Source organism: Ilumatobacter sp. (assembly GCF_046290335.1).
In the GTDB taxonomy this organism is placed as follows: domain Bacteria; phylum Actinomycetota; class Acidimicrobiia; order Acidimicrobiales; family Ilumatobacteraceae; genus Ilumatobacter_A.
On sequence record NZ_JBKAGH010000005.1, the window covers coordinates 171,694 to 229,364 of the forward strand.

At 66.3% G+C, this 57,671-nt stretch carries 38 protein-coding genes, 1 tRNA gene and 1 pseudogene (2 of these 40 only partly in view); 17 read left to right on the top strand and 23 right to left on the bottom strand.

Translation table 11 applies throughout. The annotated features are described in order from the left end of the window. Both ACE37B_RS18560 and ACE37B_RS18565 read left to right on the top strand, forming a co-directional pair. Positions 1–794: the 3' portion of a DUF6576 domain-containing protein gene (locus ACE37B_RS18560; protein ID WP_409924825.1), read on the top strand. The gene continues 151 nt to the left of window position 1, outside the view; 794 of the gene's 945 nt are visible here — the last part of the coding sequence; its start codon lies off the left edge, out of view; it ends in the stop codon at positions 792–794. 159 nt (positions 795–953) lie between these two features. Then, positions 954–1,976 (top strand): hypothetical protein, encoded by a 1,023-nt coding sequence (locus tag ACE37B_RS18565; protein WP_409924826.1) that lies wholly within the window; start codon positions 954–956, stop codon positions 1,974–1,976. A 3-nt stretch (positions 1,977–1,979) separates the two neighbouring features. Here the strand turns inward: ACE37B_RS18565 and ACE37B_RS18570 are convergent, their stop codons facing one another. The 4 genes from ACE37B_RS18570 to ACE37B_RS18585 form a co-directional block, all read right to left on the bottom strand. After that, positions 1,980–3,260: an MFS transporter gene (locus tag ACE37B_RS18570; RefSeq protein WP_409924827.1), complete on the bottom strand. Its 1,281-nt coding sequence runs from the start codon at positions 3,258–3,260 to the stop codon at positions 1,980–1,982. A 54-nt stretch (positions 3,261–3,314) separates the two neighbouring features. After that, a complete protein-coding gene (locus tag ACE37B_RS18575) occupies positions 3,315–4,472 on the bottom strand; it encodes a hypothetical protein (RefSeq protein ID WP_409924828.1) in 1,158 nt (385 codons plus the stop codon). Positions 4,473–4,592: 120 nt separating this feature from the next. Next, on the bottom strand, positions 4,593–7,541 hold the full coding sequence (gene uvrA, locus ACE37B_RS18580; protein ID WP_409924829.1) for an excinuclease ABC subunit UvrA: 2,949 nt from the start codon (positions 7,539–7,541) through the stop codon (positions 4,593–4,595). Between the two features lie 129 nt (positions 7,542–7,670). Then, positions 7,671–8,783, bottom strand: a complete 1,113-nt coding sequence (locus ACE37B_RS18585; RefSeq protein ID WP_409924830.1) for an LOG family protein — start codon at positions 8,781–8,783, stop codon at positions 7,671–7,673. Positions 8,784–9,086: 303 nt separating this feature from the next. On the opposite strand from ACE37B_RS18585, the gene ACE37B_RS18590 reads away from it, so the two are divergent. Next, a complete protein-coding gene (locus tag ACE37B_RS18590) occupies positions 9,087–13,688 on the top strand; it encodes an HYR domain-containing protein (protein ID WP_409924831.1) in 4,602 nt (1,533 codons plus the stop codon). 325 nt (positions 13,689–14,013) lie between these two features. Beyond that, positions 14,014–17,733 (top strand): HYR domain-containing protein, encoded by a 3,720-nt coding sequence (locus tag ACE37B_RS18595; protein ID WP_409924832.1) that lies wholly within the window; start codon positions 14,014–14,016, stop codon positions 17,731–17,733. Between the two features lie 29 nt (positions 17,734–17,762). Here ACE37B_RS18595 and ACE37B_RS18600 read toward each other — a convergent pair whose 3' ends face one another. From ACE37B_RS18600 to ACE37B_RS18620, 5 genes are all read right to left on the bottom strand, one after another. Beyond that, positions 17,763–19,994: a putative bifunctional diguanylate cyclase/phosphodiesterase gene (locus ACE37B_RS18600; RefSeq protein ID WP_409924833.1), complete on the bottom strand. Its 2,232-nt coding sequence runs from the start codon at positions 19,992–19,994 to the stop codon at positions 17,763–17,765. 56 nt (positions 19,995–20,050) lie between these two features. Next, a complete protein-coding gene (gene uvrB / locus ACE37B_RS18605; protein ID WP_409924834.1) occupies positions 20,051–22,207 on the bottom strand; it encodes an excinuclease ABC subunit UvrB in 2,157 nt (718 codons plus the stop codon). A gap of 61 nt (positions 22,208–22,268) precedes the next feature. Then, the gene (locus tag ACE37B_RS18610; RefSeq protein ID WP_409924835.1) at positions 22,269–24,698 is read right to left on the bottom strand and encodes a hypothetical protein; all 2,430 of its coding nucleotides are present in this window, start codon (positions 24,696–24,698) and stop codon (positions 22,269–22,271) included. Between the two features lie 112 nt (positions 24,699–24,810). Further along, entirely contained in the window at positions 24,811–26,151 is a 1,341-nt protein-coding gene (locus ACE37B_RS18615; RefSeq protein ID WP_409924836.1) for a hemolysin family protein, read from the bottom strand. Next, positions 26,148–27,551 carry a hemolysin family protein gene (locus tag ACE37B_RS18620; RefSeq protein WP_409924837.1) on the bottom strand — a complete coding sequence of 468 codons (1,404 nt, stop codon included), beginning with the start codon at positions 27,549–27,551 and terminating at the stop codon, positions 26,148–26,150. The genes ACE37B_RS18615 and ACE37B_RS18620 overlap by 4 nt, the downstream gene beginning before the upstream one ends. A gap of 305 nt (positions 27,552–27,856) precedes the next feature. Here ACE37B_RS18620 and ACE37B_RS18625 point away from each other — a divergent pair. Continuing rightward, positions 27,857–28,210: pseudogene (locus ACE37B_RS18625) on the top strand (glutathione peroxidase); the annotation flags it as partial. A 48-nt stretch (positions 28,211–28,258) separates the two neighbouring features. Here the strand turns inward: ACE37B_RS18625 and ACE37B_RS18630 are convergent. Further along, positions 28,259–31,366, bottom strand: a complete 3,108-nt coding sequence (locus tag ACE37B_RS18630; RefSeq protein ID WP_409924838.1) for a BTAD domain-containing putative transcriptional regulator — start codon at positions 31,364–31,366, stop codon at positions 28,259–28,261. Between the two features lie 175 nt (positions 31,367–31,541). Between ACE37B_RS18630 and ACE37B_RS18635 the strand changes: the two genes are divergently transcribed. Genes ACE37B_RS18635 through ACE37B_RS18645 form a run of 3 tightly spaced genes read left to right on the top strand, consistent with a single transcriptional unit; the run spans position 31,542 to position 34,587 of the window. Next, positions 31,542–32,708, top strand: a complete 1,167-nt coding sequence (locus ACE37B_RS18635; protein ID WP_409924839.1) for a glutamate--cysteine ligase — start codon at positions 31,542–31,544, stop codon at positions 32,706–32,708. Positions 32,709–32,711: 3 nt separating this feature from the next. Then, complete coding sequence (locus ACE37B_RS18640) at positions 32,712–34,022, top strand: amidohydrolase (protein WP_409924840.1); 1,311 nt, start codon at positions 32,712–32,714, stop codon at positions 34,020–34,022. A 4-nt stretch (positions 34,023–34,026) separates the two neighbouring features. Next, positions 34,027–34,587 (top strand): gamma-glutamylcyclotransferase family protein, encoded by a 561-nt coding sequence (locus ACE37B_RS18645; protein ID WP_409924841.1) that lies wholly within the window; start codon positions 34,027–34,029, stop codon positions 34,585–34,587. A 54-nt stretch (positions 34,588–34,641) separates the two neighbouring features. Here ACE37B_RS18645 and coaE read toward each other — a convergent pair whose 3' ends face one another. Both coaE and rpsA read right to left on the bottom strand, forming a co-directional pair. Continuing rightward, positions 34,642–35,271 carry a dephospho-CoA kinase gene (coaE, locus tag ACE37B_RS18650; RefSeq protein WP_409924842.1) on the bottom strand — a complete coding sequence of 210 codons (630 nt, stop codon included), beginning with the start codon at positions 35,269–35,271 and terminating at the stop codon, positions 34,642–34,644. Positions 35,272–35,357: 86 nt separating this feature from the next. Continuing rightward, entirely contained in the window at positions 35,358–36,650 is a 1,293-nt protein-coding gene (gene rpsA, locus ACE37B_RS18655; protein WP_409924979.1) for a 30S ribosomal protein S1, read from the bottom strand. A gap of 269 nt (positions 36,651–36,919) precedes the next feature. On the opposite strand from rpsA, the gene ACE37B_RS18660 reads away from it, so the two are divergent. Beyond that, entirely contained in the window at positions 36,920–38,569 is a 1,650-nt protein-coding gene (locus ACE37B_RS18660) for an AMP-binding protein (protein WP_409924843.1), read from the top strand. Positions 38,570–38,698: 129 nt separating this feature from the next. Here ACE37B_RS18660 and ACE37B_RS18665 read toward each other — a convergent pair whose 3' ends face one another. From ACE37B_RS18665 to ACE37B_RS18690, 6 genes are all read right to left on the bottom strand, one after another. Continuing rightward, the gene (locus tag ACE37B_RS18665) at positions 38,699–39,403 is read right to left on the bottom strand and encodes a class I SAM-dependent methyltransferase (protein ID WP_409924844.1); all 705 of its coding nucleotides are present in this window, start codon (positions 39,401–39,403) and stop codon (positions 38,699–38,701) included. 97 nt (positions 39,404–39,500) lie between these two features. Further along, positions 39,501–42,170, bottom strand: a complete 2,670-nt coding sequence (gene polA, locus ACE37B_RS18670; RefSeq protein ID WP_409924845.1) for a DNA polymerase I — start codon at positions 42,168–42,170, stop codon at positions 39,501–39,503. Positions 42,171–42,173: 3 nt separating this feature from the next. Continuing rightward, positions 42,174–42,758 carry an ANTAR domain-containing response regulator gene (locus ACE37B_RS18675; RefSeq protein ID WP_409924846.1) on the bottom strand — a complete coding sequence of 195 codons (585 nt, stop codon included), beginning with the start codon at positions 42,756–42,758 and terminating at the stop codon, positions 42,174–42,176. Positions 42,759–42,850: 92 nt separating this feature from the next. After that, complete coding sequence (locus ACE37B_RS18680) at positions 42,851–43,141, bottom strand: hypothetical protein (RefSeq protein ID WP_409924847.1); 291 nt, start codon at positions 43,139–43,141, stop codon at positions 42,851–42,853. Positions 43,142–43,218: 77 nt separating this feature from the next. Beyond that, on the bottom strand, positions 43,219–44,088 hold the full coding sequence (locus ACE37B_RS18685) for an SCO6745 family protein (protein ID WP_409924848.1): 870 nt from the start codon (positions 44,086–44,088) through the stop codon (positions 43,219–43,221). A gap of 33 nt (positions 44,089–44,121) precedes the next feature. Next, positions 44,122–44,195: transfer RNA gene (locus ACE37B_RS18690), tRNA-Leu, on the bottom strand. 103 nt (positions 44,196–44,298) lie between these two features. Here ACE37B_RS18690 and fabD point away from each other — a divergent pair. The 5 genes from fabD (at position 44,299) to ACE37B_RS18715 (ending at position 48,749) form a co-directional block, all read left to right on the top strand. Beyond that, entirely contained in the window at positions 44,299–45,480 is a 1,182-nt protein-coding gene (gene fabD, locus ACE37B_RS18695; RefSeq protein ID WP_409924849.1) for an ACP S-malonyltransferase, read from the top strand. A gap of 49 nt (positions 45,481–45,529) precedes the next feature. After that, positions 45,530–46,498: a beta-ketoacyl-ACP synthase III gene (locus ACE37B_RS18700; protein WP_409924850.1), complete on the top strand. Its 969-nt coding sequence runs from the start codon at positions 45,530–45,532 to the stop codon at positions 46,496–46,498. Further along, positions 46,495–47,241 (top strand): 3-oxoacyl-ACP reductase FabG, encoded by a 747-nt coding sequence (gene fabG / locus ACE37B_RS18705; RefSeq protein ID WP_409924851.1) that lies wholly within the window; start codon positions 46,495–46,497, stop codon positions 47,239–47,241. Before ACE37B_RS18700 ends, fabG begins: the two co-directional genes overlap by 4 nt. 69 nt (positions 47,242–47,310) lie before the next feature. Next, positions 47,311–47,547 carry an acyl carrier protein gene (gene acpP / locus ACE37B_RS18710; RefSeq protein WP_409924980.1) on the top strand — a complete coding sequence of 79 codons (237 nt, stop codon included), beginning with the start codon at positions 47,311–47,313 and terminating at the stop codon, positions 47,545–47,547. After that, a complete protein-coding gene (locus ACE37B_RS18715; RefSeq protein ID WP_409924852.1) occupies positions 47,547–48,749 on the top strand; it encodes a beta-ketoacyl-[acyl-carrier-protein] synthase family protein in 1,203 nt (400 codons plus the stop codon). Before acpP ends, ACE37B_RS18715 begins: the two co-directional genes overlap by 1 nt. Before the next feature lie 52 nt (positions 48,750–48,801). On the opposite strand, the gene ACE37B_RS18720 is transcribed toward ACE37B_RS18715, so the two are convergent. The 4 genes from ACE37B_RS18720 to ACE37B_RS18735 all read right to left on the bottom strand — a co-directional run bounded on the left by ACE37B_RS18720 (position 48,802) and on the right by ACE37B_RS18735 (position 53,054). Then, a complete protein-coding gene (locus ACE37B_RS18720) occupies positions 48,802–49,551 on the bottom strand; it encodes a YjjG family noncanonical pyrimidine nucleotidase (protein WP_409924853.1) in 750 nt (249 codons plus the stop codon). Then, positions 49,548–49,976, bottom strand: coding sequence for a 3-hydroxyacyl-ACP dehydratase FabZ (fabZ, locus tag ACE37B_RS18725; protein ID WP_409924854.1), 429 nt, complete (start codon positions 49,974–49,976; stop codon positions 49,548–49,550). Before fabZ ends, ACE37B_RS18720 begins: the two co-directional genes overlap by 4 nt. A 272-nt stretch (positions 49,977–50,248) precedes the next feature. Continuing rightward, positions 50,249–51,364, bottom strand: a complete 1,116-nt coding sequence (locus ACE37B_RS18730) for a fasciclin domain-containing protein (protein WP_409924855.1) — start codon at positions 51,362–51,364, stop codon at positions 50,249–50,251. 259 nt (positions 51,365–51,623) lie between these two features. After that, entirely contained in the window at positions 51,624–53,054 is a 1,431-nt protein-coding gene (locus ACE37B_RS18735; RefSeq protein WP_409924856.1) for an HAD-IB family hydrolase, read from the bottom strand. A gap of 239 nt (positions 53,055–53,293) precedes the next feature. On the opposite strand from ACE37B_RS18735, the gene ACE37B_RS18740 reads away from it, so the two are divergent. Beyond that, a complete protein-coding gene (locus tag ACE37B_RS18740) occupies positions 53,294–54,232 on the top strand; it encodes a LysR family transcriptional regulator (protein WP_409924857.1) in 939 nt (312 codons plus the stop codon). A gap of 101 nt (positions 54,233–54,333) precedes the next feature. Next, positions 54,334–55,722 carry an acyl-CoA carboxylase subunit beta gene (locus ACE37B_RS18745; RefSeq protein WP_409924858.1) on the top strand — a complete coding sequence of 463 codons (1,389 nt, stop codon included), beginning with the start codon at positions 54,334–54,336 and terminating at the stop codon, positions 55,720–55,722. A 46-nt stretch (positions 55,723–55,768) separates the two neighbouring features. Here the strand turns inward: ACE37B_RS18745 and ACE37B_RS18750 are convergent, their stop codons facing one another. Next, positions 55,769–56,869: a hypothetical protein gene (locus ACE37B_RS18750; protein WP_409924859.1), complete on the bottom strand. Its 1,101-nt coding sequence runs from the start codon at positions 56,867–56,869 to the stop codon at positions 55,769–55,771. A gap of 212 nt (positions 56,870–57,081) precedes the next feature. Here ACE37B_RS18750 and ACE37B_RS18755 point away from each other — a divergent pair, with 212 nt between their 5' ends. Next, on the top strand, positions 57,082–57,671 hold the beginning of the coding sequence (locus tag ACE37B_RS18755) for a citrate synthase (protein WP_409924860.1). Its footprint extends 673 nt past the window's final position; the window shows 590 of its 1,263 coding nt (coding positions 1–590); its start codon is at positions 57,082–57,084; the stop codon falls past the right edge of the window.

Genomic DNA, 57,671 nt, shown 5'->3' on the forward strand with positions numbered 1-57,671 from the left:
AGTTGCTCTTCTTCGCTCCCGAAGTGCGTGAGGGATTTCAGTTCTGGCGGCTGTTCACCTGGCCGATCGCCACGCAGCCCGATCTCTTTGCGCTGCTCGGCATCGTCTTCTTCTGGGTGTTCGGCCAGCAGCTCGAAGGGCTCTTCGGCCGCAACCGTTTCATCGTGTGGATCGCTGCGGTCACGCTCGTGCCCTCGATCCTGTTGACGATCCTCGGCGCATTCTCCGACAGCCTCGATTTCGGCAGCGTCAATTTCGGACTCAGCACCCTGTTCCTGTGCGGGATCTGGGTCTACGCCGGCACATACCCCAACGTGCGGTGGTTCGAGGTCATCCCGCTGTGGGGCATCGCTGCGGTGTTCACGTTGCTCAACTTGTTGCAGTACTCCGGCGCACGGGCGGGCGGGCAGATCATCTTCATGCTGTCGGCGATCGCTGCGGGTCTCAGCATCGGCCGATCGCTCGGCTTGGCGACCGCGTGGCCGATCCCGCACATTCCGCTCGGCGGTGCACCAGGCGGGTCGAGTTCGGGGTCGTCGCGCAAACAGCGCCCGACCAAGCCGAAGCGCCGCCCGAAGAACGGCAACCTCGGCTCACGTGTGGTGGATGGCCCGTGGCAATCTGGCTCGCAGTCGGCTCCCACGGGGCCCCCGCTGCGGCCTCCGGCATCAGCCGCCGACCAGGCCGAACTCGACGGCCTCCTCGACAAGATCGGCAGCAACGGGATGGACTCGCTCTCCAGCACCGAGAAGGCCCGGCTGAACGAACTCAGCAAACGCCTCCGCAACCGCTGACCCCACACCCCCACCCCGGCGCGATGAGCATCATCCGTTCGCTACCGGATCATCCTCATCGCGCCTGACTCGGACCGCGACGGACGTGTCGTTCGGGCGATGGTCGATACGTTGCGCATTCCGACTCCCTCCTGGTTCGCACACACCCGGGAGTTCACGATGACCTATCTGCCCAGCGCAGCTCACGATCTGTTCGCGCGCCAACACGGCGTGGCCTCGCTCGACCAGTTGATCGGCACCGGCCTGACCGCCGGCGAGATCGAACACCTCTCGCTGCGTGGTGCACTGCGCAGCCTCGTCAAGGGAAGCTACGGATCGCCGAGCGTCCAGGTCACCGAGCAGAGCATGGCGGCGGCGCTCTGCCTCGCGAGGCCCCACGTTGCGGTGGCGGGGCCGAGCGCCGGCCGGCTGTGGGGATTCCGTCGTCTCGGCTCCGACCGCCGGCTTCACGTCATCGCTCCCCCGGCGGCTCAACCCGCCGGTTCGTCGGAGGTGAAGGTGTACCGAACGGCCGCGATTCGCCCGGACGACATCATCCAGCGGCCTGACGGCATCCGCCTCACGACTCGTCAACGAACCGCGCTCGACCTCGCACGATCCCGACCCGACGACGCACTGTTGTCGATCATCGAACAGGCCATGCACGACGGGGGTCTGACCGGAGCCGACATGCGGGCGGTTGCCGCGCCGTGGGCACGGCGTCGACCGTGGGTCCGCCGATACCTCCGCCAGCTCGATCGCCGTGTGGATGGCGGGGCCGCCGAATCCGACCCGGAGGTGCGGGTCGGGGTCCTGCTGCGCGACCGAGGTGTCCGTGGACTCGTGCGTCAGTTCGCCGTCGATCTTCCGGGCTACGGCCCCGCCCGGTTCGATCTCGCCGTTCCCGACGTTCGCTGGGCCGTCGAGGTCGATGTCTTCCCGACGCACGCGGAGACGGCAGGCCGAGCGTCCGACGTTCGACGAGATCGCTGCGCTGCTGCTGACGGCTGGAGCGTGTTCCGGATCTCTGCCGCCGACTACACCCATCGGCTCGACGCACGACTCGACGATGCGATCCACCAGTACCGCTCGCTGCGATCGACCAGCGCTGCGATGAGGATCGTCCGGCCGCTACCGGATGATGCTCACCGGACCGGGCCGGGCGGATCTTGGGATGAGGATCGTCCGGCCGCTACCGGATGATGCTCATCGGACTGGGGTGACGGGGCGGAGGTTCGTGTACCAGGCGAGGATCAGGAGTGCGGCGGCGAGGCCCGCTGCGCCGTTGGCGAGCAGGTGGAAGCCGAACGACTCCTTCACGAACCCGGAGCCGAACGCGGCGGTCGCTCCACACAGACTCATCGCGAGATCAGCAGTGCCCTGCACCTCCACCCTCGTCTCGGCGGGCACCGAACGGGTCAACAGTGCGGAGCCGGCGATGATCCCGATGTTCCACCCCAGACCGAGGAAGAACAGCCCGACGAACATCAGCACCGGCACGTAGCCGGCCATCACCGTGCTGATCGTGCCCAACCCGAGAATCACCGCGCCGTATCGGATCGCCTGGTTCTGGCCGACTCGATCACTGAAGCGACCGACGAGCGGTGCCAGTGCGTACATCCCGACGATGTGCAACGCGATCACGTAGGCGCTCAGGTCGCCGTGATCGTGATCCTTCATGTGCGGCGGGGTCATCGTCATCACCCCGACCATCGCGGCCTGCGAGATGGCCATCGCGACGAGTCCCAGGCGAGCGTTGACGGACGAGGCGATGACCGACGACGACGCCCGGACCTGACGCAGCGGCCGCACGCGCTCCGCGTGAGGATCGATCGTACCGAGCACTTCCAACGGATCGGGTCGGAGCCGAATCGTCACGACCGCCGCCGACACGGCGAACAGGATCGAACCCACGATGAACGGGCCGACCAGTTCGTCGACACCGACGGAGCGGCCGAACGCCTTGGCCACCGGGGTGAGCAGGGGCCCGAACACCGCACCGAGCGTGCCGACCCACACGATCGCCGCGATGGCCGAGCCGGCGCGCGCCGGCTCCGCCAGGTCGGCCGCCACGTACCTCTGCTGGAGGGTGGCCGCTTGGCCGGCTCCGAAGGCGATCATCCCGATGACGAACACCGGAAACAGGCGGACCTCGCCGCCGAGGGCGGCGACCGCTGAGCCACCGGAGCCGATCAACAACGCGAGGGCGAGCCCGCGACGACGACCTCGTCGCCGCATGTAGGCGGCCAGTGGGATGGCGGTCAGGGCGGCACCCAACGTGAACGACGCGCTCCCCATGCCGGCCAGGCGATCCGAACCCAGCAGATCGCCGGCCAGCAACGACACCACGGCGACCATCCCCGCAACCGCAGCCTGGCCGGGCACCTGCGTGAGCCGCAGCGACATCAGCGTCCGTCGCTGCAGTACCTCCAGCTCATCCCGGGAGCGAGGTGCCTCCGCAGCAACGGGGTTCGAGATGCCGGTCACTCAGATGGTCTATCAGCCGGACATCCGGACGATGAAGTGCTCGACCCGAAGGAGTCAGATCCAGTAGCCGGTGACGTCGAGGATGAAGTTGGTCGAGCCGGAACCGCCAGCGAACACCTTGACCTTGCGATCGGTCCCGATGCCCACGATGCTGCCGTTGTTGAGGATCTGGCCGCTCTGCGACCAGTTGATCGTCGCTGCCCCGACCGCTGTCTCGAAACTCGGCGTCACCGACAAGAAGCCGGAGCCGCTCGTGTTGACGATGGCCAGGTTGAACGCGATCGCGTTGGCGCCCTCGGGAATCGCGGTGCCGATCCCGGCACCGGTCGTCAGATTGCGCGCCACCGCGAGATCGACGATGCGGTTGGAACCCGCTGCCAGCACGCCAGGTTGTGGTGATGGCGATCGCGAGTCGTACACACGCGTCGGCGTGATCGACCGAAACGTTCCGGGCAAGCTCGGCCCGGCGATCTGCGTCCAGACACCCGGCTCCCCGCCGACCACGCAGAACCACAACTCCACTGCGAGCCCCGAATCGGAGGCGGCGCGGACGTACAACTCTCCACCGGCGTGGAAGTCGGTCAGCTCGGTCGGCTGGCGGAAGTCGGTGGGAATCAGCACCATGGCTGCGGTGTCGCCGCTGGTTTCGACGCCGTACCGGCCCCCGGTGGCCCGAACGGCCGTGCCGGTGGTCGATTCGGCACGTACGCCGGTCGAGTTCGCCCCGTTGGCGAAGCCGACCACGGCCGAGGCGCCGGTGTCGGTGTCACTCGGTACCGAGGTGAAGCCGTAGATGCCGTTCGGCTGGTTCTCTGCTGTCGTGTAGCCGGCCAACGCCGCCGGATACGCCGCGGTGTTCAGGGAGAACACCGAACCCGACTGGAAAAGGTGTCCGATGCCTCCGCTGCCACCGGTGTAATCGGTTCGCGTCCGGATGCCGGAGGTGTTGGTCTGTCCGAGCACGAGCGGATCACCCGACGCAGCCGCGACCGGTCGGGTACCTGCGACCACCGCAGCCGTTCCACCCACTGCCGCTGCGGCCGCTGCGCGGACCCACTGCCGACGACTCACGCCGTCCGGTTCCATCGACGTCTCGTGTTCGGAATCGTCAGGCGAGTCGTCGACGAGCCCGGACGCTCGTTCCAGATCCGACAGTCGACGCATCAAGCGATCGACTTCGGTACGCAGTTGGGTGACTTCGTCGGATGACATGATGCGGTCCCTTCGTCGGCCGATCTGCTGATCGGGCGCCGAATCGTCGCACAGTTGCCGACGGGCACACGACGAATATCGTCGGTGGGCCTGCGCAGAAGGTCGACGCTCGATGCCAGGTCAGCTCGGGAGGAGTTGGCGCAGGAAGTGACCGGTGTGGCTGCCCGGAACGGTGGCGACGTGTTCCGGCGGTCCCTCGGCGACGATCGTGCCGCCGCCGGAGCCGCCGTTCGGGCCGAGGTCGATGATCCAGTCGGCGGTCTTGATCACGTCGAGACTGTGCTCGATCACGAGCACGGTGTTGCCCTGATCGACGAGGCGCTGCAGCACCGTCAGCAGGCGGCGCACGTCGTCGAAGTGCAATCCGGTGGTCGGCTCGTCGAGCAGGTAGATGGTGTGGCCGGTCGAACGTTTCGCCAACTCCGTGGCGAGCTTGACGCGTTGCGCCTCACCACCCGACAGCGTCGGCGCGGACTGGCCGAGCCGGACGTAGCCGAGTCCGACATCCATCAACGTCTGCATGTAGCGGGCGATCCCGGGCTGGTTGGCGAAGAAGTCGACCGCCTCCGCCACGGGCATGTCGAGCACGTCGGCGATGTTCTTGCCCTTGAACTCGATGTCGAGGGTGTCACGGTTGAAGCGGGCGCCCTTGCACACCTCGCACGGCACGTAGACGTCGGGCAGGAAGTGCATCTCGATCTTGATCGTGCCGTCGCCGGCGCACGCTTCGCAGCGACCGCCCTTCACGTTGAACGAGAAACGACCGGGCTGATAGCCGCGCACCTTCGCTTCGTTGGTCGTCGCGAAGAGCTTGCGGATCTTGTCGAACACACCGGTGTAGGTGGCCGGGTTGGATCGCGGGGTGCGGCCGATCGGCGACTGGTCCATGTCGATCACCTTGTCGAGGTGCTCGATCCCGTCGATTCGCTTGTGCTTGCCGGCCGGCATCTTCGACTTGTAGATCTTCGTCATCAGCACCGGCAGGAGGATGTCACGGATGAGCGACGACTTCCCCGACCCAGACACGCCGGTGACGCACACGAAGTTGCCGAGCGGGATGTTGACGTCGATGTTCGCCAGGTTGTGCTCGCGAGCGCCCCGGATGGTGATCGAGTCGAAGCTCTGCGAACGACGCACCTGTGGCACCGGGATGCTCTTGCGACCCGACAGGTACTGACCGGTGACCGACTCCTTGACCTTCTCGATGCCCTTGACCGGGCCCGAGTAGACGACCTCGCCACCGTGTTCGCCGGCACCGGGGCCGATGTCGACGATCCAATCCGATTCACGGATCGTGTCTTCGTCGTGTTCGACGACGATGACGGTGTTGCCGAGATCGCGCAGGCGCGTGAGCGTGTCGATCAAGCGTTGGTTGTCGCGTTGATGCAACCCGATCGAGGGTTCGTCGAGCACGTAGAGCGTGCCGACGAGGCCGGAGCCGATCTGCGATGCGAGCCGGATTCGCTGCGCCTCACCACCGGCGAGCGTGCCAGCCGAACGCGACATCGTGAGGTAGTCGAGGCCGACGTCGAGCAGGAACCCCAACCGAGCGTTGATCTCCTTGGTGACCCGCTCGGCGATGAGTCGCTCGCGCTCGGTGAGTTCGAGCGCAGCGAGGAACTTGGCCGACTCGCCGATCGACATGTCGCACACCTCGGCGATGTGCTTGTCGTTGATGGTGACGGCGAGCGTTGCCGGCTTGAGACGAGCACCGTTGCAGGCCGAGCACGCGACGAGGCGCATGTAGCCCTCGTACTGCTCGCGAGCCCACTCCGAGTCGCTGCCTTCATGGCGGCGACGCAGCCACGGGATCACACCTTCGTACTCGGTCTGATACGACCTCGACCGCCCGTAGCGGTTCTTGTACTGGACCGTCATCTTGCCCTTGACCCCATAGAGCACCAGCTTCTGCTGCTTCGCGGTGAGCTCGTCCCACGGCGTGTCGAGGTCGATGTCGTTGGCGTTGGCCACCGACTCGAGCATCCGGGTGAAGTACTGGGTCTGTGCGCTCTTCCACGGCGCGATCGCACCGTCGGCGAGTGACACCTCTCCGTCGGGGATGATCAGTTCGGGATCGACTTCGAAGGTGGTGCCGAGCCCGTCACAGGTGGCACAGGCTCCGTACGGCGAGTTGAAGGAGAAGTTGCGGGGGGCGGGTTCGTCGTAGCTGTTGTCGCACACTGGGCAGGCGAGATGCTGCGAGAACGTCATCGTCTCGTTGTCGCCGTCACCGTCACGCTTGACGATCTCGATCTCGGCGACCCCGTCGGCGAGCGTGAGTGCCTGCTCCAACGAGTCGGTGAGGCGTCGTTCGAGGCCCTCCTTGAGTACGAGTCGGTCGACGACGATCGCGATCTTGTGGTTCTCGTACTTGGCGAGACGCTCGTCACGCTTCAAGAACTCGTCGATGTCGACCGTCTCGCCGTCGATCACCGCGCGCACGAAGCCCTGTCCCGACAGGTCGGCGAGCAACGTGTCGTATTCGCCCTTGCGGCCGCGCACGACCGGGGCGAGCACCTGGAAGCGCATTCCCTCGTCCATCGCGAGGATGCGGTCGACGATCTGCTGCGGGGTCTGGCGCTGCAGTCGAGTGCCGTCGTTGGGGCAGTGCTGGATCCCGATGCGGGCGTAGAGCAGACGCAGGTAGTCGTAGACCTCGGTGATCGTGCCGACGGTGGATCGCGGGTTGCGCGATGCCGACTTCTGATCGATCGAGATCGCCGGCGAGAGCCCGTCGATCACGTCGACGTCGGGCTTGTCCATCTGCCCGAGGAACTGGCGGGCATATGCGCTCAGCGATTCGACGTAGCGGCGCTGCCCTTCGGCGTAGATCGTGTCGAACGCCAGGCTCGACTTTCCCGAACCGGAGAGCCCGGTGAACACGACGAGCTTGTCACGCGGCAGTTCGACGTTGACGTTCTTGAGATTGTGTTCGCGGGCCCCTCGTACCGTGATGAGCGATTCCCCGGCGGGCCGCTTCGTCGACGGCGCGCGTCGCTTCGTCGAACGGGGTGCGGGGGTGTCGGCGTCGGGTGTCGAGGCGCTCGTTGGCGGGTTCGTTCGAGCCATCGCAGCGAATGCTAGCGGCGAACATGTGTTCAGGTCGGGTGGATCTCGGCACAGCACCACCCATGGTCGGACGGCTCTCTCGCGTCACCGACGTCTCGGCCGCCGTCTCGCTCGCAGGCCGGTCGCCGTTCAGTCGACGACGATCGGCGGGTGCTCGAGCAGGAACTCGATCGCTTCGGCGGCGCTGTCGGCCACGCCGATCAGCGACGCATACGGACGGTCGCCGGCAAGGGTTCGCAGCAGCGGTTCCGCAGGGAGTGTCTGCCTCCAGAAGTCGGCGTCGAGAAACACCATCGGGCTGGCGTTGCCGAACACCGCGTAGTGATTCTGCGTCGCGTCCTGGAACACCTCCTGGGTCGTTCCGGCCGCGCCGGGGGCGAACACGACCCCTCGAGTCGCGATAGCGAGGAGTCCGTCTTCGCGGATCGAGTTGGCGAAGTACTTCGCCACGTGGGTGGCGAACTGATTGGTCGGCTCGTGCCCGTAGAACCAGGTCGGCACCGCAAGGCTCTGCGCACCCGCCGGATAGCGATCGAGCACGGCCGCACCGGCGGTGAGGTAGGCGTCGGCACGCCGATAGTCGGGCTCGACGGCGAGCATCGTCAACGCGTCGTCGAGCGCGTCGTCGTCGTACGGCGCCAGCCACGCACCGAGATTCGCAGCTTCCATCGCCCCCGGCCCTCCCCCGGTGGCGACATGCCAGCCTTCGCGCGTCATGGACCGACCGAGCTCGGCGACGAACCGGAACGCCGCGTCGGTGCGCAGCATGGCGTGGCCGCCCATGACCGCCGTCACCTCCGGGTGGTCGGCGAGATGGTCACCGAGCGCATCGTCGATGGCATGGTCGTGCAGACGTTGCGCCAACGCGTCGAGCACGGGCAGCGCGGACCCCTTCGGGTGCATCGACGCCCACCGATAGATCCGCGAATCCAGCGCGTCGGTGTCGAAGTCGCCACCGGGACGCCAGCCACGGAGGAGTTCGCCTTGCGCGTACAGCGATGGTCGATACGGGTCGAACGGGATCGCCTGCAGCCGGGGGAACACGGCGGCTCCGCCACCGACGAGCCGCTCGACATCGCCGTCGGCGTAGTGACAGCCCAGGAAGGTCGCCCCGACACACGACAGGGAGCGCAGCACGGTGGAACGGCCGACCAGATCGACGCCCTGCACCACCACGCCATCGAGATGGTGCGCCGATTCGACCAGCCGATCGAATTCGTCCAGGTCATGGATCTCTTGCATTCCCGCACGATACGCAGGCTCAGGATCCATATCATCTCTTGACCGAATCCATACGCAGAGGCCGAACTCCTCAGACCTCTGACCACCTCCTGACGGAATTTGCCGAGCCTCTTGCACTCGTGGCATTCCTGTGCCACGCTCGGTGATTGTCAGTGGACAGACACGAACGAGCATCACCGCGGCGTTCGGAGACATGGGAGCGGAAATGATTCGACGCAGAGCACTCTGCGCGACGGCCAAGGGCGTCGTCGGCACCATCACGATCGCGGCGGCATCGCCGATCGCACCCTGGGGAGAGGACTCATGAACAAGATCGCCAAGTTGACCGCGGCCATTGCCGTGGCGGCAGCTGCGATCGTCGTACCGACGGTCACCAGCACGACACCGATCGTGTCGGCCGACAGCAACACGACCGACTTCGAGGGCTTCACCCTCGGCAACGTGAACGGACAGGACGGCTGGGAGAAGATCGGCCCGTTCGACGTCGAAGTGGTCGACGCGAGCGCCACACACCCGTCCCTCGGCTCACGCAGCCTTCGCATCTCGAATGCGGTCATCAGCGGATCGTTCGGTGACCAGACGTTTTCCAAGCCATTGGCAGAAGCGGCCGGCGAGACGACGGCCTTGAGCGGCGGCGAGTCCAGCGCGCCGAGCCACAAGTTCTTCGAGGCTGAATGGTCGTTCGCCTCTGCGACTCCTGCGGCAGAACAGCCCGGTCTGTCCGTCGTGGCCAGCCCCGACCGCGGCGACGGCGCTCGCATGAGCTGGGTCCAGATGGCCGACACACCGGATGGCCTCGACGTCAACTTCTACGACTACGTGGACTCCACCGACGATTCGACGTGCAACGGCACCTTTGTCTTCGCCAACGTCGCCGATGGGCTTGCCCGCGACCAGGTCCACACGATCCGCGTGGTCATGGAACTCGAAGAGGGTAGGGGCAACGACGTTGTCGACGTGTACGTCAATGGGGTGCTGGCGCACACCGGGACGTCGTGGGAGGACTACTTCCGCGATGGCTGCGATCCCGTCCCAGCCGGCGCTCGCACCGTCGACTCGATGCTCTTCCGTGTCGCCGGGGCCGCTGCTCCTGCCACCGCAGGCGCTGGCTTTCTCGTCGACGACGTCGAACTCTCGTCGAGCTCACCGGCGCCCTGCACGACGGAGTGTTACGTCGATGCCGCCGCAGGCAGCATCACCAACGGTGGCACCGGCCCGACCGACGCGCTCAAAGACATCCAAGCCGGCATCGACCGCGTCGACGCTGGTGGCACCGTGTTCGTCGCAGCCGGGACCTATCCCGAATCCCTCGACATCAACAAGGCGCTGACGCTCGATGGAGCGGGGCCTGACGTCGTGACCATCGACGCGAGTGCCTTCAACGACTACAGCATCGACGTGCGTTCGAACGATGTGTCGCTCGACGGCTTCACGCTGACCGGCAACCCGACGTTCAGCTCGGCCTACGGCATCAAGATCGCCGGCCCCGTGCCGACGCGGATCTCGAACATCACCGTCGAGGACGTGGTGGTCAACAACAGCCGCCGCACCGGCGTCGACCTCAACGGTGTCGACGGTGCAGTCATCCGTGACGTCGAAGTCAACGACGTCGTCTCGGGGAACGGCCTCTCCACCACCGACTCGAACGACATCCTCTTCGAGAACATCACGACCAACAACAACCCCTGGGGCGGCATCGCCCTCTACACCTCCGGTCAGTTCTTCGGGCCCGCCGGGTCCGACAACATCACGATCCAGGGCACCAACAGTTTCGGCGAGCCGAACAAGGTGTACGTCCAGGTGGCCAACGTCGCCGACCCACTGAACCCGGCACCGGTCACGAACTTGACCGTCGAGGGCTTCGACTACACGGTGAAGAACGACACGTTCCGCGCGGGCGGAGAGAACTTCACCTTCTACCAGGTCACCCGGAGCGACGCGATCGCGTTCGCGACCGCTCTGCTCACCTTCCCCGGCGGCCTCCCCGCCGCTGCCGACTCCTACGTCAACGAAATCGCCACGGGTGAGTTCTGGGTGGGCACGCTCGGCGGCGTCGACATGACGATCCAGGCTGCGGTCGACGCTGCCGACCCGGGCGACACGATCAACGTGCTGCCCGGCGTCTACGAGGGCAACACCACGGTCGACCAACACGTCCGGATCATCGGCGCCGGTAGCGGCCCGAACGGCGCCGTCAACACGATCCTGCGAAAGAACACGAACGCCCCGATCGTGACGCTCACCGGATCGGGTGCCTCGGCGGCCGATCCGATCTTGCTCCAGGATCTGCGTATCGAGCCGGTCACCGTCCACGGGATCGACGTGCCGACACCCGACTCGACCGTGCAGTTCGTCGAACTCGACAACGTCAAGGTCGTCGGGTCGAGCACGACCGCCGCGTTCGAGAACGCCCGGGGTCTCAGCGTCGCGACCGAGGCGAGTTTGTCCGACGTGGTCATCACCGACTCGGCGTTCGACCGGCTCGACTACGGCTGGTACTTCGCCAAGGCCCTCAACGAGCCCGCCTCGCCGGGAGAGAGCAACGTCGCGAACATCGAGGTCACCTCGACCTCGTTCAGCAGCAATCAGGCGAAGGGCATCTACGTCGAGAAGCTGTCCGACGCGAACTTCGACGACGTCACCGTCGTCGACAACGGCCTCGACACGACGTTCTTCAACGCCCAGTGGAACGCCGGTTTCGACATCAACCTGAAAGGTCAGGAAACCTACGAGAACATCTCGATCACCAACTCGACGTTCGAGGGCAACGGTCTCGGCGTCGCCAACGGCGCAGCGATCATGGTCAAGGCCCGTGACGATGCTCCGAGCTACACCGGCGATCCCGCAGCGCTCGATGGGCTGACCATCACGGGCAACGAGATCACCGGCAACGAGCGGGGCATCCGCTTCGGTGAGCCCGGCAAGGACAACGCGACGCCGACCAGCGTCTCGGTGACCGGCAACGACATCACCGGCAACGACGAAGGCGGCGTGATCAACGAGACGCTGGCGTCGGTCTCCGCCGTCGAGAACTGGTGGGGCGACGCCTCCGGACCGAGCGGCGAAGGCCCCGGCACCGGCGACAGCGTCTCGCCCGACGTGGTCGTCTGCCCGTGGCTCGACGACGTCGCCGGCACCGGCAACCTCGTCCTCGACGACTGCGCCGGCACCGGCACGCTCGACGTGACCAAGACCGTCGTCTGGAACGACACCGAGCCCGACCCGGCGCAGACCTTCGAGATCTGCATCGAGGGCCCGACCCATCCGACCGCCGACTGCCAGCTCGCCGACTTCGACGGTGAGACGTTGACCTGGACCGATCTCTACCCCGGTGACTACGTCGTCACCGAGACCGATCCGGGCACCGACTGGACCGTCGAGATCGTCGGTTCGCCCGTCACCGTGGTCGAAGGCTCCCCGAGCGCCCCGGCCAGCGTCACCAACACCAACATCGTGCCGGTGGCCGCTGATGAGCCGCCGTCGTTCGAGTCGGTGCCGGACGACATCGCGGTGTCGACGGCTCCGGGCGAAACCGGTGTCGTGGTCGAATTCGACCTCCCGGTCGCGACCGACGACGACACCGAGAACCCGCCGACCGTGGTGTGCGATCCCGCATCGGGCACCGCATTCGAGGTCGGTGACACCACCGTCACCTGCACGGCCACCGACTCCGGCGACCAAACCGCCGAGGTCACCTTCACGGTCACCGTGACTGCGACTGCGGCCAGCGACCTCGTCGCCATCGACCCGGCGCGACTCCTCGAGACGCGGGCCGGCGAGGGCCTCACCACCGTCGACGGCCAGCAGGTCGGAGCCGGGCGAAGCAACGCCAACGTGTTCTTCGACGTGCCGATCGCCGGGCGTGGCGGCGTGCCCGCCGACGCGATCGGCGCCGTGCTCAACGTGGCGGCCATCCAGCCTGATGCAGCGGGCTTCGTCACGCTGTACCCGTGCACCGACGAGATCCCGACGGCCGCCTCACTCAACTACGAGGCAGGCGTCAACATCTCCAACGCCACCTTCGTCGACCTGTCCGACGACGGCGACGTGTGCCTGTACACCTCCAACGTGGCCGACTACACCATCGACGTCGTCGGCTACCTGCCAGCAGAGAGCCGACTCGGTCTCGTCGAACCGGCCCGATTCCTCGAAACCCGCGACGTCGACGGCCTCATCACCATCGACGGCGAGTCCGAGGGCGACGGCGTCGTCACCGGCGACACCTTCGTCGAGGTCCAGATCACCGGACGCGACAACGTGCCCGACGGAGCCGTCGCCGCGATGGTCAACGTCGCCGCGGTCCAACCCACAGCCAACGGCTTCCTCACGCTGTACCCCTGCACCGATGAGGTCCCGCTGGCAGCGTCGCTGAACTACACGCCCGGCACGAACATCTCCAACGCCACGATGGTCGAGCTCTCGGCCACCGGGACCCTGTGCGTGTACGCCTCGTCGACCACCCACGTCACCCTCGACGTGGTCGGCTTCGCCCCACCGGGCACCGACGTCGGAACCCTCGACCCGGCGCGCCTGCTCGAAACCCGCGTGGGTGACGACAAGGTGACCATCGATGGCGAGGCTGCCGGAGATGGCGTCGTGGCGGCAGGGACCTCGATCGAGGTCCCGATCGCGGGACGCGGCAACGTGCCGGAGACGGCCGAGTCGGCGGTCCTCAACCTGGCGGCCGTCCAGCCGTCCGGTGTCGGGTTCGCGACGCTCTACCCGTGCACCGACGACGTGCCACTCGCGGCGTCGATCAACTACACCGCCGGCGTCAACATCTCCAACGCCACACTCGTCGACCTCTCCGACGACGGCACCGTGTGCGTGTACACGTCGACGCCGACCCACCTCACCCTCGACGTGCTCGGCTACGTGAACACCAGCGTCGACGACGCGACCTGAGCAACATCAACACACACTGAACAACCGATTCAGCGGGTCGACGAACCCTCGTCGACCCGCTGAATCGCGCTCGGGGAACCCAGCATCACGATGAGATCGTCGGCCACGATGCGATGGCGCGCCGATGGCAGCGATACGTCTGCGCGTCGTCAACGTTCTTGAGGACCGCTACACAGACGCCGGGCCGTTCGCCCCGACGCGGTGATTTCGTCGTCGAATGGACAGGACGGACTTGCACTCGTGGCGTTTCTATGCCACGCTCGGTGACTGTCATACGACAGACACGAACGAGCACCACGGCGGCGTTCGAAAACAGGGAGCGGACATGAAACGACGCAGAGCACTCTGCGCAGTGGCGGTCACCGTCGCAGCCATCATCACCACGACGGCGGCCTCGCCGACGGTGAGCGCCGAGACGACGACCACGGTCGTCACGAGCGACGAGAATCCGACGCCGGCACAGGTGGCAGCAGCTGAGCCATCGAGCGGCTGGAACATCGGGCGTGACGGTGGCTTCATCACACCGTTCGAGTTCGTCGACGGTGTGTCGTCGATCGGCGATGGCGCTCTTCGCGTCGGCCCGATCGGCAACGACCTCAAGGGCCCGGCCGACAAGTTCATCTCCGAGTACGTCATCGGCGTGGAGACCTCCGAGTTCGCCTCGATCAGCTTCGACGTTCTCGTCGACACGCCAACCCCGGCGGCCGATGCCAACGAGTTCTACCTCAACATCTACACCAGCGCACCGGTGGGCGACCCCCTCTACAGCGCGTTCTACAACTGTCGGTTCGACGTGGTCCCGACCACGGCACCGACCGGCGCATTCCGAACCGTGAGCCTCGCCGCAGCCGATACGACCGTGGTCGACGGTTCGCTCAACGTCGTCCCACGCAACGGCTATGCGTGCCCGACCAGCATCAGTGGCATGCCCGCCGGCAGCGTGCTGTCGTTCGTGTCGCTGAACGTCGGCGACACCTCGACCAGCGACCAGGACGTCGCCGGCTACTTCGACAACGTCGTCATCGAGATCGGCGCCGACACCGAGATCTTCGACTTCGAAGCACCCGAGCCTGCGGCGAGCGGCATCGTCGAAACCATCGTCGTGACCGAAGACGAGAACCCCACGACCGAGCAAGCCGCTGCGTTCGAACCGTCGAGCGGCTGGGACATCGGCCGCGACGTGAACAACCTCGCTCCGTTCGAGTTCAACGAAGACGAGGCGTCGATCGGCAACGGCGCACTGCGCGTCGGCCCGGTGACCAACACCATCAAGGGCGCGGCCGACAAGCTCATCACCGAGTACTGGATCAACCAGCCGACATCGGCATTCGAGTCGATCAGCTACGACATCCTCGTCGACACGCCGACGCCAGCCGCCGACGCGAACGAGTTCTACCTCAACATCTACACCAACCTGCCCGGCAGCACGTCGTTCTACGAGTGCCGCTTCGACGTCGTGCCCCCCACGGCGTCCGACACCTTGTTCACGACCATCACCTACAACGCCACGGACGATGCGAACAACGTCCGCGAACGCGGTGGCACGCTGCTGTGCCCCGAGAAGATGAGCGAGATGCCAGCAGGCAGCACGATCTCGTTCATCTCCCTCAGCGTCGGTGACACCTCGGCCAGCGTGCCGCCCAGCGACCAGGACGTGTCCGGCTACTACGACAACGTCGTCATCGAGATCGGCGGCAACACCACCACGTTCGACTTCGAGGCCCCCGAGGCCGGCGAGACCGGCGTCGAGACCATCCGCAAGGTGGTCGAGGACGAAGACGACCCGACCGGTTGGGACATCGTCAACGACGGCTTCACGACCGTGTTCGACTTCAACGACGACAACGCGTCGATCGGTGCTGGTGCGCTCCAAGTCGGCCCGATCGGCAACGACATCAACGGGAACGCCGACAAGTTCATCTCGTCGCACATCATCGACGTCCTGACATCCGACTTCGAGTCGGTCAGCTTCGACGTCCTCCTCGATGGCACGACGCCCGACACCTCGTCGAACCAGTTCTACATCAACCTCTACACCAACATGCCGGGCAGCACGTCGTTCTACGATTGCCGCTTCGACGCGGTGGCAAACACGGCCTACTTGAGCGGCACGCTCCTGAACGCAACGACGTTCACGACGATCGAACTCGCTGCCGACGACGAACCCATCGTGGTCCCCCGCGGCGGCGCCACCTGCCCGACCACTGTCGCTGGCATGCCGGCAGGAAGCACCGTGTCGTTCGTGTCGCTGAACGTCGGTGACACCAGCATCAACGATGCTGGCGTCGGCGGCTACCTCGACAACGTCATCCTCAAGACCGCTGGCAACACCGAGACCTTCGACTTCGACATCGACGAGCCGCCGGTCTTCCCGGTCGCACCCGCCGACGTCACGGTCGAGACCGCCCCAGGCGGGAGCGATGCGGTCGTCACGTTCGACCTCCCCGCCGCCACCGACGACCTCTCGACACCGACGGTGGACTGTGTTCCCGCATCGGGTGACACCTTCCCGATCGGCGTCACGACAGTTACGTGTACCGCGACCGACTCCGCCGACCAGACCGCCGAGGTGACCTTCAACGTCGTCGTCCTTGCCGTCGCGGCCGCTGATGAGCCGCCGTCGTTCGAGTCGGTGCCGGACGACATCGCGGTGTCGACGGCTCCGGGCGCAACCGGTGTCGTGGTCGAATTCGACCTGCCGGTCGCGACCGACGACGACACCGAGAACCCGCCGACCGTGGTGTGCGATCCCGCATCGGGCACCGCGTTCGAGGTCGGTGACACCACCGTCACCTGCACGGCCACCGACTCCGGCGACCAAACCGCCGAGGTCACCTTCACGGTCACCGTGACTGCGACTGCGGCCAGCGACCTCGTCGCCATCGACCCGGCTCGACTTCTCGAGACCCGCACCGGCGAGAACCTGACCACCATCGACGGCGAAGAAGTCGGGGTCGGGCGCAGCAGCGCCGACACGTTCCTCGATGTGCCGATCGCTGGACGTGGCGGCGTGCCCGCCGACGCGATCGGCGCCGTACTCAACGTGGCGGCCATCCAGCCCGACGCAGCGGGCTTCGTCACGCTGTACCCGTGCACCGACGAGATCCCGACGGCCGCCTCACTCAACTACGAGGCAGGCGTCAACATCTCCAACGCCACCTTCGTCGACCTGTCCGACGACGGCGACGTGTGCCTGTACACCTCCAACGTGGCCGACTACACCATCGACGTCGTCGGCTACCTGCCAGCAGAGAGCCGACTCGGTCTCGTCGAACCGGCCCGATTCCTCGAAACCCGCGACGTCGACGGCCTCATCACCATCGACGGCGAGGCGCAGGGTGACGGCGTCGTCACCGGCGACACCTTCGTCGAGGTCCAGATCACCGGACGCGACAACGTGCCCGACGGAGCCGTCGCCGCGATGGTCAACGTCGCCGCGGTCCAACCCACAGCCAACGGCTTCCTCACGCTGTACCCCTGCACCGATGAGGTCCCGCTGGCAGCGTCGCTGAACTACACGCCCGGCACGAACATCTCCAACGCCACGATGGTCGAGCTCTCGGCCACCGGCTCGCTGTGCGTGTACGCCTCGTCGACCACCCACGTCACCCTCGACGTGGTCGGCTTCGCCCCACCGGGCACCGACGTCGGAACGGTCGAACCCGCCCGCCTGCTCGAAACCCGCCAGGGCGACGACAAGGCAACCATCGACGGCGAAGAAGAAGGAGCCGGCATCTCGATGACCGACTCGTTCCTCGAGGTGCAGATCGCCGGACGCGCAGGTGTACCGGCGACCGCCGACTCGGTGATACTCAACCTGGCGGCCGTCCAGCCGCTCGGAGTCGGGTTCGCGACGCTCTACCCGTGCACCGACGACGTGCCACTCGCGGCGTCGATCAACTACACCGCCGGCGTCAACATCTCCAACGCCACACTCGTCGACCTCTCCGACGACGGCACCGTGTGCGTGTACACGTCGACGCCGACCCACCTCACCCTCGACGTGCTCGGCTACGTGAACACCAGCGTCGACGACGCGACCTGAGCAACATCAACACACACTGAACAACCGATTCAGCGGGTCGACGAACCCTCGTCGACCCGCTGAATCGCGCTCGGGGAACCCAGCATCGCGATGAGATCGTCGAAGGGCATCGCGGCCGCCAGCAGATACCCCTGCGCCAACGGGCAGCCGAACTCGCGGAGTAAGTCGAGTTGCTCGTCGGTCTCGAGTCCTTCGGCGACGACCGTGTAGCCGAGCCGATCGGCGAGCGCCAGCACGGACCGGAGGATCTCGCGTTCGCGCGGGTCGTTGGTCGCATCCCGCAACACGTCGCTGTCGAGCTTCAGTTGATCGACGTTGCGCCAACGCAGTCGCTCGAAGGTCGCGTGGCCCGAACCGAAGTCGTCGACGGAGATCGTCACGCCGAGCGCCGACAAGCGGTCGATCGCCTGGGTGATCGATGCGGTGTCGTGAATGTCCTGTTCGGCGATCTCGAACACCAATTGCGCAGGTCGAACGTCGGCGGCCTCACATTCGCGCAGAAACCACCGTTCGAAATCCCGGTCTTCGAGGGCTCGGATCGGGAGGTTCACAGAGACCGACATCTCGAATCCGGCATCGCTCAGCCGGCGAGCGGCGCCGATCGCATCGCAGACCATCGCTCGCGTGAAGTCACCGGCACGCTCCGACATCAGGACGACGTCGAGGAACGCTGCTGGCCGGAGCAGGCCGAAGGTGTCATGGTTCCATCGCGCCAAGCCCTCGACACCGACGATCGAACCGTTTGCCAGATCCACGATCGGCTGATAGTGCAGACCCAACGCCCCCGTGGCCAAGGCGTCGGGCAGCGCCGCCGACAACGCCGTCTGACGAGCGAACTCACGACCCATCTCCCGATCGAAGACCGTAGAGATCTGACCGAGGCGCTTCGCTCGGTACATCGCAATGTCGGCGTGTCGCAGCATCGTCGAGCCGTCGGTCGCACCGACGACCGCCTGCGCGATCCCCGCCGAGATCGAGGTCGTCAGCGTCACACCGCTGACCTCGACCGGTCGTGACACCTCGAGCGCGAAGCGGTCGACCGCAGCGACGACATCGGTCGGATCGCTCATTCCGTCCAGGATCACGGCGAACTCGTCGCCGCCCAGCCGGGCCAATACGTCGCCGGGGCGCAAGCACGCCGTGAGCCGTTCGGCCACGACCTCGAGCAAATCGTCGCCCGCTTCATGACCGAGCGTGTCGTTGACCTCCTTGAACCGGTTCAGATCCATCACGATCAGGTAGTGCCCGACCTCGTGCTCGCGCAGGCCGAGTTCGGCCAGCAGCCAGCGACGGTTGCGCAACCCGGTCAACGAGTCGGTCGACGCTTCGGCCGTGACCTTGTGGAGACCCGCCTGCTGTGCGGTGACGTCGATACTGAAACCGCGGAGATGTATCCGATTTCCGTGCATCACCACTCTCGACACGTCGCGCAGCCAGATCCAACGCCCTTCGCCCGTCCTGATCCGTGCCGTACGGTCGATCACCGTGCCGACCACCGCCTTGTCATCCGTCATCCAGTAGCCCTCGATGTCGTCAGGATGGATGAGGCGGCGGTGATCGATCGACAACCACACGTCACGCGGCCAACCGACGACGCTGTCGGTGTCGCCGACCACGTCGACGATGCCCCGTGACAGGTCGGTGAGATGCGCAAGTCCACCAGCCGCGCCGATCGCAAGCAGCAGGTCACCCCGAGCCGACAGCATCGACGACCGCATCCGGTACCCCGTGAAGCCGAAACCGAACAGCAACAGAGCGACGATCGCGGTGACGCGAACGTACTCCTCGTGTCCGCCGACACCGCCGAGCACCCCGACGCCGATCGTCGCGAGTCCGGCCGCTGGCAGGTAATACCGGTTCGGCGCGAGCACGGCATAGTTGGAGATCACTGCCGCCAAGATCAGCACGCACACCATGTAGTACCCGGGCGCCACGACGAGGAACGCCACGAACGCCAAGATGTCCAACAAGACCTGAGCGTGTCGGAACGAGTCACCGATACGCCACGCCGCCGCCAGCAACGGCTGCGCAACGGCGACCAAGCAGGCAATCGCTGCGACGCCGTACGCAGACGGCCGGTCACCGAACACGAGTGCGAGCGCCGCGAAGGCGAGCACCGCCATCATCCGAGCCACGACCAGACTGTCCGTCGGGCTCACCGTGGTCGTGACGACGCGGTCCTCGCCGGTACCAGCCTCGAAGACACCTGGCGAGCGCGACAATTGGGTGCGCGCACCGATCTCCGACGTACTCGTGTCCATCGGAAGTCCATCGGCACGTCACGCACAGGGCTTGAAGCCCGATCTGGAGACGCCGATCAGCCGGCGTCGGTGATCTCGCGGCGCAGGTCGCGGATCTCGTCACGCAGCTTCGCCGCGTACTCGAACTTGAGATCGGCGGAGGCGGTGTGCATCTCCTCCTCCAACGTCTGGATGAGACGCTGCAACTCCTGCTGCGGCAGGTTCTTGAGTTCCTGCTGCACCTTGTCACGCTCGCGTTGACGACGACGATCCTTGCCCGGAACCGGTGCACCGCCGTCAGGGCCACGCAGCATCGACAAGATGTCGCCGACCGCCTTGCGGATCGTCTGCGGATCGATGCCGTGCTCGGCGTTGTACGCCAACTGCAGATCGCGCCGTCGCTGCGTCTCGGAAATGGCTGCCGTCATCGAATCGGTCATCTTGTCGGCATACATCACGACCTGCCCGGCGACATTGCGAGCGGCGCGACCGATCATCTGGATGAGCGAGGTCTCGGACCGCAAGAACCCTTCCTTGTCGGCGTCGAGAATGCAGACGAGTGACACCTCCGGTAGGTCGAGCCCCTCTCGCAGCAGGTTGATGCCGACGAGCACGTCGAATTCGCCGAGACGCAGGCCCCGCAAGATCTCGATGCGCTGGATCGTGTCGATGTTGGAGTGCAGATACCGGACGCGCAAGCCCTGCTCGAGCAGGTAATCGGTGAGATCTTCGGCCATCTTCTTCGTCAGCGTGGTGACCAGCACTCGCTCGCCGTTCACGATGCGCCCGTTGACCATCTCCATCAGGTCGTCGATCTGCCCCTTCGTCGGTTTGACGATGACCTCGGGATCGATGAGACCGGTCGGACGGATCACCTGCTCGACGACCTGGCTCGACACACGCAACTCGTACGCCGACGGCGTGGCCGACAAGAAGATGCCCTGATTGATCCGTTCGAGTACCTCTTCGAAGGTGAGCGGCCGGTTGTCACGCGCCGACGGCAGACGAAACCCGTGCTCGACCAGCATGTCTTTACGGCTGCGGTCACCGGCGTACTGACCGTGCAGCTGCGGGACCGCCACGTGGCTCTCGTCGACGACGAGCAAGAAGTCGTCGGGGAAGTAGTCGAGCAACGTGAATGGCGGCTCGCCATACTCGCGGCCATCCATGTGCATCGAGTAGTTCTCGATGCCGTTGCAGTAGCCGACCTCGCTCATCATCTCGAGGTCGTACTGCGTTCGCATCCGGAGCCGCTGCGCCTCGAGCAGCTTGCCCTGCTCCTCGAACTCCTTGAGCCGTACCTGCAATTCGTGCTCGATCTTGCCCATCGCTGTCTGGAGTCGCTCCGCGCTCGTCGCGTAGTGCGTCGCCGGAAAGAGATACGCCCGCGGCAACTCGCGGAGCTGCTCGCCGGTGAGCGGGTCGATGGTCGTGATCCGCTCGATCGTGTCGCCGAACATCTCGACACGCAGCACGTTCTCCTCGTACGCCGGATGGATCTCGATCGTGTCACCACGCACCCGGAAGTTGCCGCGCCCGAGGGTCATGTCGTTGCGGTCGTATTGCATGTCGACGAGCCGCCGCAGGATCGACCGCATGTCGTAGTCGACGCCGACGTTGAGGTCGAGCAGATGCCCCCGGTACTCCTCCGGGTTGCCCATGCCGTAGATGCATGACACCGACGCCACGACGATCGTGTCACGACGGGTCAGCAGCGCGGCGGTGGCCGAGTGCCGCAAACGGTCGATCTCGTCGTTGACCGACGAGTCCTTCTCGATGTAGGTGTCGCTCGACGGGATGTAGGCCTCGGGCTGGTAGTAGTCGTAGTAGGAGACGAAGTACTCGACTCGGTTGTTCGGGAAGAACTCCCGCATCTCCTGAGCGAGTTGCGCGGCGAGCGACTTGTTCGGCGCGAGGATCAGCGTCGGACGTTGCGTCTTCTCGATCGTCCACGCGATCGTCGCCGACTTGCCCGACCCGGTGATGCCCAGCAACGTCTGGAACCGCTCCCCCGCCTGGACCCCCGAGGCCAACGCCTCGATCGCCTGCGGCTGATGGCCGGCCGGCTCGAAGTCGGACACGACCTTGAACACCTGGTCACCGTCGGCGCTGTAGTTCTCGGCCTGGACGTCGCCCTCACGGCCTGCGGTCAGCAGCGACAGATCCTGCTCGATCTTGCGGCCGCCGGCTGCCGGTGCGTCGGTCAGCTCCTCCGCGTCGACGATGTCAGTCATCGCAGCATTCTACCTGACACGAACATTCGTTCGCAGCAGCCGGCGCTCGACAAGCTGCCAGCTACATGTACCCGGCGACATCGACGACGAGATCGGTCGTCGCCGAGCTTCGGACGCACACTCGGCCGTTGGAGACCCTCGTGATCACGTTGTTGCCAGCGGTCTGGCCCGCGGAGAAGTTCAATGCCGACGTCAACGGTGGTTCCTCGAAATCGCCCACGCACGCCCAGACCGTCACGAATCCGCTCTGTTGCGGGTTCACCGCGGTCATGTTCAGCACCGCAAGGTTCGGATTGCCGCCGACTCCTGCGCGGTCCCCGATATGGATCACCTGATTGACAGCCGGATTCATCGGGGCCTCGGTGGCCGCTGCACCGTCCACCGTCGTCTCACCTCGACGCGTCTCGTAGATACGAGCGGGAACGATCGATTGGAATCCCGAGTCGGAAGCGAAGTGTCCAGATACATCCACGCTCAGGTCGGTCGCGGCGGACGTGAATATGCACACTTCTCCGGTACCACTGATCTTGCTGATCACGTTGTTTCCGACGGTCTCGCCCGCTCCGAAATTGAGCGACGAGGCCGTGGGCTGATCGGAATCGCAAGGCCAGACGGTCAGGTATCCGCGCCGCTCCGGTCGGATCGCTGTGACGTTGAGCACCACCGTCGCTGCCTCGGGATCGACTCCGGCGCGATCCTCGATGGCCACGCGAAGGACGTCGCCGCTCGCGAGCCTCCCGACGGCTTCCTGCCGCCCGTCGACCGTCTCGCCCGCAGCTCGCGTGTCGAGCAGACGACCCGGCACGACGGAACCGAATCCGGCATCCGGCCACAGGTATCCACCGACGTCCACGACCAGGTCGACGGCAGCCGACGTGAACAGGCACACCGAGTCATTCGTACCGATCCGACTGACTACGTTGTTGCCCTTGGCCTGACCAGCTCGATAGTTGAGCGAAGACGTCAACGGCGGCTCCGCCCCACAGGGGTACACCGTGATGTACCCATTGCGGTCGGGCCGTACCGCCGTGACGTTGATGATCACCGACTCCGCAGCGTCGGGCACTCCCGCCCGGTCACGAACACGCAGCGGCGTCACCGATCCGGCCGGCCGTCGACCGATCGCCTGAGCGACCCCATCGACGGTCACCTCACCCTTGCGAGAGTCGAGCAGTCGCGCGGGTGCGAGACTGCTCAACGCTGGCAGCTGGCGTCGAGTGATGAACGCGCTACGCCGTGTCGACAACGGCTCCATGCCGATCAGCGTCGATTTCTGGGAGAGCTCTACGTCACCTGCACCGCCCACGACCACGACATCGCCATCGCCGATGGACTCAGTCGACGCAGGAATCGATCCCATTTCTTCGAGGCCCAGGTCAATCCGTTCCCACGTGGTTTCCCCGAGCGCCCCGACCACACGCCAGAGAACGTCTCCGCCTTGCACCGAGGCGACCGAGCCCGTCTGGTCGAACTCCAACAGGTACGACTCGAGCGCCGCGTTGAGCTCCGGATCCTGTCGTGCATCGGGGAACGCCACCTCACCCAGAATGCGGCCGTCGGCGGGATCGAGGGAGAGGATCAATCGCCGCTCGACCAGTAGGTCTGGCGAGCTGGAGACATCCTCGCAGGTGTACACCCACAACTCGTCCGGCGCCGAGCGGATGACGTCGACGACGGTCCCATTGCTGACGAGCAGCTTGGCGCCACAGCCGTAGCCGAAGTGCCGGATCGTCGTCTGGCTCGCACCGCCCTCGTCGACTCGCACGAGACCTATCGCTTCATCGACGAACGAGATGGGTTTGGGCAGATATCCACCGACCCACGTCGCGCCCTGCTGACCAGACGCAACGCTGAGCAACGGTCCGCGAAGAAATGGATCGGCGAACTCTTCTGGCATGTCGACCGACCACGCCTCACCGAGTTCGGCGTCGAACTCCGCGAGGGTCATGTCATCCGCTCGAATCGGGTCGCCTCCGCCCGGACTGCGAAAGACCCTTGTTGGGGCAACCAACCTCACCCCGCCTCCGGGCGCGGCCAGAAGTCCAGAGGGAGAACCGACGTCAGAGCGAACCTCCGCTGCTCCGACGAACCGCTTCACTGCGATGACGCCGTCGACGTCCGCTGACACGAGATCGAAGGAGTTCGGCACCGGATCATCAGGGTTCAGGTCGTTGCGGCACAGGAAGTACGCAACTCCCGTGACGTCGATGGCAGAGTCCGACTCCTCAGGATCATCGCAGCCGACTTCTCCGGGGAGTGGCGCTGTCCACACCACCGCACCTGCGGCGTCTCGATATTGCACGAACGATGCAAAGGTGAGCCCGACATCGATGCCTTCGAACTGTCCGGAGAAGACGCCGAAGATGACCGCCCCTCCGTCAGCGGTCGTCACGACCTCATTGAACTGGGAGAAATCCGTTGGACCGCCGTCACCGTAGGTGAAGTCCCACTCCGCGTCTGCCGCGCCCGGAATGGCCAACGAGAGCGCCATCGCGACCCCAATCAGCGTCCGGCTTCGTAGCCGACGACTACCCGTCCTCCGAAGTGACATGGCTCCAACAGTAGCCCGACCATCGAGCTACCACGGCGGTGCGACGACGCACTCAGCGGTCGTACGAGTGGAGTCGGATACGGAGCGTGTCGATGGCGTAGGCGTCCATCGACAGCACCTCGAAATCGCCGATCGCCGTCGAGACGCTGTCGCCGACCGAGGGGATCTCGTCGAACGCGGCGATCACGTAGCCGGCAACGGTCTGCCACTCCCCTTCCGGCAGCGGAATGCCCGTGTACTCCTCGAACTCGTCAGGCCGCAGCGTCGCCGTGATGCGGAACGAACCGTCGCCGAGATCGACACAGTCACCGTCACGACGATCGGACTCGTCGTCGAAGTCGCCGATCAGTTCCTCGAGTACGTCTTCGAGCGTGACCAGGCCGACCACCGTGCCGTGTTCGTCGATGACGAGCGTGAGGTGCTGGCGGTCGGTACGCATCTCCAACAACAGGTCCTCGAGCCGGTGATGCTCTGGGGTCACCATGACGTCACGCGTGATCGTGCCGACCGGCGTCGTCGGCCACGTACCGTGCGGGAGGCGCAAGAGATCCTTGGCGTGAACGAACCCCTTGACGTGGTCGAGATCGCCGTCGAACACGACGATACGACTCCGTCCGGTTCGGTGCGCTTCGGCCGCGGCGACGTCGGCCGTCGAGTCGGCCGACACGGCGATGATGTCGCGTCGCACCGTCATCGCGTCGGCCGCGGTCAGCCCGGACAGCTGCAACGAGCGGGTGAGGAGTTGATGCTCGGTGGCGGCAATGCCACCCTGGCCGGCTGATTCGTCGAGCAGCAAGCGGAGATCGTCAGGCGAGTGCGCCATCGCCCGCTCGTCCTGGGGCTCCACCCCCACCGCCCGCACGACCACGTTGGCGATGCCGTTCATCAACCAGATGAACGGACGGAAGATCGTCACGAAAAGCCGGAACGGGCGGGCGAGTCGGAGCGCCGACGACTCGGGATGCGAGATCGCCCACGACTTCGGCGCCATCTCGCCCACCACCATGTGCAAGAACACCACGAGCGACAGCGCGAGCCCGAAACCGATCACGTGGGTGACCGTGTCGGACAGCGTGAACCACTCGCCGAGCGCACCTTCGATGGCCGCCGCCACGGCCGGTTCGGCGACGATACCGAGACCGAGCGAACACATCGTGATGCCGAGCTGAGCGCCGGCGAGCATGAGCGTCAACTCACGGATTCCCTGCAGCGCCGACTTGGCCTTCTTGTTCCCGTCAGCGGCCAGCTGCTCGATGCGCGAACGCCGCGACGCCAAGAGCGCGAACTCCGCCGCGACGAAGAATCCGTTGAGCGCCAGCAGCACGAGAGCGATCAACAAGCTCCACCAGTTGACGACGATGCCTGCCTCGGCGGCGATCACTGCGGTGATCATCGCTCGCCCCCGTCCGATCGTTCCGGCGAGGCCGCGTCGGTGTCTCGGGAGCCAGCGCTGTCGGCGTCGTCAGCGGTGCGCCCCTCGTCATCGGGCTCCGACAGGCCCGCGGCCGGATCGACCTCGAGGCGGATCTGGGCGATCCCGTATCCTTCGACGGCCACGACCTCGATCCGAACACCGTCGACGACGACGGCGTCGCCGACTTCGGCGATGCGCTCGATCCGATCGAGGATCAGGCCAGCAACCGTGTCGTACTCGCCGTCGGGAAGTTCCAGCCCCGTGACACGCTCGATCTCGTCCGGACGAGAGGTTCCCGAGACCAACCAGACACCCGGCGACACCTCGACCTGTTCGATCGGCTCCGTCGGGTCGTACTCGTCCTCGATCTCGCCGACCAGTTCCTCGACCACGTCCTCCAGGGTGATGATGCCAGCCGGGGCGCCGTACTCGTCGATGACGAGCGCCATCTCCGTCGAATGTGTCCGCAATTGAGTGAGCACGATGGTCAAGCTCGCCGCCTCGGGCACGGCGATCACCTCGTGCATCAGGGTCGCCACCGATGTGGAGTCGTAGGCAGAACGGGCGACGCCCAGCAGATCCTTGGCATGCACGATGCCCGCCACGGCGCCGTCGGCATCGACGACCGGGAAACGCGAGCGACGGCTCGCCATCGCATCACGCAGCATCGCTGCCGTCGCCGTGTCCTCGATGGTGATGACGCGATTCCAGGCCACCATCGCATCGGACGCTTCGAGTTCGGCGAAGTCGATCGCGCGTTCCAGCAACGCCGCTTGCGACGCAGTGAGGTGCCCGCTCTCGGCGGAGGAGTCGACGATCAGGTCCAGTTCGTCGGCCGAGACTCCACCGTGCAGTTGCTGGACCGGCTCGATACCCAGCAGGCGCAGCAAGCGGTTCGCCGCACCGTCGAAGAGCCGGATGAGCGGCCCGGCGACCTTCATGAACAGCAGTGTCGAGGTCGCCACGGCTCGTGCGACCGGCTCGGGCTTGGCGATCGCGAGGTTCTTCGGCGCGAGCTCACCGAACACCATCTGCGCCACCGTGGCGAGGATGAACGCGATGGTCAGCGAGATCCCGAAGCTGCTCCCCTCGGGAACACCCAGCGATTCGAGCGGGCCCTCGATGACACCGGCGATCGCCGGGCGAGCGATGAAACCCAGCACGAGCGACGTGACCGTGATGCCGAGTTGTGCGCCCGAGAGCATGAAGCTGAGGCGCTGGTGCACCTCGACGGCCCGAGCCGACTTGCGGTCGCCAGCATCGGCCTGTTCGGCGAACTTCTGACGCCGCGACGCCACGTAGGCGAATTCGGCTGCCACGAAATAGCCGTTCGCCGCGATCAACACGACGACACCGATCAGGCCGAGTACTTCGGTCATCGCGGACTAGGAGGGTGACGGACCGCCCGAAGCGAGCGGCCCGACGCAGATTCGTACTCGTCCGACATGATCGCCGTGAGTGTAGTGCCTCGCCGAATGAGACACCTACGTTCAGTGTCACCACGAGATCAGAGCGAGATAGAGCAAGAGGCGGGTGGATCGCGGGTCCAGCGGGTACGGTCGCGGACATGCAGTTCCACGACATCACCATGACGTCGATCACGGGCGAGCAGGTGGCCTTCGACGAGTACCGAGGCAAGCTCGCCTTGGTCGTCAACGTCGCCAGCGCTTGAGGCCTCACGCCTCAGTACGCAGGTCTGCGTACGCTCCACCACGACAACGACGACCTGGTCGTCCTCGGCATTCCGTGCAACCAGTTCGGCGGCCAAGAACCCGGTTCCGAGGAGGAGATCCTCGAATTCGTCACCACGAAGTTCGACGTCGACTTCCCGATGTTTTCGAAGATCGACGTGAACGGCGAGAACGAAGCGCCGCTCTACACGCTGCTCAAGGCGGCGCAACCCGGTGACGGCGAAACGCCCGACATCGTCTGGAACTTCGAGAAGTTCCTCGTCGACGGCGACGGCAACGTGCTCAAGCGGTACGCACCGCCCGTCTCGCCTGCCGACATCGCAGCCGAACTCGACCAGTTCCGCTGACCCCCGACGTCGGGCGAGTCTGACCTTCGACGTCGGCGAGTCCGACGATCAACGTCGGGCGAGTCGCCGTACCAACTCGAAGGTCGCGTCGTCGCTCGGTCCACCGATGTCGGCGAGGCGCTTTTCGCACGTCTCGAGGCTCCGCCGAGCCGCGGCGAGGTCTCCTCGACTCAGGTGAGCAGCGATCAGCGCTCGGTGGGCCGACTCCGACCACGGCTCGACGGTCAGCACGTCGCTGACCGTGTCGATGGCATCCGCCTCACGGCCCGTGGCCACGAGCAGTTCGGCGACGCGTACCCCACCGGCCACGTAGCGACTGCGCAGACGGTCTCGCTGGAACACGGCCCAGTCGTCATAGCACTCCGGTACGAGATCACCGCGATAGAGGCCGACCGCATCGAGGTACGGCGGAATCGACAACGACGGGGTGCCGGATCGCTCCAGCGCCACCGCCCGGTCGAGGAGCAATTCGAAGCGGACCACGTCGACGTCGATACCGGCGTCGGGGTTCGTGTCGAGGTCGGCGTCGACACCGGACGCTGCGACGACGAGCCGGATCCGCTGACCGCTCGTGCGCACGAAGAACGTCGCGTCCCCGCCGTGGCGCCCCGGCTCGAGGACCGAGTGAAGCACATTGAGCGTCGAGCGCAGATTTCGCCGCCCGGCCGCGGCGTCAGCTTCGGGCCACAATGCTGCGATCACCCGTTCCCGAGTCGTCTCACCCACCAGGGCGAGATGTGTGAGCAGCGCGCGAACCCGCTCTCGTCGCCAATCCGCGTGCTCGACCACGACGCCGCCGATCGACAACTCGGTTGGCCCGAACACGCTGAGCCGCACCGCAGCAGCGGGGCGGATCGGCATCGCCTCGACCAAGCTGCGCGCACCCGCAGCGACCTCCGCAACCCGATGATCGAACAGCGCCCGCCAGGCCGAACGAGCGCGTTCGCCGAGCAGGTCGATCCAGTCCTCGAGCAGCGGTCCGAGGTCGTCGCGTCCGGCTCCCACCGCCGCAGCCAGCAGCGGAGCTCCGCCACGGAGTCCGACCGACGGCATCATCTCCCCCGCCGACGCCGGATACGCGAGTGTCGCCGCAGCCGTGATGTCGGCGTTCGCGTCGAGCGCGTGGACTGCCAACGCCAGATCGAGGTCGCGTCGATAGAGCGGCCCAAAACCCGGCCGCGTCGATCGGTCGATCAACCAGTCGCGCTCGTCGGGCGCCAGCGGGACGAGGAGCCCGATGGAGAAGAGTCGGTAGAACTCGCCTTGCCCTTCCCGCGGGGTCTCGGCGAGGAAGTCGCGCACGTATCGAGCCGCGTCGTCGTCGCGATGTTGCGCGTACGCCAGGATCGCTTGCGGAAGGCGGATGCTGCCGGTGGTCTGCCATTGACTGGCGTCGCCCGCTGCCTGCTCGACCACGTCGAGCGCAGCCCTCGCCCGTTCGATGTCACCGAGCGCTGCGTGCAGGCAGCACGACCACGTCGCCTGAAGAAATCGGTCGCGCGTGCCGTCCACCGTTCGGGTCGGCTCGGCCAACGACTCCCGGATGCGACCCGCCCGCCATCTCGCACCGCTGTAGATGGCCGCCATCCCAGGGAGAGGCAGCCCGATCTCGTGACATGCCGTCGCCGGCGCAACCGAGTTCTCGCCGAGATTGGCGAGCGCATTGGCGTGCAACCAGAGCACGATCGCGTGCAACTCGTCGCCGAGCGGTCGATCCAACATCTGAGTCGTGAACCCGACCACCTCCTGCGGGCTGGAATTCGACGTGGCGATGAGCGCGCTCGTGAGCATCGGATAGGGCTGTGCCGACACGACGCCTGCCTCGGCCAGAGCCGCCAACTCCGAGAACGCCCACCGCAACCCCGCTACGTCTCGACGAACGTGAGACGCATAGACCAGGGCGCCGAGGCTGACGGCGCTCGCCTCCCCGTCACCGACCGCCCGGAAGCTCGCCGCTGCCCGACGCAGGAGCGAATGGCTGCGCTCGCTACCGGGGTTGTCGAGGCGAGCGACCAACGCTGCGACCAGCACGTGCTCCGGGCAGACATCGGTGTCGGACGCCCCGTCGGCATCCGGCCAGGCGGCTGACCACGAGCGGAGTCGCTCGGGCGACACGCGTGTCGGCGAGAGCAGCGCGGCCCGCAAGCAGCGACCGACGAGTTCGTCGCTCCGGTCGAGGGCGAGCGGCGCGAGCACGTCGAGCGCGTCCTCGCTCGCGCCGTCAGCGAGCAACATCTCCGCAGCCCGCCGACGCGTGGCATCGACGAACGACGGATCGATCGGCGCGAGCAACTCCGACCACAGATCGTGCGCGGCGCATCGGTCGCCGAGCCGGTGAACCAGCGGGAGCACCTCGATGATGCGTTCGCACGCATGCCCCGCCACTCGCTCGAGAACACTCACGTCGCACTCTCCGAGGACGGCGAGGCATCGCAGCACGCTCAGTTCCTCGCCGGTCAGTCCCTGCAGCACCTCCTCGCGGACGAACGTGCGAGCACGTCCGGAGCCGGCGAGTTGCACCAGCGCCGGCCAGCCACCAAACGTCTCGGATGCGACCGTCCCGGACGGCTCACCGAGCACCGTGGCCGATTCCTTCGGGTCGAACGCGAGCGTGGCCTCGTCGAGCACGACACAGTCGCCGATCAGTTCCAACCTCGTCAGCGCGATCTCCGGAATGATCCGACCGGAAAGCACCAGGTGCGCGTTCGACGGCAACGCCGCCACCAGACGATCGATCAACTGCACGCTCGTGCCGCCGCTCAAGAACTGCACGTCGTCGAGCGAGAGGCACACCTGACTCGGCGAACGGGCACCGATCGCCTCGCTCACCGCGCCGATGAACTCGTCGAGTTCGTCGTTGGAAGCTGAGAGGTCGGCGTGGGAAGCTGAGAGACCGAACACGACGGCGAGAGCCTGAGCCAGCGCCGGGGCGCCGGCGTCGGCGGGTTCACAGGCGAGCCAGCAGTCGATGCCGAGCGGTGCGAGCGAGTTCTCGGCGAACGCCTGGGCGATCGACGTGGTCTTCCCGAAACCCGCACCAGCACGCACCACCGTGACGCGTCGGTCGAAACGACCAGCGAGCACGGCCTGCACACGCGGTCGCAGCAGCATGTCCGAACGCGGCTCCGGGGGCCAGTACCGAAAGGGTCGAGCCATGGTCACCTCCCTCGACACCTGCTCGTCTGGCGAGACCCTATCCAAGCTCGTGCACGCCAGCATGCACGCCAGCGTGCGCGCCAGCATGCACGCCGCGGGTCGAGCGACCGTCGAGCCGAGCAGTTCGCGTCAGCACGAACCGCCGTCGGAGTGACAGACTCTGGCGGGACACCTCATGACGAACATCGCTTTCACTCACAACGGTCGGCCGACGGTGGGCGTCGAACTCGAACTCCACCTCGTCGACGCGCGCACGGGTGACCTCGTCTCGGCTGCCAACGACCTCCTCACCGAGCTCGGTCGCGATCATCCCGACGGCGAGCACCCGAAGGCGAAACACGAGCTCTTCCAGAGCACCGTCGAGATCATCACGGGTGTGTGTGACACGCCCGAACAGGCTCGTATCGACCTCCAGACCACACTGGCCGAACTCACCGACGTCGCACGTCCGCGTGGCATCAAGATCGTGAGCTCTGGCACCCATCCGTTCGCGGTCGCCCGCAACCAGATGGTCAGCCCGAAGCAGCGCTACCACGACTTGATCGAGTCGATGCAATGGCCGGCACGTCGTTTGCTGATCTGCGGCATGCACGTCCACGTCGGTGTTCGCGATGGCGAACGAGCGATCACGATCATCAACGAACTGCAGCGGCACCTCCCGCTGTTTCTCGCGCTGTCGTCGTCGAGCCCGTACTTCGAAGGCGAGGACTCCGGGCTCGCGTCGGCACGATCCAAGGTGTTCGAGAGCCTCCCGACCGCAGGCCTTCCGCCGCAGTTGGCCGACTGGGTCGACTTCGAAGCGTTCATGTCGACGCTGATCGACTCCGAGTGCATCCGATCGATTCGCGAAGTGTGGTGGGACATCCGCCCGCATCCGGATTTCGGCACGGTCGAGCTACGAATGTGTGACGCGACCCCGACCATCCGCGAGGCAACAGCGCTCGCCGGTCTTGCCCAGACCCTCGTCGCCTGGTGCGATGCTCGCATCGACGCTGGCGACCTCCCAGCCCCGCCACGCGAGTGGACCGTGCGGGAAAATCGTTGGCTGGCGAGCCGCTACGGCACCGACGCCAGTCTGGTCGTCGAAGGCGACGACGCCAATGTTCCTCGGCGCCGACCGGTCGCCGAGTTGCTCGCAGAGCTGCTGAACGAACTCGACGACACGGCCACATCGCTCGGCACACAGGGAGAACTCGCTGCCGTCGCAGAGATCTTGCACACCGGATCGGGGGCCCGCCGGCAACGCGACTTGATCGGAAGTGGCGCTACTCTCGTCGACGTGGTGCACCATCTCGCCGACGAACTCGCCGCCGAACTCGACGCCGACCGCCCCGACCGCTGACCGATGCCAGCGACCGAACCGAGTACTGCCACCGCGATCGCTGGTTCCACGAACGACTCGCAGGTCGATCGCTGGCTCGATGCACACACCGAAGGTCTCATCGCGTTCCGGCGCAACCTGCACGCTCATCCCGAACTCAGCGGCCACGAGCATGCGACGACCGAGTTCGTCCGCGAACGGCTCGAGATCGCGGGGCTCACGACGAGAACATGGGCTTCGGGCACCGGCCTGGTCTGCGACCTCGACCCAGCAACACCCGGCGCCGAGCCGATGCAGCGACTCGCGCTTCGCGCCGACCTCGACGCTCTGGCGATGCACGACCGCAAAGACGTGGCGTACCGCAGCCAGGTCGATGGAGTCGCGCACGCTTGCGGCCACGACGTCCACACCTCGATCGTGCTCGGCACCGCGCTGTACTTCGCGCATCATCGCGAGCTCGTGCCGGGGCCGCTGCGGTTCATCTTCCAACCGGCGGAGGAGCGCGTCCCGGGCGGAGCGCTCGACGTCATCGCCGACGGCGGGCTGGACGGGGTCGGCGCAGTGATCGGAATGCACTGCGATCCCAAACTCGAGGTCGGCAAAGTCGGCCTCAAGGCAGGTGCGATCTCCTCGGCGGCCGACATGATGACCATCACCCTGTCGGGGCCCGGAGGACACACCGCCCGCCCCGAACTCACCGTCGATCTCGTCACGGTTGCCGCGACCATCGTCACCACGCTCCCCGGACTCGTGCGATCGGCCCTGAGCGGACTCGACGCCTCCGGCACCGCTGCCGACGATGTGCTGGTCAAAGTCGTCTTCGGGTCGTTCCACGCCGGCGACGCCGCCAATGTGATCCCGACACGCTGTGAGTTGCGGGCATCGGTTCGCACCCCGTCACTCGACGTCTGGGAAACGCTCCCCGACGTCGTCGCGACCTGCCTGAACGAGCTGATCGCCGACTCCGGTGCAGCCTTCGAACTCGACTACGTCCACGGGGTTCCGCCCGTCGTCAACGACGCCCACATCATCGACACGGTGCACCGCACGGCCGAGCGCCGATTCGGTGACGACGCCATTCGTGCCGCGGTGCAGAGCTGGGGTGGCGATGATTTCGCCTGGTTCACCCGCGAGCGGCCCGGCGCGTATGTCCGGCTCGGCGTCCACGACCCCGACGGCGGCGGCCCGATGCTCGACCTCCACGCGGGTCATTTCGACGTCGACGAACGCTCCATCGCCATCGGAGTCCGCCTGTTGTGCGGCGCCGTCGACGACTATTTCGGTCCGGCGGTCGATCCAGCGGACGATCCGACGGTCGATCTCGCGAGCGAATGATCCGATGACTGCGGCGTGGGTCTTCGGCTACGGCTCGCTCGTATCGCCCGCATCGATGGCCACCACGATCGGCCGCCCGGTCGCCGCGCCGGACGTCCGCATCGCGGACCTCGCAGGGTTTGGTCGCCGATGGAACTACGGCTCGATGCATCTGCGCGGCTCGTGGTCACACGCGGGTGTCGACATCGTCGATGGCCTGGTCGTCTCGCTCGGACTCGCTGCAGCCGACACCGAGTCGTGCAACGGCGTGATCGTTCGAGTCGACGGCGACGAACTCGCCGCGCTCGACTGGCGAGAGCGTGACTACGAGCGGACCGACGTGAGCGACCGGATCCGCGTCCTCGACGGCGAGGCCATGTCGGAGCCGGTGGTCACGTACGTGCCTCGACCGAGCGCGATCGAGCGCTACGAACGTGGCCGTGACGAAGGACGAGCTGCCGTCCGACGCTCGTACTGGGATCTCGTCCACGACGCGTTCGCGGCACTCGGCGGCGACCACGCCGCCCGGCTGTCGGCGACACCGCAGCCCGACATCCCCGTCGTCGACATCACTCTCGCCCGCTGACCCGCCGCGATGAGCATCATCCGGCAGCGAGCGGATGATGCTCATCGCTCCGGGTCAGTTCGCCGAGTCGTGCTCGGTTTCGGGTCCCGTGTGCGGGAGTTCGAGAAGTTCCGCCCAGAGTTCGTCGACGCGCTGCTCGAGTTCGTCGACGCCGCGTGAGTTGTCGATCACGTGCGTTGCCCGCTCCAGTCGCTGCTCGCGGCTGATCTGGCTGTTGATCCGATTGCGCGCATCGACTTCGTCCATCCCCCGAAACTCGACCACGCGCTGCACGGCGAGGTCGTACGGGATGTCGACCACGATCGTGGCCGCGAGCCCCCGACGAGGGTTCTCGCCGAGGAGCGGGAAGTCGAGCACGACGACCCGGTCGGTCCCGCGGTGTTCATCGATCTGTCGTTGGATCTCCGACTGCATCGCCGGATGCACGATGCCATTGAGATCCTTCAACGCATCCTCGTCGCTGAAGACGATCGACGCAACAGCCGCCCGGTCGAGTGATCCGTCGTCGTTGATGATCTGGCCCCCGAATCGAGCAGCCATCTCCCCGAGCAGCGGGGCCCCAGGGGCCTGGAGATCGCGGGCGATCTGATCGGCATCGACGATCACCGCTCCCCGATCCGCCAACATCGTCGACACCGTCGACTTACCCGCTCCGATTCCACCTGTCAGTCCGACGACGATCACGACAACGAATACTGCCCGACTCCGAGGAGCCGGGCAGCATTCAGTGTGTGTTCGGGTGATCGAGCGATCGGCTCGACCTGGACGGATCAGGCGTCGGTCGCCTCGGCCTCGTCGGGAGCAGCCTCCGCGGCGACCTCGTCAGCAGCAGGCTCTTCTGCAGCAACCTCGTCCGCAGCAGCGTCGTCCGCCGGCACGGCGTCGGAGGAGATGACCGGCTCGTCGCCGTAGTACTCGCTCCAGGCGGCTTCGGCCTCGGCCGAGGCTTCGCCCTGGACGTAGTTGCCTTCCGCGTCGACCTCGAAGTGCTCGCGGTACTCGGCAGCGAGCTCGCCACCCTCGGCGGCCTGCTTGATCGACAGCGAGATGCGGCGACGGGCGAGATCGAGATCGATGATCTTCACCCACAGTTCCTCGCCGGGCGTCACGACTTGCTCGGGGCTGTCGACATGGTGCGCCGACATCTCCGAGATGTGCACGAGGCCCTCGATGCCATCGCCGACCTGGACGAACGCACCGAACTGGACGAGCTTGGTGACTCGGCCGTAGACGAGTTGGCCGACCTGGTGCCCTTCGGCGAACTCCTGCCACGGATCCTGCTGCGTCGCCTTCAGCGAGAGGCTGATGCGCTCGCGGCTGAAGTCGACGTCGAGGACCTGCACCTTGACCGGATCCCCGATGGCGACGACCGAGCCGGGGTGATCGACGTGCTTCCACGACAGCTCCGACACGTGGATGAGTCCGTCCATACCGCCGAGATCGACGAATGCGCCGAACGACACGACACTCGACACGGTGCCTTCGCGGACTTCGCCGACCTTGAGGTTGGTGAGGAACTGGTCGCGAGTCTCCTTCTGGTTCTCTTCCAGGTAGGCGCGACGGGAAAGCACCACGTTGTTGCGGTTCTTGTCGAGTTCGATGATCTTGGCGTGCACCTGCGTGCCGATGTACGGGGCGAGGTCACGCACCCGGCGCAGCTCCACGAGCGATGCGGGCAAGAAGCCGCGCAGTCCGATGTCGACGATGAGGCCGCCCTTGACGACCTCGATGACCGGGCCGGAAACGACTTCGTCGGCTTCCTTCTTGGCCTCGATGTCGCCCCACGCACGCTCGTACTGCGCCCGCTTCTTGGAGAGGACGAGGCGCCCTTCCTTGTCTTCTTTCGTCAGCACGAGGGCTTCGATGACTTCACCGATGCTCACGACTTCGGACGGGTCGATGTCGTTGCGGATGCTCAGCTCGCGGCTCGGGATGACACCCTCGCTCTTGTAGCCGATGTCGAGCAGGACCTCATCCTTGTCGATCTTGACGACGGTGCCGTTGACCATCTGGCCGTCTTCGACCTGGACCATGGTGCCGGCAATGGCTTCTTCGAAGGACATGCCGAGATCGTCTGAGGTGATCTCGCGCGGGGTGTAGTTGCCCTCTTCGTCGAACGTCCCGAACTGGGATTCGGTCGAAGGAGAGGTGGTAGCGGTGTCGGACAAGAGAATCGAGCTTTCGAATACGGATTGAGAATCAGGGATGGATGGACGCGCCCAGAGAGAGCGCAACCGGTAATGGTACCAGCGAGATGGTTCGAACCCGTCCGGAAACTCCGCGAGCGCTCAACGCCACGCCCGTCGACCGGGCGTCGCGTCGATGCGCGAAGATGAGGCGCATGTCACAGCTCTCGATCGCAGCCGGGCCGACCGACACTCCCCTCCTCGACCTCACGATCGACGAAAGCCTCGTGCGAACCGTTGCCGAGCACGGCGGCCGCGACGCGTTGGTGTCGTGCCACCAGCACATCCGTTGGACCTACGACGAGTTCGCCGATCGGGTCTGGAAGCTGGCCTCCGGGATGTACGCGGCGGGGCTCCGGCCGGGCGACCGAGTCGGCTTGTGGAGCCCGAACTACGCCGAGTGGACGCTCGTCCAGTACGCCACCGCCCACATCGGCGTCATCTTGGTCAACATCAATCCGGCGTACCGGACCCACGAACTCGAGTACGCGCTGAGCCAGTCCGGGTGCCGTTGGCTGATCGCGGCACCGACGTTCAAGACCTCCGACTACCGGTCGATGGCCGACGCGATCCGGCCGAACGTCGCCTCGCTCGAGCGTCTCGTGTTCTTCTGGGACCCCGACTGGGACGACTTGTGTGCCGGCGACCCCTCGTCGTCGAACGCCATGAACGTCCAGCGCCTCGGCTTCTCCCCCGACGACCCGATCAACATCCAGTACACGTCGGGAACCACCGGGTTCCCGAAAGGTGCGACGCTCACGCACCGCAACATCTTGAACAACGGCTACTTCGTCACCGGAGGGCAAGAACTCGCGGCGGGCGACCGGCTGTGCATCCCGGTGCCCTTCTACCACTGCTTCGGGATGGTGATGGGCAACCTCGGCTGCACCTCGCGCGGCATCACGATGGTGATCCCGGGCGATGCCTTCGACCCACGCGCGGTGCTGGAGGCGGTACAGCAGGAACGCTGTACCGCGCTCTACGGCGTCCCCACGATGTTCATCGCCGAGATGGCCCTCGACGACTTCGCCGACTACGACCTGTCATCACTGCGAACCGGGGTGATGGCCGGATCGCTGTGCCCGGTCGAGGTGATGAAGCGCTGCATCAGCGAGATGCACCTCGTCGACATGAGCATCTGCTACGGCATGACCGAGACATCGCCGGTGTCGACCCAGACGCTTGCGGGCGACACGCTCGAGCACCGCACCGAGTCCGTCGGGGTCGCCCATCCGCACGTCGAGATCCGCGTCGTCGACCCATCCACCGGCGAAACACTGCCCCGCGGCGCCACCGGTGAGTTCTGCACTCGTGGGTACTCGGTCATGCAGGGGTACTGGCACGACCCGGAGAAGACCGCCGCTGCGATCGACGACGACGGCTGGATGCACACCGGCGACCTGGCGGTGATGGCTGACGACGGCTACGTCAACATCGTCGGGCGCATCAAGGACATGGTGATCCGCGGCGGCGAGAACATCTACCCGCGCGAGATCGAGGAGTTCCTCTACACCCACCCCGACATCGAAGACGTCCAGGCCATCGGCGTCCCCGACGAGAAGTACGGCGAGGAGTTGATGGTGTGGATCAAGCCCAAGCCCGGCGCCTCGTTCGACGCCGAGTCGGTGCGCGAGTTCTGCTCGGGCAAGATCGCCCACTTCAAGATCCCGCGCTACGTGAAGGTCGTCGACGACTTTCCGATGACCGTTACCGGCAAGATCCGCAAAGTCGAGATGCGCGAGAACTCGATCGCCGAACTCGGCTTGACCGGCCTGGCCGACGCCGGCGGCCAGTGAAGTCCGAGATCACCAAAGGTCATCGTGCCAGGCACCATGACCTTTGCTCGATGACCTGTGGAGGGTGGTGGTCAAGGTCATCGTGCCAGGCACCATGACCTTTGCTCGATGAACTGTGGGCGGTGGTGGTCAGGTACGGGTGGCGATCGCGAGGAACTCAGCCGAGTCGACCGTGGGCGGGGTGAAGCTGTAGGCACCGGGTTCGACACTGCTGATCGAGTCGACCCCTAATCCGTGCTGCCCGAGCAGCAATCGCAGTTCACGGGGCGTGTAGCAGCCGGTCCACAACTCGGCGCCCATGGCCCGACCGTCACGGTCGCGGACTTCGGTGTGTTCGTGGTTCACCCCGGTGTCGGCGTCGAAGTCGGTCGACTCCCAGTGTTTGACGACGAAGTAGGAACTGAACGCGCTCAACGCCAACCGTCCTCCGGGCCGAAGCGCTCGCGCCAGACCGGCGACGACCGTCGCATCCTCGCCGTCCGCGGTCATGAGTCCGAACGCGCCTTGGCACAGACAGATCACGGCGTCGAACTCGGCATCGAACTCGAGCGAGCGAGCGTCGAGGCGTTCGAAGGTCGCCCCGTCGGGCGCCGACGCACGCGCGATCTCGACGAAGCGTTCGCTGATGTCGATGCCATGCACGACGATGCCGCGCTGTGCGAGTTCGTACGCGTGTCGGCCCGGGCCGCATCCCACGTCGAGCACGCGCTGGCCCACTTCGAGTCCGAGCGCGTCGACGATGTGGTCGACCTCCTGCACGGTTCCCTTCGTGAACGAGTAGCGCAGATACGCCTCGCCCATGTGGTCGGCCAACGGCTCGAACCAGTGCCCCATCAACCCATCCCGATCCCGAGATCAACACCTGGGGTCAGACCCCAGGCGTTGAGATCAACACCTGGGGTCAGACCCCAGGTGTCGGCAGCGTTGGTCGTCAGCCCTTGGCGGCAGCCCACGTGTGGCCCCATGAGACGTTCACCTCGAGGGGCACGTCGAGGTCGGCGGCGTCGTGCATGATCTCGATCACACGATTGCCGACGGTCACCTTCTCGTCGGGCGGCACCTCGACGAGCACTTCGTCGTGCACCTGCAAGATCAGTTCGGATGCGACGTCGCGCAACGCCTCGTCGATCCGGACGAGCGCGACCTTGAAGATGTCGGCGGCGAGCCCCTGGATGCCGGCGTTCATCGCCTGGCGCTCCCCCGCCTGGCGAACCCGGAAGTTCGAGTTCATCAACTCCGGGATCGGACGACGACGACCGAACAGCGTCTCGGTGTAGCCACGCTCGCGCGCTTCGACGACCGTCCGATCCATGTACGCCTTCACGTTGGGGAACGCCACGAAGTACGCATCGAGAATCGGAGCCGCTTCGTCGACCGGAATATTGAGCCGTTGGGCGAGCCCGTACGCCTCCATCCCGTAGGCCAAGCCGTACGACACCATCTTCGCCTTCGAGCGCTGGTCGATGGTGACGTCGCCGGACTCCACCGAGAACACGCGCGATGCCGTCGCATTGTGGATGTCCTGACCGCTGTTGAACGCGTCGAGCAGTCCGGGGTCTTGAGCGAGGTGGGCGATGCAGCGGAGTTCGATCTGGTTGTAGTCGGCCACGAGCAACTCCGTGCCGGGTGACGCGACGAAGGCCCGACGGAACAGCCGCCCCTCCTCGGAACGAACCGGGATGTTGTGCAGGTTCGGCTGATCGGACGACAGCCGACCAGTGCGCGCCACCGTCTGGTTGAAGGTCGCGTGGATACGACCGTCGGACGCGACCTCGGCGAGCAGCCCCTTGCCGTACGTGCCGCGCAACTTCTCGACCTCACGGTGCCGGCGAAGCGGAGCGAGGAACTCGGGCCATTCGTGTTCGAGCTTCTCGAGCGTCGCAGCATCGGTCGACGGCCCCGTCTTCGTCTTCTTGATCGGCGTCAGCCCCTTGACGTCGTAGAGCAACTCTCGCAGCTGTTTCGGTGAATTGAGGTTGAGGTCGGGCATCCCAGCCACGTCGCGCAACTCGGCGACGAGCGACTCGACCTCGTTGGTCAGCTTCTCGTTGAGCGCTTCGAGCTCGGCGATGTCGACGGCGATCCCGACGTGCTCCATCTTCGCGAGCACCATCACCAGCGGGTTCTCGATCGTCTCGTACAGCGTCGTCATCCCCTGAGCGTCGAGGCTGGCCCGGATCGGCTCGACGAGGTGATGCACGGCCAACGCATCCCGACCCGCCAACTCAGCGTCCGACATCGACGTGCCATCGAGATCGAGCTGACCACTCCCCGCCACGTCGTCGCTGGGCCGAGCAAAATCGGTGTACTTCTCGATCAGGTCAGGCAGGTCGTAGCGCGCCTCGGCGGGATCGATCAGGTAGGCAGCGATCGCAGTATCGAGTGCGATCCCCGCCAGCGAGCAGCCGAGCCCGAGCAACGACCGCATCAACGGCTTGATCTGATGACCACGCACGTCGACGTGTTCATCGAGGGCTGCGACGACCGCAGAATCGTCGAGGAAACGTCGGGGGATCCACGCGACATCGGATGTCTCGGGCGCCGTGACCACGGCGATGCCGGTCAGCTCCGAGCGTCCCGGCTCGCCGACCCATCGAGCCGCGATGTCGAGCGCTGCGACGGAGGCGATGACCGACACTGCGTCCGCCGCCGTTTCGACCTCGGTGACCTCGGCGACGATCTCCTGCTGCTCGGCTCGCGGACCCAGGTCGACCGTGGCGCCCATCGACGAGATCGCGCCTGCGATACGACCGCTCAGCGCACGGAACTCGAGGAAATCGAACAGCCGCCGCATCTCCTCGGCGTTCGGCTTCGGAACGAGATCGTCGAAGTCGACGCTGTCGACAGGCGCATCATGGCGCAACTGCATCAGCTCGAGGTTCTTGCGTGCCCGCGCTTCGTGCTCGGCGAGGTTCGCACGAAGCTTCGGGGTCTGCTCGTCGACGTGTTGGAAGATGCCGTCGAGCCCGCCGTAGGTGTTGATCAGCTTCGCCGCGGTCTTCTCGCCGACGCCCGGCACGCCCGGAAGGTTGTCGCTGGTGTCGCCACGCAACGCCGCGTACTGCACGTACAGGTCGGGCCGCACGCCGGTCTTCTCCTCGATCCCGGCCTCGTCGTACAGCGCGTAGTCGCTGACCCCGCGCTTGTTGTACATGACGCGCACCTGCGACGCATCGTGGACGAGCTGGTAGCTGTCACGGTCGCCGGTGACGATGATGACGTCGTGGCCGCGCTCGACCAGCCGGTCGACACTCGTGGCGATCAGATCGTCGGCCTCCCACCCGGCCTCGTCGATCGCCTGGATACCGAGCGCTTCCAGCACTTCGCGAACGAGACCCATCTGCTGTCGCAGGATGTCGGGTGCAGCGTCGCGCTGCGCTTTGTACTCCGGTTCGGCCTCGTGGCGAAACGTCGGCTCCGGTCGATCGAATGCGACCAGGATTCCTTCGGGCTGCTGTTCGTTCAGCACGTAGGCCAGCATCGACGTGAAGCCGAACACCGCATTGGTCACCTGGCCGCTCGCGGTCGCCATGTCGGTCGGCAGGGCGAAGAACGCCCGGTACGTCAGCGAGTTGCCGTCGACGAGGAGATGGGTGCCCACGGCTCAGTCGGACTCGGGTCGCAACGAACCGTCGAGGATGCGATCGGCGACGTCGCGCATCCGAGTGCGCTCGCTCATCGCCGTCTTCTGGATGAACGCGAACGCCTCCGTCTCGGACAACGAGAGTTCGTCCATCAGTAGGCCCTTCGCCCGATCGATGACCTTGCGCGATTCGAGCTGTTCGCCGAGCGTGTCGACGTCGCCAGCGAGGGCCCTGAGCTCACGGAAGCGCCCCATCGCCACTTCGATCGCCGGGATCAGATCGCTCTTCTGGAACGGCTTGACGAGGAACGCCAGCGCCCCGGCATCGCGAGCCTCTTCGACGATCTCGCGCTGGCTGAACGCTGTGAGCATCAAGACGCCGCACAGCCGTTCCGAGTTGATCGTGCGAGCCGCCTCGAGCCCATCAGCCCCGGGCATCTTGATGTCGAGGATCGCGAGGTCGGGCTTCGTCTCTCGGACGAGGTCGACGACGGTGTCACCGCGGCCGGTCTCACCCACCACGTCGTAGCCCTCTTCCTGCAACGTCTCGCGCAGATCCATGCGGATGATGGCTTCGTCCTCGGCGATCACGACGCGCAACGGCATCACAGTGTTATAGCGCCATCGGCGGCTATCTCGCCCGATGCTCGCCCGATGCTCGGTCTCGGGACCCACCGCGACCACCGTCGGTCGCTGCGTCAGCGCCGAGCAGACAGCTGATCGAGCAGCTCGTCCTGGCGCTGCTCGAGTTCGGTGATCTCGGCGGCGACGTGGGTCCGATGTTTGTGCATTGCGTCGACATGATGTTGCGCATCGCGAGCCTCGGCGCCAGCGCCCGGCGTTTCCGACACCATCGCTCGGATCGCCTGGTCGTCGGCATCGTCGCGCAGGTAGCGCAACTGCTCGTCGATCACCGCCAGCTCGGCACGCAGCGACTTGAGTCGAGCACCCGTCTTGGCCAGTCGTCGCTCCACCGATCGCGTGCCCATGTATCGCCGATGCTAGATCCTGCCGCGGCCGTCGGGCGGGCAACCACACCGTGCTCTTCGTGCCCCAGCCGTCTGTGTCAGCGCCCGAACACGACCGACATCGCTGCGCTCCACGGTCGCACCAGCCCCCGGAGTTCGTCACAGCCGTCGGGGCCGAGGGTCGCATAGGGCGCCGCAGCCAGCCGGTCGGTCGTGACCTCGATCTCCGCTCGGGCGGCACGACCCACCTCGGTGAGCGTGCCGTCCCTGTCGGTTTCGTCGTGTGCAGCGCCGTCGATCCAGCCTCGCTCCCGCAACGACGCGAGGGCCTGGTTCCACGCATCGTTGGTTCGCTGTCGCGACGATCGCAGCACCGTCGCCGGGACCTCGCCCGACGCCGCGTGCAGCACGAGCGCCTCGCACCCGTCGAGATCGGCAGCGACCAGTGCTGCGATGTGCCCGTCACCGCGGAACTCTCTGAGCAGTGTCTGCGCATGCCAGAGCACGAGGTGCGGCTCGGTGGGCCAGTCGAGCGCCGCATGTCCGGCGAACAACGGTCGCCCCTCCGGCCGAACGACAGCGACCTCCGCTGCGGTGCGCGCCAGTGCGGCTGCTCGTTGCATCTCCGACGACGCGACCGCGTCGTCGCCGACCAAGCGTCGGATCATCCGATCTGCCGCAACCATCCGCTGCTCGCGCATCGACTCGGGCGTCACCTGCGACCACAGCCCGTCCATACTGCGGCGGACCAGATCGTGATCGAAGTTGAAGAAGGTCGCGATGACCACCTCCGCGCACACCGCACCCATCGGCGCCGACCTCGACGCGAAGTAGCCACGCATCCGGTCGTCGACCCCGACCTCTCGGTAGGCGTCAGCTGCCTCGGATGCGAAATAGATCGCGCCGTGGTACGGCTCGAGCGTCCGCCAGGTCTTTCGGCCGATGACCGGATCGAAACGAGCGCTCATGCCCTGATCCTGACAGGTTGCGTCGTGCTGCTGTGCCCCGGGTCGGACTCGAACCGACACTTGACGGTGTTTGAGACCGTTGCCTCTGCCAATTGGGCTACCGGGGCGTGCGGCTCACGATGATATCGGCGACCGACACGGGTCGCCGCGTCGTCGGGTTACCGATCGGTAGTGATTTTCGGCCCGACAGCGCGTCTAGATTCGGCGACGATGCTCGCATTCACGTTTCCCGGACAGGGATCTCAACGCCCCGGAATGGGCCGACCCTGGCAGGCTCACGACAGCTGGGAACTGGTCGACGAAGCCAGCGATGTCGCCGGCCGCGACGTCGGCGCGTTGCTCTGCGACGCCGATGCCGACGAACTCAAAGACACTCGTAACGCTCAGCTCACGACGTTCGTGTCGAGCCTGATGGTGCTCGACGCAGTGCAGCGGTTGGGCATCGAGGCCAGCTTCTCGGCCGGGCACAGCCTCGGCGAGTACACGGCCCTCACGGCAACCGGTGCGCTCGGATTCGATGACGGCGTACGACTCGTGTGTGAGCGTGCCGCCGCCATGCACGACGCCGGTCTCGCACGGCCTGGCACGATGGCCGCGGTGCTCGGCCTCGACGACGACCAGGTCGGAGTGGCGTGTGACCTCGCCGACGCCGACGTCTGGGTGGCCAACTACAACGCTCCCGGACAGGTCGTGATCGCCGGTTCGCCCGAAGGCGTCGACGCGGCCTCGGCCAAGGCGAAGGATCTCGGCGCCAAGCGCGTCATGTCGCTCCAGGTGTCGGGCGCGTTCCACACGCCGTTCATGACCGCCGCACGAGATCGCCTCCGCGACGCGATCGCCTCGGCCGCACCACGCGACACCGACGTCCCCGTTGTGTCCAACGTCGACGCGAAGGCTCACGATCGCGGTGACGAATGGTCGAGTCTGCTGTCCGCCCAACTCTCGAGTCCGGTCCGGTGGCGCCAATCGCTGATCACGCTGTCAGCCGCCGGTGTCACCGACTTCGCCGAGCTCGGCCCCGGTGGTGTCCTCACCGGTATGGCCAAACGTACCGTCGACGGGTGCCGGACCATTTCGGTCGCCACACCCGAGGAACTCGACAAGCTTCTCGAGTGGGTCGACGCCGGCACCCCCGCTCCCGCCGGCACCGCCCACCTCGACGGCGAACACCTCTTCGCCGCAGAGCGCCTCGTGGTCAGCCCGGCCGCCGGGATCTTCACCCCGGTGGCCGAACTCGCCGAGGGCGCGATGATCGACGTCGGGTCCGTCATCGGCCACGTCGGCGACCACGAGGTCCGATCGCCGTTCGCTGGCGTCCTGCAGAGCTACATCGCCGTCGACACCGAACGGGTGACCATGCGTCAGCCGATCGCCTGGCTCAGAACTCACTGAGCGGCACGGCGCAGCACGACACGATCACGTCACGATCACGGGAGCATCCATGCCAGCAACACGACCAGGGGTTCGAGGAGCGGTCATCACCGGCTGGGGTACTGCGCTGCCCGACACCGTGCTCACCAACGCCGACCTCGAGAAGCAGATGGACACGAGCGACGCGTGGATTCGTGAGCGGACCGGCATCCACCAGCGTCACGTCGGCGGATCGACGGCGTCGCTGTCGACGGCCTCTGGGCGCGCCGCGTTGGAGATGTCAGGCGTCGACCCCGCCGACATGGACGCGCTCGTCCTCGCCACGACGACACCGGATCGAGCGGTGCCCGCAACGGCATCGACCGTGCAGCACGAACTCGGCCTCGCTTGCGGCGCCTTCGACGTCAATGCGGCGTGTTCCGGCTGGGTGTACGCCCTCGTCAACGCGCACGGACTCATCGCGATGGGCGCCGACAAGGTCCTCGTGATCGGCACCGACACGCTCGACCGCATCACCGACTACACCGACCGCAACACCGGGATCTTGTTCGGCAACGGGTCCGGGGCCGTCGTGCTCGAAGCGGTCGACGGACCCGGACAGCTGCTGAGTTGGGACCTCGACTCGGTCGGCGAAGCCGAGTCGGCGCTGTTCTGTGAGATCGGTGGTGTCCTCCAGATGGAGGGTCGCGAGGTGTTCCGGCGAGCCGTGCGGATCATGGTCGACTCCGCCACGAAGTCGATGCGACACGCTGGCGTCACCGCCGACGACATCGCGCTCGTCATCCCCCATCAGGCCAACACGCGCATCATCGCGGCCGCCCTCGAGCGGCTCGGTATCGAGTACGAACGATCGTCGATCGTGCTCGACACGACGGGCAACACCTCGTCGGCCTCGGTTCCCCTCGCGCTTGCGGCGGCACTCGACGCCGGACGCGTCGACGCCGGCGATCTCATCTTGTTCGTCGGCTTCGGAGCCGGCATGACCGCAGCCAGCTCCATCATCCGGTGGAGCCCCGACGCCGTGGAGGCACGACCATGACCGGCACCGAAACACTCACCGACTCCCCCGCCGATTCCGGCCGCATCGTGCTCGTCACGGGCGGATCACGTGGGATCGGGCTCGCCTGCGCCCGGCGATTCGCCGCCTCCGGCGACCGCGTCGCGGTCACCTACAACTCTTCGCCGCCGCCCGACGGATTGTTCGGTGTTCGCTGCGATGTCACCGACGGCGCGCAGGTCGACGCTGCGTTCAGCGCGGTCGAGGATCATTTCGGCGGGACGGTCGAGGTGCTCGTGTCGAACGCCGGTGTGACCAAGGACGGCCTCCTGCTCCGGATGTCGGAGGACGATTTCGCCGGCGTGATCGATGCGAACCTCACGGCGTCGTATCGGGTGACCAAACGCGCCGCCAAAGCGATGCTCAAGGCTCGCAGCGGCAGGATCATCCTGATGTCGTCGGTCGTCGGCATGCTCGGCCAAGCCGGACAATCCAATTACTCGGCGTCGAAGGCCGGGCTCGTCGGTTTCGCACGCTCACTCGCACGCGAACTCGGGTCGCGATCGATCACGGTCAACGTGGTCGCCCCCGGCCCGGTCGACACCGACATGACCGCCGCGCTGAGCGACGACCAACTCGCCGGCATCACCGCCGCCGTTCCGCTCGGACGAATGGCAACGCCCGACGAGATCGCCGGCGTGGTCGCCTTCCTGGCTGGTCCCGACGCCGCCTACATCACCGGCGCGGTCGTCCCCGTCGACGGCGGCCTCGGCATGGGGCACTGACCTTCCGCTCGTCCGGGAGCCGGTCCTCTACACTCCTCACCCGACATCAATGAACTGGAGAAACCTGTGATCAACGAAGAACTGTTCGCCCGCTTCCGCAAGTGCGCCGTCGAGGTGCTCTCGGTCGAAGAAAGCGCCGTCGTGCCCGAAGCCAAGTTCGGCGACGACCTCGACGCCGACAGCCTCGACCTCGTGGAGCTCGTCATGGCCCTCGAGGAAGAGTTCGACATCGAAGTCCCCGAAGAAGAACTCGAGGGCGTCGAGACGGTGCAATCGGCGTACGACCTCGTCGCCGCCAAGCTCTGATGCCCGGCGGCGCGACGAGCACGCGGCGGGTCGCGATCACCGGTCTCGGAGTCGTCGCGCCCGCAGGAATCGGTACCGCCGCGTACTGGGCCGGCCTCAACGGTCCCGGCACGACGAGCGGCCAGCACATCGAGGTCCCCGATTGGGACCCGACCCCCTACTTCGACTCTCCGAAAGACGCCCGGCGCGCCGACCGGGTCGAACAGTTCGCGCTCGCAGCCGCGGGTGAGGCGTTCGACCAGAGCGGCGGCGTCGACGCGATCGGCATCGAATCGTCTCGATTCGGCACGATCTTCGCGACCGGCGTCGGGGGCTTACACACGCTCGAGGAACAGGTTCGCATCCAGCACGACAAGGGTGACCGTCGGGTCTCCCCATTTCTCGTGCCCATGATGATGTCCAACGCCGCAGGAGCAGCGATCTCGATGCGATATGGCCTGCGCGGCCAGAGCGAGACCATCACGACGGCGTGTGCGGCGAGCACGCATGCGCTCACCTACGCCACCCGACTGATCAAGTGGGGAGTTCTCGACGCCGTCGTCACCGGCGGCACCGAGGCGGCATGGACCCCGACGGCGCTGGCGGGCTTCCGCAACATGACGGCGCTGTCGACCTCGGGCGTGAGCATGCCGTTCAGCGCTGGCCGCGATGGCTTCGTCATGGGCGAAGGCGCGGCGGTGTTCATCCTCGAGGAATGGTCGAGCGCCGAGGCTCGCGGGGCCACGATCATCGGTGAGATCCTCGGCGGAGCGAGCAACGCCGACGCGCATCACATCACGGCGCCGGCGCCTGGCGGCGTTGGTGCCATCGCCTGCATGCGCCAAGCGCTCGACGAAGCCGGCATCACCCCGGCCGACGTCAAGCAGGTCAACGCACACGGCACCTCGACACCGCTCAACGACGCCGCCGAGGCCGACGCCATCTGCCAGGTCTTCGGCCCCGGTGCCGTCCCGGTCGTGTCGACCAAGGGCGTGACGGGCCACGCGCTCGGCGCCGCGGGGGCGCTCGAGGCCGCTGCGGTCCTGCTGTCGTTCGAGCATCGGCTGATTCCGCCGACCGCCAATACGACCCAGGCTGACGACGGCATGGAGATCGACCTCGTGACCGGCACCGCCCGCGAGTGGGAGCCCGGGCCGACGATCTCGAACAACTTCGGCTTCGGTGGTCACAACGGCACCGTCGTCATCGCTCCGGCGAGCTGAGTCTCGCCATCTCCGTTGATCGCTGCGGCGCGGCCGGCCCGCGCCGCAGCGATCACACCAGCGCTCGGAGCTCGTCGAGCGACGTGATGACGTGGGTAGGGATCGGTCCGACCTCGGCGTCCGCGCCGATCTCTGTCTCCGTCGCCGTGCCGATCTGGGTGCCACGCGGGTTGAACCACACCGTGTCGATCCCTGCGTTGCGCCCGCCCAGGATGTCGCTGCCCAGGTTGTCGCCGATCATCACCGAGCCGGCCCGCTCGACGGCCAACTGCTCGAAGGTGAGGTCGAAGATCGCAGTCCCCGGCTTGCTCGTGCCGACCTCTCCGCTGATCACGACGGCCGCGAAATAGTCCGCGAGGCCGAGGCGCTCGATGCGGCCGCGTTGCACCGACCCGATTCCGTTGGTCACCAGCGCCAGTCGAGCGCGCCCGGCGACGTGATCGAGCACCTCACGAGCGCCCGGATAGAGGTCACCGTGGTCGGCGAGGCCCGAGGCGAACGCTGCCCCCATCACCTCGGCATCACCGTCGAGACCGAGTTCGTCGAGCAACTGCGCGAAGCGGCGCACCTTCACGTCATTCGGACTGAGTTCGCCGCGCTCGACCCGACGCCACAGCGCCTGATTGATCCGTTCGAAGTGTTCCGCCGAGCCCGCCGGCGCTTCGACGCCGAGCGTGCACATCGCTGCGGCGAAGGCAGCCTCGTGCGACGCGTCGGAGTCGAGCAGCGTGTGGTCGAGATCGAACAGCAACGTCGTGTAGCGCAGCATCACGCCCGCATCGGCGTCGTCTGCGGCGCTCATCTGTCGGCGAAGACGAACATGAGGTCGCAGCTCGTCGCGAGTTCGCCGCCCACCGAGACCCGGCCCGCCCCTTTGCCGGCGCGCGCCGACATCCTGCCGAGCTCGACCTCGATGGTCAGCTCGTCGCCCGGCACGACCTGGCGCCGAAATCGAGCGTTGTCGAGGCCACCGAACAACGGCAGCTTGCCGGCGAACCGTTCGTCGGCGAGCAACGCGCAGGCGCCGACCTGGGCGATCGATTCGCACATCAACACGCCCGGCAACGTCGGCCGACCCGGAAAGTGGCCGGGGAAGAAGTACTCGTCACCGGTCAGACGCCAGAGACCGGTCGCGGAGACACCGGGCTCGAGTGCGACGAGCTCGTCGACGAGCAAGAACGGTGGACGATGTGCGAGCAGTTCGGTCGGTGCCGGGAAATTCGACATACCCGCACCATACGGGGTCGAGGCGAGATCGCCCGGGAGATGCGGACACAGCGACCGTGCGAGCGGGTCGACGAAGCTCTCGTCCCCGCCCGGGACGCGAAGATGGGGCCGAACCATCGGTTCGGCCCCATCATCGGGGGAAGCCAGGCCACCCCGTCTCGACGACGGAGGGGGAAGCGGCGGCCTGGCAGTCGCTCCACTGGATCTCACCAGTGGCCTTCATCGGTCGGGTGCCAGCGGGAGGCACCCGACCGAAGCCCTGGTCGGCTGACTCAGCCGGCGAGGAGTGCGGTGGGATCGATGCTCGGCGGCACCAACACCGAATCGATCACATGGATCACACCGTTCGACGCCTCGACGTCGACCGCGACCACCGTCGCATCGTTCACCATCACCGTCTCACCGTCGACCGACAGCGTGATCTCCTCACCCTGCACGGTCGCAACCGCACCAGGAGCCACATCCGACGACGGCACCTCAGCACCCAACACGTGGTAGGTCAGGATCGCCGTCAACGCATCCACGTTCTCCGGCAGCAACAGCGCCTCGACCAGACCCTCCGGCAACGCCGCAAACGCCTCATCCGTCGGCGCGAACACGGTGAACGGACCCTCGCCCGACAACGTCTCGACCAAACCAGCCGCCGTCACCGCAGCAACCAACGTCTCGAACGAACCAGCACCAACCGCCACATCGACGATCGTCCCCGGCTCCTCAGCAGCCTCTTCCTCGACTGCCTCCTCGGCAGGCGCTTCCTCGTCCATGGACTCTTCGTCCATGTCCGACATGTCATCGTCGGCGAGGAGTGCGGTGGGATCGATGCTCGGCGGCACCAACACCGAATCGATCACATGGATCACACCGTTCGACGCCTCGACGTCGACCGCGACCACCGTCGCATCGTTCACCATCACCGTCTCACCGTCGACCGACAGCGTGATCTCCTCACCCTGCACGGTCGCAACCGCACCAGGAGCCACATCCGACGACGGCACCTCAGCACCCAACACGTGGTAGGTCAGGATCGCCGTCAACGCATCCACGTTCTCCGGCAGCAACAGCGCCTCGACCAGACCCTCCGGCAACGCCGCAAACGCCTCATCCGTCGGCGCGAACACGGTGAACGGACCCTCGCCCGACAACGTCTCGACCAAACCAGCCGCCGTCACCGCAGCAACCAACGTCTCGAACGAACCAGCACCAACCGCCACATCGACGATCGTCCCCGGCTCCTCAGCAGCCTCTTCCTCGACTGCCTCCTCGGCAGCGGTCGTGTCGACCACGTCGGCGTCATTGCTGTCCGAGCCGCATGCAGTCACGGCGAGCACGCCGGCGACCAGTACGACACCGGCCCGGCGAGTTCCTCGCATCGAGATCTTCTTCGTCATTTCGTCTCCTTGGGGGAAGTGTTCACGTTGTGGAGAAGCGCCGACGGTTGTCGTGCGCATTCAGAAGATCTACGAGGCTGGGGGAATCCTGGATGACGACGCGACGAATTTCTTCGACGGCGGTGCTCTCGCATCGCGACTCAGCGGCGCGCCAGACCCAAGAATCGGGAGCGACGGAATCGGGGGCAGCGCCTCGCGCACCGTTCACAGGTCACGACGCACGCTGGCTGCGGCTCCCCGATCGCCGGGTTCGACGGGATCAGTCGGTGCCGGGACGGCGCTGGTCTTCGAGTTCGGGATCGCCCGAGTAGCCGGGCGGGAACGTCGCGAGCAGTTCGTCACGCGTCGGGGTGCGGCGAACAGCGGCTTCCTCGGGAAGCTGTTTGGAGATCGCCTTCATGATCCGCTTCGTGTCGGCCTCGAGCGACTTGCCTTTCATCTCGACGGGCTTGCCGACCTTCACCTGCACCGTCGGCGGGTTGGTGAGGTTCAACACGTTCGGGAAGCGCTTCGAGCGAGGCCAGACCTTCTCGGTGCCCCACAGCCCGACCGGGATGACCTGCGCGCCCGTCATCTGCGCCAGTCGGGCAGCGCCCCACCGGCCGCGCAGGGTCGGATCGAAGAACGCGGGTCCGCGCGGGATCGTACCCTCGGGCATCATCGCGACCATCTCGCCGCCTTCCAGCGCCTCGGCCGCCGCACGCAACGGCTCGTCCGACCCGGTCGCACGATCGACACGGATCCCGCCCATCGCCGCGGCGATCTGTCCGACGATCGGAGCGTCGAACACTTCTTTCTTGCCGAGGAACCGGGCCGGCCGTCCGCTCCGAGCGATGGCGAGTGACATCGCCGCGACGTCGAAATAGCTGCGATGGTTGGCGACGAGGATCGCCGGGCCGGTGTTCGGGATCCGGTCGATGTGTTCGAATTCGAAGCGGGCGTACGGATACGCCGCCGGGCGCGCGAATCTCATCGCCACCTGCTGCACCTCGAGGCCGACCACGGGGATCTTCACCACACCGGGCGACACGTCGAGGTTGACGGTCGGCCAGCGGCGAGCGGCTGCCATCAGCACCATCCTCGGGTCGGGGTTGACGACCACGGGATTGCCGACGGCAGACAGCAGCGGCGTGTCGTAGAAGCTGTCGGAGTACGCCCAACTCCCGGCGAGATCGACGCCCGCCCGATCGGCCCACGTTCGAACTCCTTCGAGCTTCCCCGCCGACCAGACGAACGGCCCCACCAGCGTGCCGTCGTAGTTGCCGTCGGCATCGACGCCGTAACGAGTCGCGACGACATCGTCGAGTTCGAGCGCGTCGGCGAACGGCTTCACCATGTCGTACGGCGTGGTGGTCGCCATGACGACGGGCCGACCGGCATCTCGATGGGACTGGAACGCCGCGCGGGCGAAGGGCTGCACCAGCCGGAGCAATTCGGGCACTGCCTGTTCGGCCGCGGCGCAGACCTTCGCTTGCGAACGCCCTTTGGCGAAGTTGACCGCTTGGCGAGCCAACGCCATCGTCGGGAGCGTTTCACCGATCGTGTTGAACAGCCCGAACAGCAGTTTCTCTCCCGGCACCGGGCCTTTCGAGAGTCCTGCCTGGTGCATCACGGTCGAGAAGACTTCGCCGGAGGCACCCGCCAGCAAGGTTCGGTCGAGGTCGAAGAAGGCCGCGCCACGTGAGCTCACGACAACAACTTAGGCGGAAAAACGGGAAAGGCCCGGATGGGGGATCCGGGCCTCTCAACCTGAGATCGTCCGCCGGTTGGGGGAACCGGATGATGGACGCCTCGTCGAGTGCAACATGGGGGGTGTTGTCACGTCGATATGTTGGCTCGTGATCGGAATCACAAGCACTTGTGAAAGTATGCACGTGAACGAGTGATCTTTCAAGCAGAACTTATAGATACTTGCTATCGTTTTTGGAGATGGACGTCCGCCAGCTCTCAGCGATCGTGGCGATCGCCGATCACGGGACCTTCTCCGCCGCCGCCCGGGCGCTGTACACCGTGCAGTCCAACGTGTCGGCACACGTGTCCCGCCTCGAAAAAGAGCTCGGCGTCACGCTCGTCGACCGCACGCACGGCGGGCTGACCGACGACGGCGCCCGTGTCGTCGAACGGGCCCGCCGGGTGCTCAACGAGATCGACGACATCGCCGCTGACATGACCAGTCGACACGCGAACGTGTCCGGACAGACGCGTCTCGGCGTCATCGGCACCACGGCGCGCTGGTTGATGCCAGCACTACTCAACCGGCTGTCGCACGATCATCCCAACGTGCGAGCGATCGTGCAGGAAGGGTCGACTTCGTCGCTGGTTCCCAACGTCGTCTCCGGCGATCTCAACGCGGCGATCGTCCACCTGCCCGTCGACGATCCCGAGTTGGTCGTCGAGCCGTTGTTCGCCGAAGACCTCCTCCTCCTCGTCGCCGACACGCACCCGCTCGCCGATCGCGACACGGTCGAGTTCAAGGAACTCGACGACATGTCGCTGCTGCTCCCACCGACCGGCTCGGCGCTTCGACGCGTCCTCGACCGAGCCGCCGCGACCAACCGCATCCATCTGCGTGCGCAAGCCGAGATCGACGGCGCCCGGTTGATGGCGTCGCTGGCCTTCGACGGGTTCGGCGCAGCGATCGTCCCGGCCACGGCTGTCCCCACCTGGCTGACGGGCTCATTCCGGCGCATCACCGTGCCCGGCCTCCCCCGCCGCGTCGTCGCGACGGTGCGCCGACGCCGACCGAGCGCGAGCGCACCGACACTGGCGACGCTCAACACGCTTCGATCCGTCGTCGAAGAGCAAGGCGAAGAACAGCCGGGCGTGCACCTCGAGACCTCGGCGTTCCTCAACGCCCGACCAGGCTGAGGCACCAGGCTCACGCACCAGCAAGCCACGCAAGCCGCGGGCGGTGCCATTGCCCGCCGACAGCACCTCCTCGGCGGTCACGACGGCTACGGTGACCCACGATGACGTCCATCGATCCCGACCTCGACGCGTTCGGTCTCAACCGGTTCGTACCGAGCCGCGCCCAGAGCGACGTTCGTCGCCTCGACGACGTCGCCGGGACCGGCATCGACCGCGACGTCGTCTGGATCGAGTTCGACGACAACGACGACACGAACCTGTCGATGTCGTCGGGCACGTCGTCGCTGCTCGTTCGCGGCATCGACGCAGCGAGAGAGCAACGAGTGCCACTGGTGATCGTCATGGCCTCGAGCGGCGCCGACATCGTCGAAGGCGTCCCGGCACTGCACGGTTGGGGGCAGGTCGCCGCTGCGCTCGCCGCGTGCTCAGGCGTGATCCCGACGATCATCGCCGTCGACGGCCCGGCGGTCTCCGGCTCCGCGTTGCTGCTCGGTCTCGCCGACTTCACGATCATGACCGAGCGCAGCGCAGCGTTCGTCCAGGGCCCGACGATGGTGGAGCAGTTCACCGGCGTCGCCATCAGCATCGACGAACTCGGCGGCGCCGTGAACCACGCGCGCTACACCGGCGTGGCGACGAGCGTGGTGGCCGACCGGGCGGCGGCGATCGAGGCCGTGGAGGAGTTGCTGGCATATCTGCCACAGACCGTCGACAGCGAGCCGGCGCGGTGGCCCTGCGACGACCCGCCCGACCGCCTGTGCCCCGAAGCCGGCGCGCGTATTCCCGCATCGTCGACCGGGAGCTACGACGTTCGCGACGTCGCCGCGGAGATCGTCGACGAGGACTCCTTGCTCGAGCTGCGGAGCCGGTGGGCGTCGAACGTGATCACCGCGTTCGCCACGATCGACGGTCGCCCCGTCGGCATCGTCGCCAACCAGCCGATGTCACTCGCCGGAACGCTCGACATCCCGGCATCACAGAAGTCGGCTCGGTTCGTCGCATTCTGCGACGCGTTCAACCTGCCGATCATCACACTCGTCGACACGCCCGGCTTCTATCCGGGCAAAGACCTCGAGTGGCGAGGGATGATCCGCCACGGCGCCCAACTCGTCTTCGCGTACGCCCGTGCCACGGTGCCGCGCATCTGTGTGATCCTCCGCAAGAGCTACGGCGGCGCGTACATCGTCATGGACTCCAAGACGATGGGCAACGATCTGTGCCTCGCGTGGCCCTGGGCCGAGATCGCGGTGATGGGCGCTGGGCAGGCCGCAGCGATCCTCGCCCGGCGCTCGACGCCCGAGGAGAAGGCGGCGTTCGAAGCCGACTACACCGAGCGTCTGCTCAATCCTTACGTTGCAGCGGAGCGCGGGTTCATCGATGCGGTCATCGATCCTGCCGACACGCGGCGCGAGATCGCCGCCGCGCTCGACGTGCTGGCCGACAAGCGCGAGACCCTCGTCGAACGCAAGCACGGTAACTCGCCGTTCTGACGAGCAGGACCGCAGCGCGCAACAGCGATGCCGGGCCCCAGACGCCTCAGACGCCGCAGCCGCCGCCACCGATCTGCACCAGCGTGCCGTCGCGGAACTCCCAGATGCTGATGCCGGCCGACTCCCAGAACGTGTCGCGCAGCGCGACCTCCATCGCTCCGTCGCCGTTGAGGTCGGCGATGGCCGCGATGGTGAAACGTCCGACCGTCGGGAAGTCGGTCGGGTCGCCGAGCACGTACTCGAGCACCAAGGAGTCGGTGACCGACCCGTCGGCGGCGGGGACCCGCAGGTAGATCGACGTGAAGTCGTTCTCGGCCCCGAAGCCCGACTCGGTGATGTACTCGTAGGTGACGAGCACTTCCTCGATGCCGTTCGCGTCAAGATCGGCTCGAACGACCTGCGCCACCGTGCCGAGATCACTCGTCGGCGCCGCCGACATCAACGCCGCGCCGACCTCCTGGTAGATCGGGCTGTCGGTGCCGACCTGGCTGACCGGGCGCGGCTGCAACGGCCAGTCCGCCGTCACCGCGATGGCGTCGTACCCGAGGCTCACGGGTGTGTCGGGCAGTTCGACGCCCAGGTCGATCTGCGGGCCGAGTTCGTCGCCGACACAGTAGAAGTCGTTCGGACCCAGGGCGAGCCCGGTGATGACCTGTCCCGGGCCGTCGGGGAGATCGAGCGAGGTGACGGCGACGTTCGCGATCGCTGACGGTGGCGGCGAGACGAAGCTGCCGTCGTCGGTGTAGCCGGCCTGATTCCATGCCGAGCCGTCCCACCAGGCGAGTGGAGCCCAGGGGATGCCATCGCCTCCACCCCCGTAGACCGCCGCGATCTGCGTGGTCGGCTCGACCGTCGGTGGCGGGGCGGGAGCGGCCGTCGTTTCCGGGGCGGGAGCCGCCGTGGTCTCCGGGACCGGGGGTTCGGTCGCGTCAGGAGCTGGCGTCGTGTCCGGCGCAACAGTCTCCGCCACGGTCGTGTCCGGCACCGTCGTGTCGAGGGCCGAGTCGAGCGTCGTGGCGCTCGGATCGTCGGTGGTCGCTGCCCCGCCGTCGTCGACACCGGGGATCGCACCATCGTTGGTCGTCGTGCTCGATCCACAGGCGACCGCCGCGAGCGACACCGTGGCCAGAGCAAGGAACTTGAACATCGACTCATCGTTCCACGATCGGTGGGCTGCCGCCTGGCTTTTCGCGCGCCCGGCCGTCGAGACGCCGTTGCGATGCCCGTCACCGGCCGTGCCGACGAGGGCTTGACCCTTCGTTGAGGCCGCAACCGCGCCCAGCCGTTATCGTGGCCGTCGTCGGGAGATGGATCCTTCCGACGAACAACGCCCCAACAGGAGCCACGAGAGGAAGCCACGTGCCCGAAACGATCACCATCACCGACGACCGCACCGGAAAGACCGTCACGGTCCCGATCGAAGGTGGCGTGTTCCCCTCGTCCGCCCTTCGCGAGCTCGACCCGAGCTTGTACATGTTCGATCCGGCCTATCTGTCGACCGCTGCCACCAAGTCGGAGATCACCTACCTCGACGGCAACGCCGGGATCCTGCGCTATCGCGGGTATCCGATCGAGCAGCTCGCCGAGAAGTCGACCTACCTCGAAGTCGCGTATCTGCTCGTCAACGGCAAGCTGCCGACCGCCGACGAGCTCGCCACGTGGCAGCACGAGATCACGCATCACACCTTCATCCACGAGAACATGCGCAAACGCTTCGTCGACGGCTTCCACTACGACGCACACCCGATGGGAATGTTCACCTCGGCGGTGGCCGCGCTCGGCACGTTCTACAACGACGCGAAGAACATCGAGGATCCGGCTGCTCGCAAGCACCAGATGGTCCGCCTCATCGCGAAGAGCCCGACCATCGCAGCGATGTGCTACCGCTTTTCTGTCGGACTCCCGTTCAACACTCCCGACAACGACCTGTCGTACGCGGCGAACTTCCT

Coding starts and splice junctions, on each gene's coding strand:
- fabZ (WP_409924854.1), bottom strand. CDS start 49,976: ATGTCGAATTTCCCGGCACCGACCGAACTGCTCGCACATCGTCCACCG.
- ACE37B_RS18645 (WP_409924841.1), top strand. CDS start 34,027: ATGACTGCGGCGTGGGTCTTCGGCTACGGCTCGCTCGTATCGCCCGCA.
- ACE37B_RS18745 (WP_409924858.1), top strand. CDS start 54,334: ATGACGTCCATCGATCCCGACCTCGACGCGTTCGGTCTCAACCGGTTC.
- ACE37B_RS18575 (WP_409924828.1), bottom strand. CDS start 4,472: ATGTCATCCGACGAAGTCACCCAACTGCGTACCGAAGTCGATCGCTTG.
- ACE37B_RS18630 (WP_409924838.1), bottom strand. CDS start 31,366: ATGGCTCGACCCTTTCGGTACTGGCCCCCGGAGCCGCGTTCGGACATG.
- ACE37B_RS18615 (WP_409924836.1), bottom strand. CDS start 26,151: ATGATCACCGCAGTGATCGCCGCCGAGGCAGGCATCGTCGTCAACTGG.
- ACE37B_RS18565 (WP_409924826.1), top strand. CDS start 954: ATGACCTATCTGCCCAGCGCAGCTCACGATCTGTTCGCGCGCCAACAC.
- ACE37B_RS18620 (WP_409924837.1), bottom strand. CDS start 27,551: ATGACCGAAGTACTCGGCCTGATCGGTGTCGTCGTGTTGATCGCGGCG.
- ACE37B_RS18600 (WP_409924833.1), bottom strand. CDS start 19,994: ATGGACACGAGTACGTCGGAGATCGGTGCGCGCACCCAATTGTCGCGC.
- ACE37B_RS18680 (WP_409924847.1), bottom strand. CDS start 43,141: ATGGGCACGCGATCGGTGGAGCGACGACTGGCCAAGACGGGTGCTCGA.
- ACE37B_RS18660 (WP_409924843.1), top strand. CDS start 36,920: ATGAGGCGCATGTCACAGCTCTCGATCGCAGCCGGGCCGACCGACACT.
- ACE37B_RS18675 (WP_409924846.1), bottom strand. CDS start 42,758: ATGCCGTTGCGCGTCGTGATCGCCGAGGACGAAGCCATCATCCGCATG.
- rpsA (WP_409924979.1), bottom strand. CDS start 36,650: ATGTCCTTCGAAGAAGCCATTGCCGGCACCATGGTCCAGGTCGAAGAC.
- ACE37B_RS18700 (WP_409924850.1), top strand. CDS start 45,530: ATGCCAGCAACACGACCAGGGGTTCGAGGAGCGGTCATCACCGGCTGG.
- ACE37B_RS18590 (WP_409924831.1), top strand. CDS start 9,087: ATGAACAAGATCGCCAAGTTGACCGCGGCCATTGCCGTGGCGGCAGCT.
- ACE37B_RS18730 (WP_409924855.1), bottom strand. CDS start 51,364: ATGACGAAGAAGATCTCGATGCGAGGAACTCGCCGGGCCGGTGTCGTA.
- ACE37B_RS18720 (WP_409924853.1), bottom strand. CDS start 49,551: ATGAGCGCCGCAGACGACGCCGATGCGGGCGTGATGCTGCGCTACACG.
- fabD (WP_409924849.1), top strand. CDS start 44,299: ATGCTCGCATTCACGTTTCCCGGACAGGGATCTCAACGCCCCGGAATG.
- uvrB (WP_409924834.1), bottom strand. CDS start 22,207: ATGACTGACATCGTCGACGCGGAGGAGCTGACCGACGCACCGGCAGCC.
- ACE37B_RS18685 (WP_409924848.1), bottom strand. CDS start 44,088: ATGAGCGCTCGTTTCGATCCGGTCATCGGCCGAAAGACCTGGCGGACG.
- ACE37B_RS18665 (WP_409924844.1), bottom strand. CDS start 39,403: ATGGGGCACTGGTTCGAGCCGTTGGCCGACCACATGGGCGAGGCGTAT.
- ACE37B_RS18595 (WP_409924832.1), top strand. CDS start 14,014: ATGAAACGACGCAGAGCACTCTGCGCAGTGGCGGTCACCGTCGCAGCC.
- ACE37B_RS18585 (WP_409924830.1), bottom strand. CDS start 8,783: ATGCAAGAGATCCATGACCTGGACGAATTCGATCGGCTGGTCGAATCG.
- uvrA (WP_409924829.1), bottom strand. CDS start 7,541: ATGGCTCGAACGAACCCGCCAACGAGCGCCTCGACACCCGACGCCGAC.
- ACE37B_RS18750 (WP_409924859.1), bottom strand. CDS start 56,869: ATGTTCAAGTTCCTTGCTCTGGCCACGGTGTCGCTCGCGGCGGTCGCC.
- fabG (WP_409924851.1), top strand. CDS start 46,495: ATGACCGGCACCGAAACACTCACCGACTCCCCCGCCGATTCCGGCCGC.
- ACE37B_RS18610 (WP_409924835.1), bottom strand. CDS start 24,698: ATGGCGCTCTCGTTGGCCATTCCGGGCGCGGCAGACGCGGAGTGGGAC.
- ACE37B_RS18715 (WP_409924852.1), top strand. CDS start 47,547: ATGCCCGGCGGCGCGACGAGCACGCGGCGGGTCGCGATCACCGGTCTC.
- ACE37B_RS18635 (WP_409924839.1), top strand. CDS start 31,542: ATGACGAACATCGCTTTCACTCACAACGGTCGGCCGACGGTGGGCGTC.
- ACE37B_RS18740 (WP_409924857.1), top strand. CDS start 53,294: ATGGACGTCCGCCAGCTCTCAGCGATCGTGGCGATCGCCGATCACGGG.
- ACE37B_RS18640 (WP_409924840.1), top strand. CDS start 32,712: ATGCCAGCGACCGAACCGAGTACTGCCACCGCGATCGCTGGTTCCACG.